Annotated in this window: 53 protein-coding genes and 1 tRNA gene (2 of these 54 running past the window's edge); 25 read left to right on the top strand and 29 right to left on the bottom strand. The window is 49.1% G+C overall.

Features of this window, described 5'->3' with window-relative positions; genetic code table 11:
• Together FJ146_03765 and FJ146_03760 are read right to left on the bottom strand one after the other, a co-directional pair.
• Positions 1–208: the start of a hypothetical protein gene (locus FJ146_03765; GenBank protein ID MBM4251064.1), read on the bottom strand. The gene continues 425 nt to the left of window position 1, outside the view; 208 of the gene's 633 nt are visible here — the first part of the coding sequence; it begins with the start codon at positions 206–208; the stop codon falls past the left edge of the window.
• Between the two features lie 102 nt (positions 209–310).
• Positions 311–398: transfer RNA gene (locus FJ146_03760), tRNA-Ser, on the bottom strand.
• Positions 399–462: 64 nt separating this feature from the next.
• Between FJ146_03760 and FJ146_03755 the strand changes: the two genes are divergently transcribed.
• A complete protein-coding gene (locus FJ146_03755; protein MBM4251063.1) occupies positions 463–1,482 on the top strand; it encodes a CapA family protein in 1,020 nt (339 codons plus the stop codon).
• 1 nt (position 1,483) lies between these two features.
• Here FJ146_03755 and htpX read toward each other — a convergent pair whose 3' ends face one another.
• From htpX to FJ146_03735, 4 genes are all read right to left on the bottom strand, one after another.
• Complete coding sequence (gene htpX, locus FJ146_03750) at positions 1,484–2,392, bottom strand: protease HtpX (protein ID MBM4251062.1); 909 nt, start codon at positions 2,390–2,392, stop codon at positions 1,484–1,486.
• 7 nt (positions 2,393–2,399) lie between these two features.
• Positions 2,400–2,996, bottom strand: a complete 597-nt coding sequence (locus tag FJ146_03745) for a hypothetical protein (protein ID MBM4251061.1) — start codon at positions 2,994–2,996, stop codon at positions 2,400–2,402.
• A 71-nt stretch (positions 2,997–3,067) separates the two neighbouring features.
• A complete protein-coding gene (locus FJ146_03740; protein MBM4251060.1) occupies positions 3,068–4,060 on the bottom strand; it encodes a malate dehydrogenase in 993 nt (330 codons plus the stop codon).
• A gap of 70 nt (positions 4,061–4,130) precedes the next feature.
• Positions 4,131–4,892 (bottom strand): hypothetical protein, encoded by a 762-nt coding sequence (locus tag FJ146_03735; protein MBM4251059.1) that lies wholly within the window; start codon positions 4,890–4,892, stop codon positions 4,131–4,133.
• A gap of 434 nt (positions 4,893–5,326) precedes the next feature.
• Between FJ146_03735 and FJ146_03730 the strand changes: the two genes are divergently transcribed.
• The 3 genes from FJ146_03730 to FJ146_03720 all read left to right on the top strand — a co-directional run bounded on the left by FJ146_03730 (position 5,327) and on the right by FJ146_03720 (position 9,355).
• Positions 5,327–6,334 carry a hypothetical protein gene (locus tag FJ146_03730; GenBank protein MBM4251058.1) on the top strand — a complete coding sequence of 336 codons (1,008 nt, stop codon included), beginning with the start codon at positions 5,327–5,329 and terminating at the stop codon, positions 6,332–6,334.
• 206 nt (positions 6,335–6,540) lie between these two features.
• Entirely contained in the window at positions 6,541–6,894 is a 354-nt protein-coding gene (locus tag FJ146_03725; protein MBM4251057.1) for a hypothetical protein, read from the top strand.
• A gap of 142 nt (positions 6,895–7,036) precedes the next feature.
• Positions 7,037–9,355: a hypothetical protein gene (locus tag FJ146_03720; protein ID MBM4251056.1), complete on the top strand. Its 2,319-nt coding sequence runs from the start codon at positions 7,037–7,039 to the stop codon at positions 9,353–9,355.
• A 6-nt stretch (positions 9,356–9,361) separates the two neighbouring features.
• Here the strand turns inward: FJ146_03720 and FJ146_03715 are convergent, their stop codons facing one another.
• From FJ146_03715 to FJ146_03705, 3 genes are read right to left on the bottom strand one after another with little or no spacing between them, the layout of a single operon-like run.
• Positions 9,362–10,468 (bottom strand): glycosyltransferase, encoded by a 1,107-nt coding sequence (locus tag FJ146_03715; protein ID MBM4251055.1) that lies wholly within the window; start codon positions 10,466–10,468, stop codon positions 9,362–9,364.
• A complete protein-coding gene (locus tag FJ146_03710; GenBank protein MBM4251054.1) occupies positions 10,465–11,241 on the bottom strand; it encodes a glycosyltransferase family 2 protein in 777 nt (258 codons plus the stop codon). Before FJ146_03710 ends, FJ146_03715 begins: the two co-directional genes overlap by 4 nt.
• A gap of 9 nt (positions 11,242–11,250) precedes the next feature.
• Entirely contained in the window at positions 11,251–11,604 is a 354-nt protein-coding gene (locus FJ146_03705; GenBank protein MBM4251053.1) for a hypothetical protein, read from the bottom strand.
• A 299-nt stretch (positions 11,605–11,903) separates the two neighbouring features.
• Here FJ146_03705 and gcvT point away from each other — a divergent pair, with 299 nt between their 5' ends.
• From gcvT to gcvP, 3 genes are all read left to right on the top strand, one after another.
• The gene (gcvT, locus tag FJ146_03700; GenBank protein ID MBM4251052.1) at positions 11,904–13,031 is read left to right on the top strand and encodes a glycine cleavage system aminomethyltransferase GcvT; all 1,128 of its coding nucleotides are present in this window, start codon (positions 11,904–11,906) and stop codon (positions 13,029–13,031) included.
• 64 nt (positions 13,032–13,095) lie between these two features.
• Positions 13,096–13,485: a glycine cleavage system protein GcvH gene (gcvH, locus tag FJ146_03695; GenBank protein MBM4251051.1), complete on the top strand. Its 390-nt coding sequence runs from the start codon at positions 13,096–13,098 to the stop codon at positions 13,483–13,485.
• A 40-nt stretch (positions 13,486–13,525) separates the two neighbouring features.
• Complete coding sequence (gene gcvP / locus FJ146_03690; GenBank protein MBM4251050.1) at positions 13,526–16,423, top strand: aminomethyl-transferring glycine dehydrogenase; 2,898 nt, start codon at positions 13,526–13,528, stop codon at positions 16,421–16,423.
• Here gcvP and rapZ read toward each other — a convergent pair.
• The 7 genes from rapZ to FJ146_03655 form a co-directional block, all read right to left on the bottom strand.
• Positions 16,395–17,270 (bottom strand): RNase adapter RapZ, encoded by an 876-nt coding sequence (gene rapZ / locus FJ146_03685; protein MBM4251049.1) that lies wholly within the window; start codon positions 17,268–17,270, stop codon positions 16,395–16,397. The two genes, gcvP and rapZ, sit on opposite strands and share 29 nt — an antisense overlap.
• 14 nt (positions 17,271–17,284) lie before the next feature.
• Positions 17,285–18,757: an RNA polymerase factor sigma-54 gene (gene rpoN / locus FJ146_03680; GenBank protein ID MBM4251048.1), complete on the bottom strand. Its 1,473-nt coding sequence runs from the start codon at positions 18,755–18,757 to the stop codon at positions 17,285–17,287.
• 144 nt (positions 18,758–18,901) lie between these two features.
• On the bottom strand, positions 18,902–19,624 hold the full coding sequence (gene lptB / locus FJ146_03675; protein ID MBM4251047.1) for an LPS export ABC transporter ATP-binding protein: 723 nt from the start codon (positions 19,622–19,624) through the stop codon (positions 18,902–18,904).
• Positions 19,625–19,650: 26 nt separating this feature from the next.
• Positions 19,651–20,442: a hypothetical protein gene (locus FJ146_03670; GenBank protein MBM4251046.1), complete on the bottom strand. Its 792-nt coding sequence runs from the start codon at positions 20,440–20,442 to the stop codon at positions 19,651–19,653.
• Complete coding sequence (locus FJ146_03665) at positions 20,411–21,013, bottom strand: hypothetical protein (GenBank protein MBM4251045.1); 603 nt, start codon at positions 21,011–21,013, stop codon at positions 20,411–20,413. The genes FJ146_03670 and FJ146_03665 overlap by 32 nt, the downstream gene beginning before the upstream one ends.
• A gap of 81 nt (positions 21,014–21,094) precedes the next feature.
• Complete coding sequence (locus FJ146_03660) at positions 21,095–22,084, bottom strand: KpsF/GutQ family sugar-phosphate isomerase (GenBank protein ID MBM4251044.1); 990 nt, start codon at positions 22,082–22,084, stop codon at positions 21,095–21,097.
• A complete protein-coding gene (locus FJ146_03655) occupies positions 22,081–23,703 on the bottom strand; it encodes a CTP synthase (protein MBM4251043.1) in 1,623 nt (540 codons plus the stop codon). Before FJ146_03655 ends, FJ146_03660 begins: the two co-directional genes overlap by 4 nt.
• A 317-nt stretch (positions 23,704–24,020) precedes the next feature.
• Between FJ146_03655 and FJ146_03650 the strand changes: the two genes are divergently transcribed.
• Positions 24,021–25,076, top strand: coding sequence for a hypothetical protein (locus tag FJ146_03650; GenBank protein ID MBM4251042.1), 1,056 nt, complete (start codon positions 24,021–24,023; stop codon positions 25,074–25,076).
• The gene (locus FJ146_03645) at positions 25,073–26,206 is read left to right on the top strand and encodes a hypothetical protein (protein ID MBM4251041.1); all 1,134 of its coding nucleotides are present in this window, start codon (positions 25,073–25,075) and stop codon (positions 26,204–26,206) included. The genes FJ146_03650 and FJ146_03645 overlap by 4 nt, the downstream gene beginning before the upstream one ends.
• Before the next feature lie 577 nt (positions 26,207–26,783).
• Here FJ146_03645 and FJ146_03640 read toward each other — a convergent pair.
• From FJ146_03640 to dnaA, 9 genes are all read right to left on the bottom strand, one after another.
• Positions 26,784–27,920: an FAD-binding oxidoreductase gene (locus tag FJ146_03640; GenBank protein MBM4251040.1), complete on the bottom strand. Its 1,137-nt coding sequence runs from the start codon at positions 27,918–27,920 to the stop codon at positions 26,784–26,786.
• A 40-nt stretch (positions 27,921–27,960) separates the two neighbouring features.
• On the bottom strand, positions 27,961–29,040 hold the full coding sequence (locus FJ146_03635) for a serine hydrolase (GenBank protein MBM4251039.1): 1,080 nt from the start codon (positions 29,038–29,040) through the stop codon (positions 27,961–27,963).
• Complete coding sequence (gene gatB, locus FJ146_03630; GenBank protein ID MBM4251038.1) at positions 29,018–30,457, bottom strand: Asp-tRNA(Asn)/Glu-tRNA(Gln) amidotransferase subunit GatB; 1,440 nt, start codon at positions 30,455–30,457, stop codon at positions 29,018–29,020. Before gatB ends, FJ146_03635 begins: the two co-directional genes overlap by 23 nt.
• 10 nt (positions 30,458–30,467) lie before the next feature.
• The gene (gene gatA, locus FJ146_03625; protein ID MBM4251037.1) at positions 30,468–31,901 is read right to left on the bottom strand and encodes an Asp-tRNA(Asn)/Glu-tRNA(Gln) amidotransferase subunit GatA; all 1,434 of its coding nucleotides are present in this window, start codon (positions 31,899–31,901) and stop codon (positions 30,468–30,470) included.
• A 68-nt stretch (positions 31,902–31,969) separates the two neighbouring features.
• Positions 31,970–32,284 carry an aspartyl/glutamyl-tRNA amidotransferase subunit C gene (locus FJ146_03620; GenBank protein ID MBM4251036.1) on the bottom strand — a complete coding sequence of 105 codons (315 nt, stop codon included), beginning with the start codon at positions 32,282–32,284 and terminating at the stop codon, positions 31,970–31,972.
• A gap of 1 nt (position 32,285) precedes the next feature.
• A complete protein-coding gene (gyrA, locus tag FJ146_03615) occupies positions 32,286–34,805 on the bottom strand; it encodes a DNA topoisomerase (ATP-hydrolyzing) subunit A (protein MBM4251035.1) in 2,520 nt (839 codons plus the stop codon).
• Between the two features lie 10 nt (positions 34,806–34,815).
• Positions 34,816–37,344: a DNA topoisomerase (ATP-hydrolyzing) subunit B gene (gene gyrB / locus FJ146_03610; protein ID MBM4251034.1), complete on the bottom strand. Its 2,529-nt coding sequence runs from the start codon at positions 37,342–37,344 to the stop codon at positions 34,816–34,818.
• 19 nt (positions 37,345–37,363) lie between these two features.
• Positions 37,364–38,491, bottom strand: a complete 1,128-nt coding sequence (dnaN, locus tag FJ146_03605) for a DNA polymerase III subunit beta (GenBank protein ID MBM4251033.1) — start codon at positions 38,489–38,491, stop codon at positions 37,364–37,366.
• 301 nt (positions 38,492–38,792) lie between these two features.
• Positions 38,793–40,304: a chromosomal replication initiator protein DnaA gene (gene dnaA, locus FJ146_03600; protein ID MBM4251032.1), complete on the bottom strand. Its 1,512-nt coding sequence runs from the start codon at positions 40,302–40,304 to the stop codon at positions 38,793–38,795.
• Positions 40,305–40,498: 194 nt separating this feature from the next.
• Here dnaA and FJ146_03595 point away from each other — a divergent pair, with 194 nt between their 5' ends.
• The 16 genes from FJ146_03595 (at position 40,499) to FJ146_03520 (ending at position 53,314) form a co-directional block, all read left to right on the top strand.
• Positions 40,499–40,774 (top strand): hypothetical protein, encoded by a 276-nt coding sequence (locus FJ146_03595; protein MBM4251031.1) that lies wholly within the window; start codon positions 40,499–40,501, stop codon positions 40,772–40,774.
• A gap of 31 nt (positions 40,775–40,805) precedes the next feature.
• Positions 40,806–41,168: a hypothetical protein gene (locus tag FJ146_03590; GenBank protein MBM4251030.1), complete on the top strand. Its 363-nt coding sequence runs from the start codon at positions 40,806–40,808 to the stop codon at positions 41,166–41,168.
• 151 nt (positions 41,169–41,319) lie between these two features.
• Complete coding sequence (atpB, locus tag FJ146_03585; GenBank protein ID MBM4251029.1) at positions 41,320–42,099, top strand: F0F1 ATP synthase subunit A; 780 nt, start codon at positions 41,320–41,322, stop codon at positions 42,097–42,099.
• Positions 42,100–42,152: 53 nt separating this feature from the next.
• Complete coding sequence (locus FJ146_03580) at positions 42,153–42,470, top strand: ATP synthase F0 subunit C (GenBank protein MBM4251028.1); 318 nt, start codon at positions 42,153–42,155, stop codon at positions 42,468–42,470.
• Positions 42,471–42,877: 407 nt separating this feature from the next.
• A complete protein-coding gene (locus tag FJ146_03575) occupies positions 42,878–43,159 on the top strand; it encodes a hypothetical protein (protein MBM4251027.1) in 282 nt (93 codons plus the stop codon).
• A 382-nt stretch (positions 43,160–43,541) separates the two neighbouring features.
• Entirely contained in the window at positions 43,542–44,375 is an 834-nt protein-coding gene (locus FJ146_03570; GenBank protein MBM4251026.1) for a chromosome partitioning protein ParA, read from the top strand.
• Positions 44,376–44,385: 10 nt separating this feature from the next.
• A complete protein-coding gene (locus FJ146_03565; protein MBM4251025.1) occupies positions 44,386–45,330 on the top strand; it encodes a ParB/RepB/Spo0J family partition protein in 945 nt (314 codons plus the stop codon).
• 134 nt (positions 45,331–45,464) lie between these two features.
• Entirely contained in the window at positions 45,465–45,896 is a 432-nt protein-coding gene (locus FJ146_03560; protein MBM4251024.1) for a hypothetical protein, read from the top strand.
• A 29-nt stretch (positions 45,897–45,925) separates the two neighbouring features.
• Positions 45,926–46,429 (top strand): hypothetical protein, encoded by a 504-nt coding sequence (locus FJ146_03555; protein ID MBM4251023.1) that lies wholly within the window; start codon positions 45,926–45,928, stop codon positions 46,427–46,429.
• Positions 46,430–46,436: 7 nt separating this feature from the next.
• On the top strand, positions 46,437–46,982 hold the full coding sequence (gene atpH, locus FJ146_03550) for an ATP synthase F1 subunit delta (protein ID MBM4251022.1): 546 nt from the start codon (positions 46,437–46,439) through the stop codon (positions 46,980–46,982).
• Between the two features lie 12 nt (positions 46,983–46,994).
• Complete coding sequence (locus FJ146_03545; protein ID MBM4251021.1) at positions 46,995–48,506, top strand: F0F1 ATP synthase subunit alpha; 1,512 nt, start codon at positions 46,995–46,997, stop codon at positions 48,504–48,506.
• Positions 48,506–49,375 carry an ATP synthase F1 subunit gamma gene (gene atpG / locus FJ146_03540; GenBank protein ID MBM4251020.1) on the top strand — a complete coding sequence of 290 codons (870 nt, stop codon included), beginning with the start codon at positions 48,506–48,508 and terminating at the stop codon, positions 49,373–49,375. Before FJ146_03545 ends, atpG begins: the two co-directional genes overlap by 1 nt.
• Positions 49,376–49,397: 22 nt before the next feature.
• Positions 49,398–50,810, top strand: coding sequence for a F0F1 ATP synthase subunit beta (atpD, locus tag FJ146_03535; GenBank protein MBM4251019.1), 1,413 nt, complete (start codon positions 49,398–49,400; stop codon positions 50,808–50,810).
• An 18-nt stretch (positions 50,811–50,828) separates the two neighbouring features.
• Entirely contained in the window at positions 50,829–51,236 is a 408-nt protein-coding gene (atpC, locus tag FJ146_03530) for an ATP synthase F1 subunit epsilon (GenBank protein ID MBM4251018.1), read from the top strand.
• Complete coding sequence (locus tag FJ146_03525; protein ID MBM4251017.1) at positions 51,233–52,348, top strand: glycosyltransferase family 4 protein; 1,116 nt, start codon at positions 51,233–51,235, stop codon at positions 52,346–52,348. Before atpC ends, FJ146_03525 begins: the two co-directional genes overlap by 4 nt.
• Before the next feature lie 33 nt (positions 52,349–52,381).
• Positions 52,382–53,314, top strand: coding sequence for an NAD-dependent epimerase/dehydratase family protein (locus FJ146_03520; GenBank protein ID MBM4251016.1), 933 nt, complete (start codon positions 52,382–52,384; stop codon positions 53,312–53,314).
• An 82-nt stretch (positions 53,315–53,396) separates the two neighbouring features.
• On the opposite strand, the gene ftsZ is transcribed toward FJ146_03520, so the two are convergent.
• The 4 genes from ftsZ to murC form a co-directional block, all read right to left on the bottom strand.
• Positions 53,397–55,211: a cell division protein FtsZ gene (gene ftsZ / locus FJ146_03515; GenBank protein MBM4251015.1), complete on the bottom strand. Its 1,815-nt coding sequence runs from the start codon at positions 55,209–55,211 to the stop codon at positions 53,397–53,399.
• A gap of 161 nt (positions 55,212–55,372) precedes the next feature.
• The gene (ftsA, locus tag FJ146_03510) at positions 55,373–56,617 is read right to left on the bottom strand and encodes a cell division protein FtsA (protein MBM4251014.1); all 1,245 of its coding nucleotides are present in this window, start codon (positions 56,615–56,617) and stop codon (positions 55,373–55,375) included.
• Positions 56,618–56,667: 50 nt separating this feature from the next.
• The gene (locus FJ146_03505) at positions 56,668–57,549 is read right to left on the bottom strand and encodes a hypothetical protein (GenBank protein MBM4251013.1); all 882 of its coding nucleotides are present in this window, start codon (positions 57,547–57,549) and stop codon (positions 56,668–56,670) included.
• A protein-coding gene (murC, locus tag FJ146_03500) for a UDP-N-acetylmuramate--L-alanine ligase (GenBank protein MBM4251012.1) crosses the window boundary here: on the bottom strand, positions 57,546–57,671 show its final stretch. 1,248 nt of this gene lie beyond the right edge of the window; the window shows 126 of its 1,374 coding nt (coding positions 1,249–1,374); the start codon falls outside the window, past its right edge; its stop codon occupies positions 57,546–57,548. The genes FJ146_03505 and murC overlap by 4 nt, the downstream gene beginning before the upstream one ends.

Here is a 57,671-nt window from a genome sequence, read left to right as displayed (position 1 = left end):
ATAATTGGTAACCTAAGCTGAGGTTTGACCCCGAATATAGCTCCACGCCGATGTGGTATTTGGTGGACTGACGCGCTTCTGCCGACTCATCAGTTTCTGGCTCTTCACTCATGAGGAAGGGCAAATCAAAGTCGGCCTCTTGGGCTCGAGCTGCCGAAGACAGCATCATTACGACAAGCACCAGATATAGCTGCAGTCGATGGAGCATGACACCCGTCCGAGCAAAAGTTCCTAAGCCAACGCGCTAATGGGTTCCCGCTGTGCTGCAACAGCTTTTTTGCGCTATTATAGCGAAGATGTCGGGAAGTTTTGGCGGAGAGAGAGGGATTCGAACCCCCGGTAGGTTGCCCTACAACGGTTTTCAAGACCGCCGCCTTAAGCCACTCGGCCATCTCTCCAATTATTGCTAAGGGTCATACTATAAACTATCGATTCAGCCACTTCCAACGAATTTGCGCACGAATGTCATACTTCGTCTGTGCGTCACTGGTCGTATCGCAGATGGTGTGCGCTAGCAGCCTTCAAGCTGAAACCGCTGATCTCCAGTTCTTCGGCGATGTGCTTATCACTAATAAGTCGCTTTACCAAACAGATTCGAAGTACGCCGTCCCGAAGGTTTTTGGTGATAGTTTGCCGCTTCTCAACACTGCGAAGCACAATATTGTAAATCTCGAGGGAGTCATTGCTGGACAACTTCCGCGAACCACGTGGAAGCAGTACTTTCTGCGTATGCCCCCTCAATCAGCAAGATTACTGCGATCGGCAGGAATAGACATCGTAACCCTAGCCAACAATCACAGCATGGACTTTGGGTTTCCCGGTCTACTCAGTACCATGATGGCCCTAGCCAGGGCTGATATCCGCTCCACTGGAGCCGGGATGGATATAACGACGGCGAGTAGGCCAGTCATCATTGATCTTGAGGGCCGTTCCGTGTGCCTACTTGCATTTTCAAAAACTCTGCCGGAGACATTCTGGGCCACGAAAAGTCAGGCGGGGACCGCTTTTGCTAGTGAAACACTTACTGTGAAAAGGGTCAAAGATTGTAGCGATCTGGGCCTGTTTACCGTGGTCTCAATCCATTGGGGACAGGAGGGGCAAAAACATGCTGCCAGCTATCAGCGAGAGCTGGCTCAATCCGTGATAGATGCCGGTGCCGATCTCGTCATTGGTCACCACCCTCATGTCGTGCAGGACATTGAAACCTACAAAGGAAAACCTATTTTTTACTCTTTGGGTAATTTTGCATTTGGTACCGAGCCGATCTCCGGTGGGCAGGAGGGACTCGCTGTACGGGTGACATTCGCAAAATCGGCCGAAGAGGGCCCTAGAATCGAAGCCGTACCTCTTGCTGTGAGTAACCAAGTCGTTCGCTTTGTACCGCGCCCGATAGAACAACCAAACCAGCCCGCACTAGGCACCTCAATGCCCAGCGAAGATCAATGTCAATGGCACCAGGATCGCTGGATCTGTAGATTCTAAACTAAGTCTGCCCCGTCCATTGCTTGAGCCTTTCGATCCTTACCTCAAGCGGTGGATGAGTCATCAGTAGGCCGACTATGCCTTTCGGGGCTCCAGCAATCTTCAAGCTCTGAAACGCCGGCTGGGCCGGATCGACCATTTCGACCGTTCTTTGTAGAGCCTGCAGGGCGCCAATCATCTTGTCGCGGCCAGCAAGTCCAGCACCACCTTGATCGGCCCGGAACTCGCGGTACCGCGAAAAAGCGCATACAACGATGGATCCGAGCAGTCCAAACAAGATATCGAACAGAAAAACCAACATCTGCTGCACCATGTAAGACGGTCGACGGTCGTCGTCCTCACTGCGCATGAGATTCGAGACCGCAAACGCGGCGATGCGAGCAAAAAACATGACAAAGGCGTTAACAACACCCTGAATTAAGGTCATCGTCACCATGTCGCCGTTGGCGACATGGCTAATCTCATGACCTAGCACGCCCTCTAGTTGTCGCCTATCCATCCGGTTTAAAAGCCCCGTAGACACCGCAACGAGGGCATTGCCAAGACTAGGGCCGGTGGCAAAAGCATTGACCTCCGGGCTCTCGTAGACGCCCACCTCTGGCATCACAGGTAAATGAGCGCCGGCTGCTAGATGATGCACCAGCGCCACCAACTCACGACCATGCGGATCCGTGGTATTGGGGTCAATGATGGATACACCCATAGACCATTTAGCCATAGTCTTCGACAGGAGGAGGGATATGAAAGATCCTCCCATGCCCCATACCGCACAAAATCCCATGAGGGACTGATAATCGATGCCGTAGGCCGTCAGATAGGGCCTGATCCCCAAGACCGAAATCACTATTGAGATGGTGGTCATCACCAGAAAGTTGGTCAGAACGAAAAGGAATACTCTTTTAATCACGATGGCGCCCCTATCTTGCCTGCTGAAGCCTCGGAGCAGGCTGTCCCAACACAATTGCCATATTTTTTACGATGCGGCCAATCTCATCTGCAGGATCACCAGCAGGTAGCCAGGTAACACTAGCTCCGCTCACCGGCACGGCACCACCTGGTAATTGCTCAACGCTGTTGTGGATCGTCATGTCGGTGATTCCAGGCCCACCTCTGGCCAGACGTAGCGAGATCTTGTTTCGGTACACAATCCCGTTTAGGAAATAACTGTCCCATTCAGTGGCAAAAATGCCCTGGTTTTTGTCAGCTATAAGTGGGCTATAGTTGCGCATGAGGACAGACAGCACCGCCTCCCAAACTTCTCTTTCCGCCAGGTGAAGCCTGAAAGTATCTTTATCTACAACGTAGATTGTGGTGGCGGCATCTTGAGTTGCGTGAGAGTCCTGAGTACGCTCAGCTGCTCCCGAAACCACCGGAGTTGGCTCGGAAACCACTGGAGGAACTGGTGGCGCCAGTCTCTGATCGTGCTGTTGCCGGTACTTCTGTAAGTGCAGCGGCACACAGCCAGATATAACCAAATAGATGACGCCAATTGTTCTTAGTTTTTTGTAAAGCATAAGGCAATTATAGGTGGCGGGTTAAAATGTGGTCAACCGCCAGCTATAATGCCTCGCAACTTATACGCCTATCACTTGGTGAGCATAGCCTTGACGACTTCACGCTCTTCCGTCAGCTCTTTAGTGGTAAGAGCTATCTTTTTACGTATGAAATCGGTTAGGTGAACGCCTTTGACGACCTCATACCCCTTGCCGTCGCCAAGCGACCGAACTGGGAAAGAGAAAATTAAACCAGGCGGCACATCGTAAGGATTGCCGTCACTGGTTACCGCCATTGAGAACCAGTGATCCGCTGGTGTTTTTTTCAAGAGATTTTTGATTTGGTCGATGCAGGCACCAGCGGCCGATGCTGCCGACGACTTACCACGTGCCTCGATTATCGCCGCACCGCGCTTTTGTACCGTGGTGAAGAACTCACCCTCAAGCCATGCGCGCTCTTTAATAACGTCGGTTACTTTACGCTTTCCGATCAGCGCGTTCTCAAAGTCTGGCACCATCGTGGAGCTGTGGTTACCCCAAATGGCCAGATTGCCTACCTCACGAACATCAACTCCGGCCTTTTTGGCTAACTGAAACTTGGCACGATTCTCATCCAACATAGTCATCGCGGTGAATCTGTTTGCCGGGATATCTTTGGCATTATGCTGGGCGATAAGCGCGTTAGTATTGCAAGGGTTTCCCACGACAATGATGTTAACGTTGCTGGCTGCGCGTTGAAGGGCCTTGCCTTGACCTACAAAGATGTGACCATTGTCGCGGATCAGGTCGTTGCGCTCCATACCCGGACCGCGTGGTTTCGATCCAACGAGCAGAGCCCAGTTAACGCCATCGAACCCCTTTTCTGGAGTATCGCAGATGTTAACTTTCTTCAGCGTCTTAAATGCACAATCTTCGAGTTCCATAGCCGTGCCTTCGGCTGCTTTGATAGCGGCGGGCAGCTCGACCAAGTTGAGCTCTACTGGAGTGTCTTCACCAAAAACTTCGCCCGAAGCCAGTCTAAAGAGCAGGCTGTAGCCTATCTGTCCCGCTGCTCCGGTAACGGCAATGCGAACTGGATCTTTCATCTGTATCTCCTCCTTATTCGGGTAACTCGTCGTGGTAGTGGAATCTACCACGTTGACCTAGCAACTATCGTCATTCTACCGGCCCGGCTTCAGTATGGGACGTCACCAAAACTAAATGTCTTTTTGTAACATCAGATTGTTCTTGATTAATGCTCCAAAAATCCTCGTTCGGCCTATAATCATTAACCTGCGACCAATGCACAGGCTGTCCCTCAATCATGAAGTGCAATACTTTGACCTTACGCGTCGAGGTAAGCTCATCACGACATACCTTGCAACCGTGAACTTGTCGTAACTGCCCGTCTAGGCGGACTCTCACTTCAGTTTGTTTATCAGCAATCACCGGGCGTGAGCAGAAATAGCAACCTTTAACCACAGACGTGAGTGGGCCATCAGCTTGCACCTGCAATATGCCCAAATCTGGGAGTTCACCACCAATCATCTGCCGCACGACAAGCTCAAGGCGGCCGACTCGTTCCCTCAAATCGCGAATGAGAAACAGCACAGAATCGAGGGCGCTGGGCGAGGTGCCAAAGGGCTCCAGCTTGCGCGTGGCGATTAGAACTGTTTCGCAGAGAGCAAGGGTCGCCTCGTAATAGTCAAACAGTTTTATCCACGAGGGATAACGGGTTCCTAGCCGCACCTGAAGTGTTTGCAGCGAGTTGCCGATATCCGTGACGCCCTTGGTAACCGTTTCCAGCTGCGTCACCACCTGCAGGAACCGCTTACGGTACGCCTGTGCCCCCGAAACCTGTCTTTGCCGCTGCCAAGTATAAAGCAGGTAGCCCAAACCGATCACTACCGCAGCCGTGATAAAAGGCAACCAGTTCATACAGTTAACTCCTAAATACTACCAATCCCCTGCGCGTGGCGAGCCGGATCATAACAGACCGGTCGCACCCAAGTCGATGCAACGCTCTCAAGCCCTCGGCAATAATTGCCGATCCCTGGTGCGGAGGGCTGAAGGTATGGGTATGAGCTTTACCTCGCGCCGTGTTGAGTTTGCAAAAATAACACACAGGTACCTTGATTATATCAATCTTTACAGGAACTTAAATAACGGTTCCCTAGAAGGGGTCACACCTTTTCACGAGTTCTATTGGCACATGACCTACTACAGTCGTTACGCCGGTGGAAAACGCCCGAATCAGGGGGGCTAGCTCCGTGAAAATTTCAGGAAACTCGCTAGCTTGACGCAGCGATTTACGTTTACTATAAGCCAGTAGTAACGACGAATTGCTGATGCTGCTCTGGAGCCTTTCCCAGGTGATAAAGAAGAGCGGAACCAAATCGAGCACCATCCAGGTCAAGCAGACCGAGGATGGTTTGCACCTGGCCGACTCCATTTTATGGTTCGATGCCCAGGCTAATGGGGAATTATCATTCATCTCCACCCCTGACCTCGAAAGTAATCCCAAGGTCCCGCAAGTCATCGCCACTGCCGAAACGGTAAGAATACTTGAAGCGTTTCGACGAAAGCCGAATGCCTTGGTCTGCCAGTACAACCGTCCGTTTTCGATCGGACGTCTGCGCATGGAGCTTCTGCCCTCTGGTTGTGTCCTAGGTGGAGCGTCTCTTTATGTTGAGGTCGATGGCGGTCGCCTACTTTATGCGCCGAATCTGCAACCCCAGCGCGTCCCTACTGTGAGGCAGATGCAGCTCAAAAAGGCGCACACTCTGGTTCTCGCGCCGACTCAGGCAGATCCAAATCTAGCCTTACCAAATCGCAAACGCGAGAAAGACAGACTACTTGAAACCGTACAAAGTATGGTGAAACATGGTGTTTATCCAATTATTCTCTGTGACCCTGTTGGCACCGCACAGGAAATAACCAAACTACTCACCGACCACGAGATCCCGGTTGCGGTGCATGACGTTATTGCGAAGATAAACAAGGTTTACGAAGACTCCGGATCCAAGATTGGTCCCTACACCAGATTCACCCGTAAATACGCTAAACAAAAAGTCACACTCATTCCCATCCGAGGTCACATCGGCAACAGCCGTGTAAGCAACCTACCCGAAGCCCCAATCCTAGGCGTACAAGGGGTACTCGACGAGACTATTTCGTTGGGGTCTAGCCGCCAAGTCGCTGAACGATTTGTTCTCGGCACATCTTTCGACGGGCCAGAAATGCGCGACATCATTACTGCCGTAGGCCCCAAAGAAGTCTACGTCATGGGGCAATTTGCTAAGCGTTATGCAGCGGAGCTCGCCAACATCGGGGTCACCGTCAAACCTCTTTTCGTCAACGACCAACCGACGCTGTTTTAAAACCTAGACAACTGATCACTATCTGGTCGCTCGTTCCAGGAATCACCACCAGGGACGGCACGAAAATCTCATTATTTCAGACGCTTAACATTAGAAAGCCCGATGGCTCATTAGTTGCACATGGTGGCATCAACGCGGTTATTACCGCCAACCTTCTTTCTACCCATTCCTGCTGCCCCCATCCCATTCCCCCGGAGTTCCTGCTGATGCGCCCCTCGTCCCCGCTGCTCGAAAACCTCATCCAACAAAATTATTCTGGAGTTGAGCTACCACCACTTTGGCAAGTCATTTACCAAGAAGCGATGCGTGGCCATCACTTGCTCTTCCAAAGATCAGACGTAGAGCTCTTCGAGTCGCTAAAATCAACTTATGAGTTAACAGAACTCGCAAGCCTCTCTCACATAGAAGAAAACGTGATGGAGATCCTTTGCTGCCATGATCTCGATTCCATGGTGCGTGTTATTGACGCTATGCCCATAGGTCAAAGACATCTTTTATTTGTTTTATACCAAAGAGCTCTCAAACTATGGCGGAGCTACAGTAAAGAACACATGAACTAAGTGTGCTAGCAAGCTAGTTGCTCCCAGTTAGAGGATTTGTGCAATTTCTGCCCAGCTTAGGTATAATTAGCTTATCCCCAGGCCTCTCACAGATATTCCACTCATCCTCTACATCGTTAAGTCCCCGAAGGGAGCAAACTCCATGTCCAAGGCGTCGTCTGGCGAGCACTCTGGTATTTTTACGCCTGCGATAAACAAACTCGCCCGCATTTTTTTTCCTGAACATCGATTTCAGCGTGAACTGCTTCTAGTCATTGTTCTTGGTAGCAGTGCCTATTACTTAACAGCCTTGTTTAGTTTTGCGCCGATGGATCCCTCCTGGTTCACGGTTGTAGTGCCAGAAACGAGCCCAAATAACCTAGCTGGAACTTTTGGGGCGAATTTAGCAGCCCTGGCCTTCTATGGCCTCGGAGCGGCCTCGTGGCTGATGGCCGTCCCTTTTGTCACTAGCGCTATTCTCATTGCTAGGGGCAAATCTAGCGCCTTAGCATATTCAAGAGTCTTAGGCTGGACCCTTGCAGTAATAGGAATATGTAGCACGCTATCACTCAGGCTTCCGGTCTACAGATGGCACGGTTTCGCCTTACCCGGTGGTGGCGTCATCGGTGCCAGTATTTCTTACTATTTAATCAAATGGATGGGACGCGTTGGTGGTTGGATCACCATGACAACAATAACTGCAGCAAGCGCTTTAATGCTGGGTCGACGTGCTATCTTTGGACCATTAGGAAAGACACTCAGTGCATCATGGGCCAATTGGAGGACCGCAAAATCTCCAACATTAAAGGTAGTTAATACCACTAGCGAGAGAGATACGGTTGCAGTGGATCCACCGCACGTCACGGACACGGTTAAACTGTTCGACTGGCCACAACAAAGTGCCCCGATGAACTCCACCGACCAAGGAGACATAGCAAGTAAGTTTGCCGACTTCGGATCAAACACCTTTGCTCGTCCCCATCCAGATGTCCAGGCGAGCTCGAATTATGTACGCCCACCACTCTCTGTTTTTCAAAGATCTGAAGCCACTTCCACAAGTTCAATTCAAGTCAACGACCTTGAAACAACAGCGGCATTGCTGGTTAAGACTTTTGAAGACTTTGGAGTCCAGGGGCAAATCGTCGGTTATCAACCGGGTCCAGTTGTAACTGTTTTTGAATTCCAACCAGATGCCGGTGTTAAACAGGCTAAGGTTGTAAGCCTGATTGACGACCTAGCCCTAGCACTTAAAGTTGATTCAATCTTTATTCATCCCGTGCGCGGCAAAAGCGCACTTGGCGTTCAAGTACCAAACAGCAAACGTGAGTCTGTTTACCTCGGGGATGTACTAGCCAACAGCGCCTTTACCGATAGCCTCTCTCCACTCACATTTGGCATGGGGAAATCGATAAACGGCCAGCCAATGTGCGCTGATCTTAGCACTATGCCTCACTTGCTTATGGCCGGAGCGACTGGTTCCGGTAAATCGGTAGGCATCAATGCGATGCTGTGCAGTATCATCATGAAAGCCTCCCCTGAGGATGTACGGATGATTCTTGTTGACCCTAAGATGCTTGAGCTCTCGATTTACGAGGGTATTCCGCATTTGCTCATGCCGGTCATCACTGAGCCGACTAAGGCCTCCCTAGCACTTAAGTGGGCCGCTGCCGAAATGGAGCGGCGCTATAAAATCATGCAACAGGCATCTGTACGCAACATAGCTGGATTCAACGAACTCTGGGCGAAGGCTACTGATGATAAGCGCGCTGAACTTAAACATGCAACGGGCGAGGAAAACCTAGAAAAACTACCCTTTATTTTGCTCGTCATCGACGAACTAGCAGATCTCATGATGACGGCTCCCAAGGATGTCGAATCGTCAATCCAGCGTCTCGCCCAAAAGGCGAGAGCCAGCGGCATTCACATGGTCCTTGCCACGCAGCGCCCCTCGGTCGACATCATTACTGGTGTTATCAAAGCCAACTTACCGTGCAGGATCGCCTTCCAAGTTGTCAGCAAACACGATAGTCGCACCATACTTGATTTAATTGGGGCAGAAAAACTTCTCGGCAAAGGTGACATGCTCCTTCAGCGACCCGGCGTCGGTCGACTTGAAAGGCTGCAAGGAGCGCTCATTACCGATGAAGAAGTATTGAATTTAGTAGCAGCCGTCAAGGCCACCTCTCCCGTTCACTATGACGACTCAATTATTGCATGGATCGATGACGAATACGCACGTCAACAGGATCAAGATAGCGGATCCGTTGATATGGACGCCCAGGGAGAGGATCCTAAATGGGAAGAAGCGGTGGCCATAGCCAGGAACCAGGGGACAATCAGTGCCTCGTTTTTGCAAAGACAACTCAAAATTGGCTATAACCGTGCAGCACGCATCGTCGAACACATGGAGCTGCGTGGGCTAGTCGATAAGGCTGATGGTGCGAAACCACGTCGTTGGCTCGGCAGCAGCCACGCACTATAGTGTGGGTTATATAAAGTCTGAGCCAAAGTGAGTCTTGAAAACCTGATCAAGTCTTGTTGCCATGGCCTCTAAAGAAAAGCGCTCTTTTGCTGCAGCTGCTCTAGCGGCTTTCCGCTGATGTGTCTCGTTAGCGCTGCGCAACGTCCAATTTATAAAGTGATCTAAATCTGCTTTTGGGTCTTCACCATCAAAAGTGAACCCTGCATCTTCAAAAAGAACTTCGGGAAGTGAACCTGCGCCAGATACGGCCACTGGAGTGCCACACAATAAAAACTCTTGGGCCACACGGCAGATAATTTCGGAACCTAAACTTGGTACCACCCCCAGAGCTGACGACGCCAAAAGACTTGCCACGTCGTTAATTCGTGAGGACGAAATGACCACATCGGTACCGACGGTAAGGCCGGCTTGACGCGTCTCCTGCTCCAGCTCACTCACGGTCACGTTGGCTGGCTCCCCCACAATATGCAGTGCCGGTCTATTTGGTTTTTGGCCCCATAAAGCCAAAATATGCGCCATCCTTTGAATCATGGTTGCATGACCCTTGACCGGATCAAAACGACCGAAAACTAAAATCCTGGGGCGCTCAGCCTTTGAGACGGGGGAACCTAGCGATTGATAAAATCTAGTAGTATCACACCCCAAAGTCACGACTTCGACCGGGGTTTTCACTCCCAATGCTGAAAGCTCAAAGGCAAGTCTCTGACTTGGTGCGAGCACCAGATCCAAATGATCAAGACTCGTCCGCTGACGCCACCTGTAAGTATGTGAGGATGACCTTACAGCTTCGCCACGAAACCGAATAATTTTCGTTGGAGCTAGGCGTGCAATAATTGCCGCTAGTACAGTTTCCGGTCCGCCGTAGGTAAAGATGGCCGCTGGTTTAATGCGCCGCGCAGCTGCAATTAGCGTGGGCAGACTCCTAATATCGAAGCGTGGCAAGCTTGTTGTTGGCATGAGAGCCTCGGTCCGTGCAGCGGCTGGTGATCCTATCCGCGCAAAGAACTGAACCTCGGCACCCAGTTGCATAGTCGCCCTGGCACAACTGATTGCATATTCCGTGATGGCGCTATTCCATCGATTCGACAAGAAATGCCAAAAAAGTCTCTTCACGGCGAGCTCTTACGAATTAGCAGCTCTCTCAGTTTGGCATACTTGATGTAGGTATACATGCTACTGACTAGGGCGTAGGTATACCCCGGGTAGCCGTCTAAGAAACCGAGCCTCAAAATGTAACGGTAAAAAAACTCCGTCCATGGACGCAGCCAATGCTTAAGGCCCAAAGGCATAGTGTGCCCAAGTGCATAATGATTCTCCGCAACACGGCTAGTGTAGCGATTGAAGCGATTGAAATAATCAGTTAAGTCGCTGTAACTATAATGAAGAAGGTCGCCCGCTAATGCGTCGACAGTGCCGTGAATTTCAAGCCGCTCGTGAATCGCTGATACAAACTGTCCCGTGCCGCGCCTTATGAGGCGGATAGGGTGATCTACAGCCTTTCCAAAACGAAGGTGCCTACCTTGAAAAACCAGTCTCCGCGTAAGGCGAAAAGCAGCCGCCTTATTGTTGGCGTTAGTGACTTCTGCGAGAGCCAATCGTAGCTCTGGCGTCAGTACCTCGTCTGCGTCCAGAGAGAGTACCCAGGGACGCGTTGCCAGGGCCATAGCGGCGTTCTTCTGGCGTGCAAAATCATCAAAATCCCTGGTCTCTACCCGAGCACCGTGCTCTCTAGCTATTGAGACCGTGCGATCGGTGCTTGAGGAGTCTAGGACTACGATTTCGCATTCTCGGGGGAGACTGCGAAGACAATAAGCCAACCGCGCCTCTTCATTCAGGGTGATCAGTACGACTGAAAGTTGGGGCGCAGCTGGCTTCGTTTCACTCATCTAAATCTTTTAATGGCGGGAGAACGAGGCCGCCCATTGCATGTTACTGTCGCGATTTTCTAGGTCGATAATGACTGGATAGCCCTTACGGATAGTCTTGAATGCATTGGTGATTGCAACCTGCGCGTAGTAACCGCGCCTTTTCGTAATTCTACCGTAAGCTATGACCCTAGCCTTCTCGTCCATGACTTTTACTCGGTCGCCGATGATGCCCTCCTCCACTTTAACGACGCAAATACCACCACTTACCGAGCAGTTATAGACACTAGCGGCTTGCGCTGGCGATGCCAACACAAAATAACTCAGGGCAACAAATGCAGATAGGGCGACAAACAGATGATGAGGGGATGATTTCCGGAACATGGCCAACAACCTTTCAGCAGCAGAAATAACAGCAGCAACAGAGAGAAAATTCACCGATAGGAAGCGGCACAACGCCGCGTCGGTAGGTTTAAAGCAAATTCTGTTCCGTTAATGGTCATAAGTTTTTCAGGAACTTAACTGTACCTGTGCCGTAGACAAGTCAGGGGAGGCGTCTAAACTTTTGACGGTCGCCAGCTGCGTGGACTGAACAGGATTAACGCCGGAAAAAATTGGCGGTTATTCATGGCATCGTCTATAGGTAGGGATACTAACTATCACGTCTGGTTGGGAGAATAACCTTGGCCTCTGCAAACGACGCCCTGACAACGCCTCTTGTATCCGTGCACAAATCGCTGAAAGCCAAAATGGTGCCCTTTGGGGGCTGGCTCATGCCGGTCAGCTACACAAGCGTGCTCCAGGAGCATAAAGCGGTGCGTGAGACTTGCGGCATTTTCGACGTAAGTCATATGGGCGAAGTGATCGTGACCGGCGTCCGTGCTGGAGCCTTCCTTCAGTATCTGACTATCAATGATATCAGTAAGTTAGATGATGGTTCTGGGCAATACAGCGCGATGCTCCATGAGCACGGCGGGATGATTGACGACCTCATCATCTATAGATTGAAGTCTGATAAGTACCTCCTTTGTGTCAACGCCAGCAATACAGCTAAAGACTTTGCCTGGATTGAGAAGCAAGCTGCGAAATTTGGTGGCGTTCAGGTAGCCAACGAGTCCGATCAATGGAGCCAGCTCGCCGTCCAGGGCCCCAACAGTGCTGCGGCTGTCGAAGCCCTCATCGGCGCCGCTGAACTTGCGCAGTTCCGCAGTCTCCAATACATGGACATTATGAGCATAAAACTCTTCGGCATGGTGGCCTTGGTGGCTAGAACCGGCTACACCGGTGAGCATGGCTACGAAATTTACTTACCCAACGACTTGGCCGAAAAGACTTGGACTGCACTCATGGAAACGCAGCCGCGCAGTGGTATTCAGCCCATTGGCCTCGGAGCCCGCAACACCTTGCGCCTGGAGGCATGCTACCTGCTATACGGTAACGATATGAATGATGATGTCTCTCCGCTTGAAGCTGGGATCGCCTGGGCCACCAGGCTCACCAAGGGCGATTTCATCGGCCGCAGTGCTCTGGTCGCTCAAAAAGAGGCGGGGCCTAAGCGGTCGCAGTTCGCATTTGTCATGAGTGACGAGGGTATACCCCGTTCAGGCATGGAGATTTACCGGAATGACGAGAAAATCGGGGTGGTGACTAGCGGATCAGTTCTTCCAACCATCGGTGGTGCCGGTGGCATGGCCCTGATTACTCGGGGTAAAGCATCGTTAAATGACGAGGTCCATGTGGACATTCGTGGCAAAAGAAAACTTGCACGCTTTGTCCAAAAACCTCTATATAAGGCAAAGGTTAAGGGATAATTGCGGTCTTTTCGGCCTATTCTAAAAAGTCCCATGTTCAATCACTTGGCGCTCGGAGCTCGCTATGGAATTTCCTGTTGGTTTGAAATACACCAAAGACCATGAATGGATCGAGCTAAGCTCGAGTGTTGCTAAGGTCGGTGTGACGGCTTACGCAATCGATCAATTAGGCGACATCGTGCATGTCGATTTACCAAAGGTAGGCGATACCTTTGAAGCTGGTGCGGCTTTTGGCACCATCGAATCCACCAAGACAGTTTCAGACCTCTACATGCCCGTCGCAGGTAAAGTTATTGAAATCAATAAGGCTGCTACTGAAAATCCTGAATCCCTGCAGTCAGATCCCTATAAAAATGGCTGGCTAGTAAAACTCGAGGTCAAAGGCACGCCCAGTGCAGACTCGTTGCTAGATGCAGCGGCATACGAAGCCTTTGTCGCAGACGGTTCGCACTGAGAATCTAATCAAGACACTCTTGCCGCCGATAGGAGCGTAAATGTCCAGTCTCAAGGATGCCGTGGTAAACCATGAGTCATTTACCAAAAGGCACATAGGCCCAAGTTCGTCCGAAGTCAAAGCGATGCTCACGGAGCTAGGGTACGCTACCTTGGATGAGTTGACCAATGCCGCAGTACCTGCCGGTATTCGCGTGCAGAAGCCGCTGACATTGAGCGCTCCTCTGACAGAGACCAAAGCTTTGGCCAAGTTAAGGGGCATGGCTTCTAAGAATAGGATATTTAAATCCTATTTGGGCACGGGCTACTACAATTGCATCACACCATCTGTGATCCAGCGCAATATTTTAGAGAACCCAGGTTGGTACACTCAGTACACTCCATATCAGGCAGAGATCTCCCAAGGGCGGCTCGAGGCCCTACTAAACTATCAGACTGTAATTGCCGATTTGACGGGATTACCGATTGCTAATGCCTCGTTGCTAGACGAGTCCACGGCCGCCGCAGAGGCCATGAGCGTGGCATTTGCCTCTCGTCAATCTGAGAGCTCCCGCGTTTTCTTCGTCTCTCAGGACGCTCACCCTCAGACTCTTGCCGTAGTGCGCACTCGTGCTGAACCTCTCGGAATCGAAGTCGTCGTCGGCGATCATCACAAGTTAAACTTTGCTGAAGCCCCATTTGGGGTCCTACTTCAATACCCGACAACTTATGGCGAAATCGATGACCCTTCTGCGTTTATAAAGGCCGCTCACGAGGCCGGGGTCATGGTAATCATGGCGACCGATCTTCTGGCCTTAACGCTACTAAAAAGCCCGGGTGAGTTGGGTGCAGACATCGCCATCGGCAATGCTCAACGCTTTGGCGTTCCGCTGGGGTTTGGCGGGCCGCATGCTGCTTTTTTTGCCACACGCGATGAACATAAACGGAAAATCCCAGGTCGTTTAATTGGCGTGTCCAAGGATGCCGAGGGTAAACCAGCTCTGCGCATGGCCTTGCAAACTCGTGAGCAACATATCAGACGGGATAAAGCGACGAGCAACATTTGCACAGCCCAAGTTCTCTTGGCTATCATGTCCAGTATGTACGCTGTTTATCACGGCCCTGAAGGCTTAAAGGCGATCGCCAGCCGCGTTCACGGCTTGACCGGCCTCTTGGCACAAGGCCTTAAGAAGCTCGGTTACTGTATCGGTAACAAAAACTTTTTCGATACGTTGAGCATCGCGGTACCCCTAAGCTCCGACGCGAAAAAAGTGCTGGTCGCAGCCGAAGCAAGGTCGATCAATCTACGCTACATAGACGTCCACACGGTTGCTTTGTCACTCGACGAAACGGTCACGATTTCCGACGTTGACGAGCTGCTACAGGTTTTTGCATCTGCAGTGGGATCCGATGCCAAGGTCTCGGTCGCGTCGCTTAGTGACAATCTCGACTGGGGATTTGACAGCAAACTAAGTCGTACTAGTCCCTTTTTGACTCATCCTGTCTTCAGCAGCCATCACTCCGAAACTCAACTCCTACGCTACATCCGTCAGCTCGAGTCGCGTGACTTATCCCTAACGCGCAGCATGATTCCGCTGGGCTCCTGCACAATGAAACTCAATGCCACCAGCGAGCTAATGCCCGTCACTTGGCCAGATTTCAACTCTCTGCATCCGTTTGCTCCACAAAATCAGACATTAGGGTATCAAGAGTTATTTGCAGAGCTAGAGTGCGCTCTGCGTGAATGTACCGGCTTTGACGGGGTCTCTTTGCAACCTAACTCGGGGGCGCAAGGAGAATTTGCTGGTCTGTTGGTAATCCGCCAATACCACCTGAGTAACGGACAACATAATCGTAATATTTGTCTTATTCCCAAGTCAGCTCACGGGACTAACCCAGCCAGTGCCGTGATGGCTGGCATGAAAGTCGTCGTCGTCGAGTGCGACGCAAATGGCAATATTGACGAGGTAGATCTCAATGCAAAAGTAGAGCAGCACTCGAGCAATCTAGCGGCGCTCATGGTCACCTATCCGTCAACTCACGGGGTATTTGAAGAAAGTATCACTAGAATCTGCCAGCTGATTCATAAACACGGTGGCCAAGTCTATATGGACGGCGCCAACTTTAACGCTCAGTTGGGTCTTTGCAAACCCGGAGAATTTGGTCCGGACGTATGCCATCTGAATCTTCACAAGACCTTCTGTATACCTCACGGTGGTGGGGGCCCGGGCATGGGTCCAATTGCAGTGAAAGGTCATCTTGCGCCATTTCTACCTGGTCACCCCTTAGCTCCGTGTGGTGGTGATAAAGCCTCTGGACCAATATCGGCGGCTCCTTGGGGAAGCGCCAGCATCTTACCTATTTCCATGATGTATATCTGGATGATGGGAGCTCGAGGGTTGACGGAGGCGACGCAAGTGGCAATCCTCAACGCCAATTACATTGCCAAAAAACTTCAGAGAGATTTCCCTGTGCTGTATCGCGGCGCCAGCGGCCTAGTCGCACATGAATGCATCATTGACCTGAGGCCGCTCAAGGCCAAGGTGGGCATTGAGGTGGAGGACGTTGCCAAAAGGCTGATGGACTATGGATTCCACGCCCCGACCGTTTCATTCCCGGTCGCCGGAACCCTGATGATCGAGCCTACCGAGAGTGAAGACAAGGCTGAAATCGATCGGTTTTGTGACGCTATGCATGCGATTCGCCTCGAAATTCAAGCTATCGAGGACGGGCAGTGGCCACGGGATAACAACCCGCTTAAACACGCGCCGCACACGGCAGCTTGCGTCATGGCGGAAAGCTGGAGCAGACCGTACAGCCGCCAACAAGCGGCTTACCCCGCCAAATGGGTGGGTGCAAATAAGTTCTGGCCATTTGTTGCCAGAATTGATTCTGCCTATGGTGATCGCAATCTCGTCTGTACTTGCGATCCTATCGATCAATATCGCGATGAAGGATAGTCATAACTACATCCTCATGCCCGGCAGCTAAAAATCGAGCGCCGATGGTTTCGGCAAAGCACACACTGCGATGCCGGCCACCGGTGCAGCCAACTCCTAGCCGCAGATAGTGCTTGCCCTCTTTGTGGTAAAGCGGCAGCAAAAATGTCATCAGCTCCTCAATTTTTGACAGCATGACCTGCGCCTCGGGCTGCTTAAGTATGTAGCTGGATACTGCGGTATCAAGACCTGACTTCGTTTTGAGTTCAGGGACAAAATAGGGATTATCGAGAAATCGTAGGTCAAACATCATATCGACGGGCTGTAGCTGGCCGTATTTAAAACCAAAGCTGGTGATAGTTACGTTAAGCTGTCGCGGCGGTAAATCCATGCTTAGTCGCGATTCGACAGCTCTGACTAGCTGTTGAGGATTCCAGGTGGACGTATCGAAAACAACGTCTGCACACTCCTCGACAAAACCCAGTATTTCACGCTCGCGCTCAATTGCCTCGGTGAGGGTCTCGCCATTGCGCAGTAGTGGGTGACGACGCCTAGTCGCTCCAAAGCGAGTAACTAAAACGGGAGAGTCGGCTGTTAAGAATATCGTCTGCACACGAACCCGCTGGGCCAGGGTTCTCTGAATTTCGGGGAATTTACCGGAAAAACTTCGATCTCTCACGTCCATACATAAGGCGAGACCATGCTCAGCGCTAATACGCCCGGACTGCATCAAGTCAATCGTCGGCTCGATAAGCTCGATGGGCAAGTTATCGATGCAATACATCCCGGCATCTGCCAGGGCTTTGAGTGCAGTTGAATTGCCCGCCCCAGATAATCCGGTGACTATAACCACTGCTCCAGCTGACATCCGAGTAACCTTCGCTAAAAATACTTCTTGCGTTTGCTTGATGGCAGAATTTGAAGCTGCTCACGATACTTTGCCACTGTGCGGCGCGCCAACTGGATTCCTCGCTCTTCTAGTATCTCAACAATCCGTTGATCCGAGAGCGGCTTCCTTGCATCTTCGACTTTCACAAGGTCAGAGATCATTCTCTTTACCGACTCACTTGCCATATCTTGCCCATCCGCACGCGACACCGAGCTGTTGAAGAAGTACTTGAGCTCAAAAACGCCGCGTGGGGTGTGTACATATTTGTTGTTTGTCACACGACTAATGGTCGATTCGTGCATGCTGATGTCTTCAGCCACGTCCTTTAAAATCATTGGCTTGAGATACTCTACGCCGCTTTCAAAAAAATCTAGCTGACGCTTAACGATGCTCTCGGTGACGCGAAAGATCGTCCGCTGACGTTGGCGGATCGATTTGATGAGCCATTCAGCGGCCTTCATTTTTTCGGCTACGTAGTTTTTATCATCACCCTTGGATTTCTTATCGCTCATCATCGTCGAGTAAAAATCACTCACCCGAAGTTTCGGTAATCCGTCTTCATTTAGATTAACAACCCATTCGTTACCTAGCTTAAAGACATAGACATCGGGAGTTATGTACTGTGCCTCGTTAGCTCCAAACTGACGGCCTGGCACTGGTTCTAGGTCAGCGATGATGTGAACATTATCGAGCACTTCTTCGAGGCTTATCTGCATGGCTTTGGCAATCGCCGTAAAGTTGCGATTTTCGAGCTCCCGCAGATGATTCTCAACGATAGCCTCTACAACACCGTTTTTGAGATGACTATTCCGTAACTGCAGATGCAAACATTCCTTGAGGTCCCTGGCACCAACACCGTTAGGATCAAGACGCTGAATCGTATCGAGTATTCCCTCCACTTGCTCAAGGTCCAGAGACTCCGCCTCTGCCAGCTCTTCAAGGGCAATCGTTAGGTAACCCCGATCGTCAATGTTTCCAATCAGGAAGGAGGCAATTTTTAGCTCCTGATCGTCAAAATCTAACTCACCTATTTGGGCCAACAAATACTCTTGCAAAGTCCCAACTTTGCTTATGATATTTTCGTAATTTGGGAGTTCCTCATCGGCCATTTTCTTAGCCGCTGTAGCCGATGCAGGCGCTTGCTCCTGGTACCTATTTAAGGCATCCCAGTCCAGTTCACTGCTGTCGTTATCGTTACCGGTTGAATCAACGAGACTCCCTGCCTGCTGTATCGACTCCGAAATTACCTGCTCCTCGGTGCGCTCTCGCTCTCGCTCGACTTGAGCCGCTTCCTCTGGGCTTTCGGTTACGTCCTCTTCCAAACACGGATTTTCGGCCACCTGAGTTGCGACGAACTGCTCAAGCTCTTGCCGTGAAAGCTGCAGCAGTTTTATGGCCTGCTGTAGCTGAGGCGTCATGAGTAATTGCTGGGTTAACTTGAGACTCTGTTTAAGTTCAAAAGCCATGTTGTTCCTGGCCTAAAGTTTGCAGGCATCGTTGGCGGTCATACATATATCATAAAGTCTGACCGGGTCCGCATGCAAAAAAAATTCCAATTTTGCGCTGTTCACAAAAAAAGAGGGAAATATCGTACATTTCAGCAGAAACTATTAAAATTTGAAGTGCTCGCCAAGGTAGGTTTCTCGCACAATCGGATTTTCGGCCACCTCATTTGGTAAACCATGGGCGATGATTTGCCCACCTGACAGGATATAGGCACGATCGCAACTACCCAGTGTTTCTCGCACATTGTGGTCAGTAATGAGAACTCCTAAACCTTCATCTTTTAACTTACCAATAATCCCTTGAATCTCTTGTACCGTGACGGGATCAATTCCGGCGAATGGTTCATCAAGTAGTAGAAATTTCGGTTTGATAATGAGAGCACGAGCAATTTCCACCCGTCGTCGCTCCCCACCAGACAAGGCTGCGCCCATGGACTTTGCTATATGGCGAATCTGAAATTTTCCTAGCAATTCGTCGAGTAGCTCAGCGTGATCTGAACGCGGTATCTTACAAACCTCCATGACGGCTCGAAGATTGTTCTCTACCGTCATTTTGCGAAAAATAGACATATTCTGCGGTAGGTAGCTTATGCCTTTGCGTGCTCTGATGTGCATCGGCAAGTGTGTAATCTCCTCGTCACCCATGTAAACATTGCCTGCCGATGGATAAAGGAGACCGACAACCATGTAGAAGCTGGTAGTTTTACCCGCACCATTCGGTCCTAAAAGACCGACTACTTCGCCCTGTTTCACGCTAAATGAAACCGATTTCACGACTTTGCGCTGCTTGAATGAGCGCTCTAAATGTTCTGCTCTCAGTTGAGTCAAAGTTGAATCGACCGTTTCACCAGGAATCACTTGCGTTTCTCCGTACCTTTTGTCGTAACTGGAGGGTTTTTAGATGTTTCAGTTCCACGGCTATCCGTCTGGACCTCCCCGGCAACTCTATCGGCTCTTACCCAGCCGGTATTCATTTCATACGTAATCTTTTTGCTTCGGATCACCGAATCTTCTCCTCGCCAAAGCTTGGCGTTTCCGTCCATGACTACCGTGCGCTCGCTATTCAAAAATACGGCTCGATCACCTAATGCTCGAAATTTTTCGCCACTATTTTGATCCACACCATTGATACGAACGTGGCCTTGAGCCACTACTCTCGTTACCTCATGTGACGCTTCATCAAAAAAAACCTGGGCGTAATCACTCTCAAGTTTAAGGTCTTCTTGTGTCACCAAAACATCCTGAGATAGCTCGACCATTCCTTTCTCTCTAAGTCCCTTGAGACCCATGCTCTCAAAGTGTACTGGTGATTTTGCGGCGCCAGCACGTCGCTTTGTACTTACCGATCGCCCGCCGGATTTTGGAGGAATAACCGTCGTTGTAGACGATGATTTTTGTTCTTTAGCATGCGGTAGTGGAGACTTGATCTGACTTGCCTGATTTGATGCGCCTTGAGTCGCTCTTCCCTTGAGTTCCTCCCCCGGCGAGGGCTCGACACCTTCAGGGTTCAAACCCCGTTTATCCGTGGAATTGGCAGGCAACTCTTCATCTACGATGTCAGCTCGACCTGTTGCGAACCAGCATTGTAGAGCGAAAACTAAGCTCAACGCGGCTTTAATTGATGGCTTGATGATAAGCGACCTCACCTTTGACCTTCCCTGGCATGGAGAGTATTTGCGACACCAATTGGTAGACAAAGCCAGATTCACCGATAAAAGTCCGTCCTGGTCCCTCGACTCTCACGGGTCGAGATGAGCGCACTGATTTGTCACGGCCGATAAATTCAGCATAATCGGTAATAATTTGATGTTCTTGGAGCATGACCTCCACGAACCCACTCAACTCAGCCCTCTCTAGCTCATTCGCCTGGCTAGGATCCAACATCTTGGTCAAACTGCTAGGCTTGAAATAAGCCGTGGCTGACTCGGCGCGAATTTCCTCGATATCATCCTTACTTTTGATCCGACGGCCGTTCACCTCGCCCTCAAGAACTACAACGTTGGGCTCAAAGAACTCACCTAGGTGGGCTGTTATTTTGGCTTTCAGCTGATCACCGTCGTAGCGATAGGCAATAAACTCCTCTAGTACGACGCGTGGTTCCTTAGACGAAACTCGGTTTATCCTCTCCTTGATCGAGCTTGTTTCACGAGTCATAAAGACGTAAATAGCGAACGCGAAACTCAGCAAGAATCCTAGGATGACGAGCTTCTTTCCCACAAAAGTCCTCGGGTAAGCAAAACCTGAGTCGATTGACCAGCAAAACCTGGGACTATCCTATCTCAATAGCTTACTGGATCGTCACAGTATTTTCGCGGCCAAAAGATCTTGGAGCCGTACCAACCCGGATAAACGTCCGGGTTGGTCTTCGCTTAATACAAAAAGACGACTGATACTGTACTGATTCATCATAGCTACAGCATCTATTGCTAGTGACTTATCCCCGATTGTCTTTGGCTTTGGAGACATAAGTTGTCCCGCATTACACAGCAATGCCGAAGCATCGAGTCTCAGTAAGGCTCGCCTTAAATCGCCATCTGAGATCGCTCCGATCAGGTAATCTTGATCATCAACTACAGCTACGATACCCACGTTGTCCTGGGTCACACATTCGAGGACACGATGAAAATCGGCATGGATACCCACTTTAGGCAGTGATGCGCCAGAAAACATATGATCACGAACCAACGAGAGACGCCTACCTAGACTGCCACCGGGATGTAGGCTGGCAAAATCCTGAGGGGTAAATCCGCGAGCGCGCATCAATGCCACCGCCAATGCATCTCCAAGCGCCATGGCAACAGTAGAGGAACTAGTAGGAGCAAGATTCAGCGGGTCGGCCTCTTTAACAACAGATGCATCGAGAAGATGGTGGGCTAAGGTGCCAAGACTGGAATCCCCGCGGCCGGTAAGCGCAATAATAGGTACTCCCACGCGCCGCGCAAAACGAGCCACCTCAAGCACTTCATGAGTTTCGCCTCCGTAGGCAATAGCGATAAGGCAATCGCCGGACTGTATCGCACCAAAATCCCCATGAAGTGCCTCTGAAGGGTGCAGGAACATGGACGAAGTGCCCGTCGAGGATAACGTAGCAGCTACCTTACGACCCACATGACCTGATTTTCCAAGACCAGTGACGATGACCTTACCCTTACTTGCGAGTATTGTACTGACTGCACCACTAAAGCTACTTCCAATACGTTTTGAAGCAAGCTCTAGGGCAGACGCTTCGGCCACAAGGACCTGCTTACCCCAAAGTTCACATTCCGCTTCGTGATCGTTCAACATCATACCTGCTGCTTCTGCTTATGAGTTAAGGCCGCCCTTACCAACTCGCGGAATAAAGGGTGGGGACTCATGGGCTTACTTTTAAGCTCAGGATGGAATTGACACGACACAAACCAGGGGTGATCTGTTAGCTCCATTACCTCGACCAGACTACCATCTGGCGATAGTCCGCTAAAGACCATGCCCTGAGCCTCGAACACCTCGCGGTAATGATTGTTGAACTCAAAGCGATGACGGTGTCTTTCACTAACTACTTCAACATTGTAGGATTGTCGTACTTTTGAGCCAGATTTTAGCACACAAGGATAACCCCCAAGTCTCATGGTCCCGCCCTTGGCAGTGACAGACTTTTGGTCCTCCATGATGTGAATTATCAAATCTTGCGCCTTAGGCTCAAACTCTTGGCTATTAGCACTAAGTAGTCCAAGTTTATTGCGCGCAAATTCTATGGCAGCAAGTTGCATCCCCAAACAAATGCCTAGGAATGGTTTTTTGCTTCTGCGTAAGTAATGAATGGCCGTCATCTTGCCCTCAACACCACGCTCGCCAAAACCACCCGGTACAATAACGCCATCGCAGCTATCAAGAAGGTCGGCCACGTTACTTTCATGCACCTCGGCAGCGTCGAATAGGGAAATTTCCACTTTAGCGTGGTTGTAAATTCCAGCGTGAGTTAGAGATTCCGTAATGGATTTGTAGGAGTCCCAAACATTTACGTATTTTCCGACGATACCAATTTTTACGTTGTGCCGAGGATGATCTAAGGTGTCAACAATTCTGTGCCAATGAGACAGATTTGGGGCACCAGTCCAGATGTTCAGAAGGTCTACGACGACTTGATCAAACCCCTGATCATGCAGAACTACGGGCAACTTATAGATGCTATCCAAGTCTTGGGCTTCGAAGACGCAATCCGGTTTTACATTGCAGAAAAGTGCGATCTTTTTCTTAAGTTCTTTGGAAATCGCTTGGTCGGACCGGCAAATTAATAGGTTTGGTTGTATACCAATCTGTCTTAGCTCTTTGACCGAATGCTGGGTCGGCTTAGTTTTAAGTTCCCTGGCCGCTTTAATGTAAGGCACCAAGGTTAGGTGGATATAAAGGACATTCTCGTCACCAAGATCGTAGCGTATCTGACGAATCGCCTCGAGAAAGGGTAGTCCCTCAATATCCCCAACAGTTCCACCAATTTCAACTATAGCGATGTCGGCATCGGCAGCCACTCTATAGATATTTTCTTTAATCTGATCCGTGATGTGAGGAATGACCTGGACTGTGCCCCCCAGATAATCTCCGCGCCGCTCCTTATTCAAAACGGCATCGTAGACTTGGCCAGCAGAGAAACTATTCTGTCGGTTTAAGGTGGCAGAGGTGAATCTTTCGTAATGCCCGATGTCGAGATCAGTCTCTGCACCGTCCTCAGTCACGAAGACCTCACCATGTTGGGAGGGATTCATCGTCCCTGGGTCTACGTTGATGTAGGGATCTGCCTTCATCAGCGTCACCTTCAACCCACGTGTTTCCAGGAGAGCCCCACAGCTTGCCGCCACAATACCCTTGCCTAGGGATGACACGACCCCACCGGTGACAAAAATAAACTTCGTGCGATTTCGGCTTTTCATCGAGGCCTCAAGGATACTTGTTTTCTTCAGGATATCAGGAAGTTGTGAGCACTCATTAGCTATGTCTGGACGGAACTTGATCCTAGTGTTGGGTCGGTGATTGGTCAAGGCCGAATATATCTATGATTCTATTAGTCTGGTAAAATTAGGGCATCCCTTAATCTTCTAGGACAGGCATGGGCAATAGCGCGCCAAGGCAACTTCATGGGCTATCTGCTTTGTTAGCAATTGGTAGCTTGTTGTTTTTTTCTACTTCATGCAGCTGGATGACGACCAGGGTCAGGGATAACCGGTCAGCGACTCAGCCAAGTCTGGTTGTGAGTAACAGCGTATTTTTAGATCGAACCGGAAACGGTGATACCGCCAAAATACAGTTCAAAACCTCTGCCGATGCACTGTGTAAACTTGCCATCTACGCCCAAGATCCCAGTCGTACCCCAACCGAGTCCGCCCCGACCATGATTCGGTGCTCCAGTCCTAACGAGCCGCGGCAGGCGTTTGTCGAAAGCATATCAGGACTACGTCAGGACACACTTTATTATGTCAATATATTTAGTTGGTTGCCATCTCAGAAAGAGGGTGGCGCTACGGTCCTACGTGTGCGCGAGACGGCTGATGTACCCAGTATGGTGGTTGGGGATCCCAACGGCTCCATGAAAAGCCTTATGATCGCGCGTCTAGATGTCCCTTTGAAGGCAGCCGAGATCTTTCGTCACCAGCCAACAGAAGCCTTCGTTGCCTCCACGGTTAAAACTCAAATCATGCAACCCATGGGCTGTCATCAAGGCTTACCTCAGCTGCAAAACAACTTTCGCCACCCCGATCCAAATGTAGCGATTCAAAATTTGGTGACCCGAGATTTTGCAGCGGCAAACGCTAAGTCTCATCTCGAATACGGCAATCGTCTTCAACTCAGCTATGGGTCCGTCAACGTGGGAATGAATCGATGGACTCTGCTTTTTCAAAATGGTGGAACGGACGTCGAGGTCCCCGTTCAGCCAATAAATCAGCTGTTATCTGTCGAGGTAGAATCGAAATCAATCATCAGCCTAGAAAATCCATCTTTATTGACACCAGTAGAAGTGCTGGCCATCGATTCCTCAAAGCCCCTAAAATTTTCTTGGACTGTAGGCAACACACTTCTAGACCCCTCCTATTTCATCGTTCAGATCGGCAATCTTAATAATTCCGGGTCTCTCTACTGTGTGTTTAATGCCAATACTGGAACCGCGATGATCGAACCAGAAATGCTACAAAAACTCGAAGATGGGTCCTTAGATTTACAAGCTAAGCTGATCACTAACCAATTAAAAGTTAAAGAGGGTTGGTTGATCACAATCACGGATTGGCGCATGGGACGTTTGACAAAATGAAGAGAATCATCCTTAATTTTTCATTACTCGCATTTCTTTTAGTGACTGTATTTATTCAGAGCGCTAGAGCGGCAACTATAAATGCCGTAAGTGCATCGAAAAGCATGATCTCCTTAACAGTCAGTCCTGACGAGAGCTTTAATGCAAAGGACCGAATCTGTGTATTGAGCCCTAAAAAGAAAAAATTGGCGTGCGGCGTCGTAGTGAAAGTCAAGGGCGGTACTAAAATCATCGTTAAGGTTACGAACAAAAATGAGCTCGCTAAGCTTAAAAAAGGTTCCAAAGCTAACTTAGAGCTTATGACCGGCAAAGATGCAGGAGGAGGGGAATCAGAGTCGTCTAGTCCCGATACTTCTAGCGGCAAAAAGGCTCCATTTCGGGTCGCTGTAGGTTGGGCTTCTGCAATCATGCTACCTGCTAGTTACAATCAGCTGTCGTACTTGCCTCCTGAGGGCGAGACCCCAACAACAATCTGGAAATCTGAGTCCGTCTTGTCTAGTGGAATATTGCCACCATCTTACATTGGTTTTGCCGGCGAAATCGGTATCCCGATCGGCACAAAAGCACTATCAATCGGCGGAAAATTCCAGGTTTTTCAATCGACAATCTTCTCCTCGAACTACGAAGTAGAACTAACCGATCCCTATGTCTCAACCCAAACATCTGGCAGTGCATTTGGGGCATGGGCAGACTTCACCTTTCTGAGAAAAAACGTCTCCCAGAAACTTGCATTCAATGCCTACAGTGGACTCGGGTTTGATTTGTATTCCGTGTCTGTTAAATCAAAAAAACTAACTGACACTGCGCCAAGCCAACAGCTCGCTGAGTTGAGTCTTGCTGACGCGACCATCGAGGGTACACCAATCATAACGGGATCGGGAAAACTTGGTTTGATTTCTCTCAGAGCGGGAGCGCGCGTAGATTTTCAAATTGTAAAACACGTCGGTCTTTCTCTTGGATCTACAGCGATCATTCCTCTAGTTGCGCCAATGAATTCGGTTTCCGTCGAAGTTGTGGATGGCGAAGATAGAGGTATTGCCGACCCTCAGGCAGACTTCCAACAAGGCCTCGGACTCACTAAAAAGTCCTTCGCTCTGGATATTTTGATCGGGGCGTTCGCGAGTTTCTAGGAGATGCGGATCCTCTTATCGCTCCCCATGATAAGCTCTCCACGGCCTTAGTGGTCGTGACGCTAGGTTTAACTGTGGCGACGAGCGACGAGCATATGATATGCCGCTCGACTCGCTTGTCCGATTGCTAAAAACATAGCCTATACCTCCCAGCGTCCTATCGGCACAGAGGGCGTAAGCTAGGGAATGAGCAGATCTAGGTAAGGATTTGGCTAGCTGTAGTCAGCCCCGGATCCCCGATCAAAAAAAGGGGCGGCAAAAAATGCCGGGATCAGTACAAATTTTATCCATTTCCGATTAAAATTTCGGATAAGCGCCCATATTTGCGATAAGTCCAAACGTTGATCACCGAGGAGACATCAGCTTTATTGCCCTATTCAAAGGCGTCAACGCTCCAGCGAAATCAGAGGACTATTCGCACTCAACCAAACTTATGGCCGTGATTGTGACAACTACTCTTTGAGAAAATGACAAGGTACTCATCGGCGAACCTATGTACCACCCAGTCCAACGCAAGCGCAAAAAAAAGCCTCTTGAACAAAGTTTGCACAAAAAAGCGTAGTAAGGTCGTCGCAAGCTAGTCAAAATTAACACGCAAAGCTGACATAGGCTGTGGAAAACCTGTTGATACGGATGTGGAAAAATCCATCAAGCTGGCTAAATTATTGGCAAATAAGTGGGCGAGCTGCAATCCGTTCTTATAAAAACCTAGTGCCACCCAAAGGCGTCGCGGCATAGGGGCTGGAAATTCAACGGAACCAATACCGGGTGTTCTTGACTTAAAACGGCCGCGAATACCCCAAACACTGCCCATTACCGAGGGCGTGATCAAATTCTGAACCTCTTGGCGCAAGATCTCTATGGACTGCTCATTCGATGCACAAAAAGACAAAGCAGATTGAGACCTAGAGCTGGATCCATAAAGGAAACGGGTACCATCGATAACGAGATTAATTTTACCAAGCTTCAATGTCATAAAATCGTCTACTTCGAGCGATCCAGTCAGAGTTTCCCCCTCGACAAGGTCTTGGCGCATCCCCTGAAAGCCAGAGCGTTCCAGGATTTCATTAGCAAAAACCCCCGTAGCAAGGACAGCTTCCTCCGATTGGATTCTTTGACCATTAAATAGGCAAATTAGCAGACCATTATCGATTGCCGGTACGACGGAATGAACTAAACCCTCAAGAAAATTGACGCCACTGAGGCGCAAATAACTCTCAAGAGCATCGAGTGTGTCAGAGGGATCAAACCAAAGGTCCTGATAATAGTGAAACGCTCCGATTGCCTGACTATTTAGTTTTGATTGGTGGGGAAAAAGTTGCTTTAAGGCTTGGCCATCAACCACTGCAACATTTTTGCAGCCTGTGAATTGCCTGTGGAAAACTCGCTCTCTTACCTGGCGGTAAGAGCTCACACTTGGAAAAGGCTCAAATGCACCGCCAAAATTTCTAGATATTCGATGGTTAGAGATGCGCTCTAAGCGCTCCAACCAAGGCTTCAACCCTTGATGACCTGATATTTTCAAACCGAAGAAGGGGTTCTGGGCAACCACATTGCCTTTGAGCGTTGAGGTACCAACTGCAGCGCGACTCGCCGCGCCCAGTACTATCTGCGGACCTATAACAGTTACCTGCCATCCGCGCTCCAGTAAGGCCTGAGCCACTGTCAGCCCTATAATGCCCCTGCCTATCACACTGACTTGACGCTTGCTCATACTGCGTAGACCAATTAGCCCGATCTTTCAGGGCTCTAAATCAAATGGCAGCGAGCTCTGCAAATATTTCCTGCCGCATAGAGGCAATTCCAGGGTTTTGACGCCCGCTCCTGACACGATTGGTCAGCAACATGACATATTCGCGCGTCTCGGGCCACAACCAAAAGGCTACACCGGTGAACCCCATGTGCCCAATTGCAGCACCATTGCCGAAGGGTAGGGAGGTTGGGTCCGCTCCCTGTCTCCACCCTAGCAGACTAGCATTTGGAGGATTTTTAATGGGCAATTCTCGACGTCGTGAGTTTTCTTCCAAGATCTGTTGACCTATTGGGCTTGCGAATAGCTTGTGCAAGTAGAAAACCAAGTCCCTACCGCTCCCAAACAACCCGGCATGCCCTGCTATGCCGCCAAGTGCGGCACAATTCTCGTCGTGAACTTGCCCTACCAGATCAATATCCCTCAGCTTACACCATGAAGTCGGTACGGCCCTGTGACGTTCAGAATTAGCGACACCAAACCTCAATTCGGGATCAGGATCACTGGAACACTTCGAAGCGAATTGGCCGAAAATAGAGGAAAGATCTTGAGCTCTCAGCACCTCCAGAATATATCCCAGCAGTATAAATCCAACGTCGCTATATACATCCACACCGCTGGCCACCTTCGCTGTTACCGCTCGATTTAGACCGTCTACCATCAACTGACGACGATTGAAATCATCCCTCAAAGCAGAGGGACTATCGATGCCAAGATGGCAAATCCAAAAATTGCGCCAAGCTGGCAAGCCTGATCTGTGCGCTAGTAATTCGTCTATTCTAATATCAAGTATGCGTGGATTGAGTTTATGCTCATACCCCCGCATCCATTCCTCGATGCTCGCACTAAGTGGCAATGCAAGATCGTTCGCTGCCTGGAAAACCAAAGGTGTTGTAACTAAAGCTTTAGTCAGACTAGCAAGGTCGAAAATCGACCGTTGCTCGGGTAAATGCTCGTATTCAAAACAAGGCGTAACGGTGTCAAGTGACCCTCGAGCACAGTATCCATGCGTAAAGAGTCCTCGCTTGAGGTAGTCGGCGAAAATAACAGCGATTCTGGATTTAGTTGTGCTCACGACGCTGATCCAGTTTTTTCAAGAGAATTGAGTTAACCAACCCGGGATTCATCTTGCCCTTGCTTGCCCTCATAATCTGGCCAACAAAGAATCCTAATACCTTATCTTTACCGGAAAGATACTGCGTCACTTGCTCAGGATTTTCCTCAATAACTTGATCCACGATCTTTGCTATAGCTCCCTCGTCACTAACCTGAACTAAACCTAATTTATCCACTATTAGTGCCGGATTTTCTCCACTTTTGACCATTTCTTCGAAAACGACTTTGGCTATTTTACTTGATACGGTGCCGATACCAATTAACTTAAGGAGACCGGCTAGCGACTCGTAAGGAATGACTGGGTTACTCATGTTCCAGTTTTGTTCACTTGCCAAAGGAATGACTTCACCTATGACCCAATTAGCCACAATTTTGCTAGAAACCGAGTTCTCACAAGCAAGCACTACTTGCTCAAAGTAATGGGCAACAACTTTATCTTGGGTCAACAGGTGAGCATCATGGTCAGGAAGCGTATATTGCTCCGCAATTCGCGATGCCATGGCCAAAGGTAATTCCGGCAATGCGGCCGTAATAGTTTTAATTCGCTCTTTCGAAATCCGTAGGAATGGGAGGTCAGGATCGGGAAAATACCGGTAATCATGACTTTCCTCTTTACTGCGCATTGGTATAGTGCGTCCCAATTCTGCGTCAAAAAGCAAAGTCTGCTGAATTACTGGCATTCCGTTGATGATCAACTCTCGTTGACGTTCAATTTCAAAATTTATCGCACGCTCTACATACCTAAACGAGTTTAGGTTCTTAATCTCGCACCGCGTGCCAAGCACTGAACTACCAACAGGCTTCAGCGACACGTTAGCATCGCAGCGAAAAGAGCCTTCTTCTAAGTTACCGTCACTTATCCCTAGATGACGTACTAGAGACCTGAGGCTTCTTAGGTAGGCTGCAGCTTCGGCAGCAGACCTTATCGTTGGCTTGCTTACGATTTCAACGAGAGGCATACCCGCTCTGTTATAGTCAATGTGACTGCTATCGCGAGCGTGAACATTCTTCCCGGCATCTTCTTCAATATGAATTCTGATTAGCTCGACCCTGGTCTCCTTATCAACCTGGACTACACCGCCCTCACAATATGGCTGCTCAAACTGAGTAATCTGATAACCCTTAGGCAAATCTGGATAGAAATATTGCTTGCGAGCAAAGGTACTCTGCTCATTGATACGACCACCAACGGCAATAGCTAATTTTATGGCGTAATGAACGGCAGTCTTATTGAGTACCGGTAGCGTCCCTGGCATTCCCAAACAGACTTCGCATACTTGATGGTTGGCATCCGCTCCGAAAACGGTGGAACATGCACAGAATAGTTTGGAATTAGTGGCTAATTGACAATGTACTTCAAGACCGATAATGGGCTCAAATTGCACTTATCATACCTCACAATGACGGCTGCCGTTGAAGGTGTAAACCTACACTACGTTCGTAGGCCCTAGCAGTGGTCAGTAAATTTTTTTCGGACAGAGGTCGTCCAATGATCTGCATTCCTATAGGGAGATTACTTTTATCCCAACCGCAAGGAACCGATAGTGCTGGTAAGCCTGCTAGATTTACTCCTAAAGTACAAATATCACCCAAGTACATGGTTAAAGGATCATTTATCTTTTCACCAAGCCTAAAAGCCGTGGTAGGCGCAACTGGTGACAGCAGAAAATCTGCTTCCTCGAGCGCTTTATTAAACTCGTGCGCAATTAACCTACGAGCCTGAGTGGCTTTTCCATAGTAGGCATCATAATATCCCGAGGATAGTGCAAATGTACCAAGCATGATTCGCTGTTTGACCTCACGACCGAAGCCCTCTTGGCGCGATTTTTTGTATAAATCTTTTAGGCTCGTGACTGGCTCCTGAGTCCTATGCCCATAACGAATCCCGTCGTAGCGCGCCAAATTTGCAGATGCCTCGGCAGTCGCAATTAAATAATATGAAGACACGCTATACTTTAACGAAGGGATCGAAACTTCACGTATTTCGGCCCCTAGCTTGCGCAGTGCATCGGCGGCTTCCTGGATTGCCGCATTTATTGACGTATCTAGACCTGTTGCAAAAAGCTCTTTAATCAACCCGATTTTTGTACCGTTGAGGTTTGGTTCGTAGCGAATAAGTTCTTCACAAACATTTGTTGAATCTAAGACACGACTAGTGCTGTCTCGTGGATCGTGGCCACTGATGACATCGTGGACTAACGCAAGATCGCAAATATCGCGCGCAAAAGGTCCGATTTGATCTAGTGACGAAGCATAGGAGACGAGCCCGAACCTGCTGACGGTCCCGTAAGTTGGTTTTAGTCCGTAGATCCCGCAAAAGGCTGCTGGTTGTCTGATCGAACCACCGGTATCTGAACCTAATGCCACAGGAGCTAGGTCCGCTGCTACGGCGGCTGCCGAGCCACCAGAAGAACCTCCCGGGACACGAGTTAAGTCCCAGGGATTTAGAGTGGGACCAAAACTTGAGTTTTCGCTGGAACTACCCATAGCGAACTCATCTAGATTGGTTTTTCCAAAGATAATTGCACCGGCATGACGCAGCCTCGCTACTACGTGAGCATCAAACGGTGGACGAAAATTTTCCAGCATCTTTGATGCACAGGTCGTAGGCATATCACGAGTACAGATATTGTCTTTAACAAGGATCGGGACACCAGCCATAGGCAGGTGCTCGCGGGCTAATAATCGCTTTTCAAGTTCTCTCGTTTGAATCTCGACGGATTTCACTTGATGATAGGTATGAGAATTGATTCGGTCGGCGATTTGCTTGGTCCGATTCAAGTAGAAAGCGACAACTTCACTCACCGCGAGGTCACCCGACCTCACCATGCTGCTAATTTTTAGGGCAGACGCCTGGTATGGCTGGAGGGGTGAATTCTGAGTCAAACTGTCGCTCCCTAGTCAATCACTCTGGGCACTGAAAAAGCAGTGCCTTCGGTCTTTGTAGCATTTCCCAATGCTAGCTCTGGCGGGAGAGATGCTAAGCATTGGTCCTCGCGCTCGAGTTCTTGGCTTTCAAAGGCAAACCTCTCAGTTTGATCTGCAGTCTTTTGCTCGGCTTTAAGGTCACGAAGATCAACGGCATACCTTAGTATGCGCGTTAGTTGAGTCTGAAAGCCTATAAGCTCCGCTGCAGAAAGTTGGAGATTTGCAAGATCTGCAACTTTTGCAACCGTACTTTCATCGACACTAAAATCTGTGGTCTCAGCCAAACTAGACCTCTTCTCCCTCTAGTTTTTGCACTTTGCAAAGGCTGATTACTTTTTCCCCAGATTCAACCGACATAAGCCTTACGCCCTGAGTGACGCGACCAATCACTCCCACTTCATTGACGTTGAATCTAGTGATTTTTCCTGACGAAGTCATGACCATCAAATCATCATTTTCGTCTACTTGCAGGATACCCACCACCAGTCCGTTTCTCTCCGTAACTTTGATGGTAAAAATACCTTTGCCACCGCGAGACTGCACTCTGTACTCCTCAAGAGGAGTCCTTTTCCCGTAACCTCCCTCACAAACAGAGAGAATCGTGAAGTTCCCGCGGATGATTTCCATGCCAATTACGCGATCCGGCTCATTTGGAAGCCCGCCAATACCCATATCTTCTGGAGTTCCTAGGCTATCTACCCCAGGCTCGGAACTGTCGCTCCCTTCTCCGAACCTTATGCCGACGACGCCTCTTGATGCCCGACCAGTTGGGCGAATTTCTTCCTCATTGAAGCGAATGGCCTTACCCCAACGAGTAGCAATTAATATCTCGTTGTTTCCATCAGTGATTGCACAACTCACCAAGGAATCGCCGTCGTCTAGCTTGAGGCCTATGATTCCTGATGACCTAACATTAGAGTAGGCCATCAAGTCTGTTTTCTTCACAAAGCCATGAGCGGTCACAGATACAATGAAGTGACCTTCTTTAAACTCTTTTAGTGGCAACACGGAAACAATCTTTTCGCCCTCTGTCAGTTTACAGAGGCTAGCGAAGTGCTTACCGCGGGACCTTAATGGTAACTCTGGCAGCTGATAAACCTTGAGCTCGAACACACGCCCTATATTTGAGAAACACAGTAAAGTTTGATGATTGCTCGTCATGAAGACACTACTGACCACGTCTTCTTCACGAGTCAACATTCCCGCTTTACCCTTACCCCCGCGACGCTGTGCCCTGATATCCTCAAGTGGAGTCCGCTTCACATAGCCTGTGTGAGACACCGTTACAGCTACTTCTTCGTCGGCGACAAGGCTTTCCATCGTAAATTCATCGGCGGCGGATGCAATAATTTCAGTACGCCTCTGATCGCCGTGATTTTCACGTAGAAACTTCAGTTCCTCGCGGATCAAACTCGTTACGCGCTCGGGTTTTTCCAAAATATCCTTAAGATCCGCAATAAGCTCCATGACTTCTTTGTACTCTGCAACGATCTTGTCGCGCTCCAGTCCGGTCAGGCGAGCAAGTCTCATTTCGAGAATCGCTTTAGTCTGAATCTCCGTGAGACCAAACTTGGTCGTCAGCTCTCCCGCCGCAATCGCGGGATCACGCGATTTACGAATGATTGCCACAACCTCGTCAATATTTTCGACGGCGATTTTCAAACCTGCGAGTATATGGCCACGTTCTTCTGCTTTTCTTAGTTCATATGCAGTACGACGTAGTACTACTTCGCGGCGATGTTGGTAGAACACTTCAAGAAGTTGCTTAAGGTTGAGTACCCGTGGCGCGCCATTAACGAGGGCTACCACGTTGACCCCAAACGAACTCTGCATCGGAGTTAATTTATAAAGATTATTAAGGATAATGTCCGCATTTTCACCTTTCTTAAGGTCTATGACAACGCGAATGCCGTCCTTATTAGATTCGTCTCGGATGTCGGATATGCCTTCAATTTTCTTGGCGTGGACTAGTTCAGCTATCTTCTCGATGAGACGCGACTTATTGACCTGGTAGGGTATCTCTGAGATGACAATGCGCTCACGACCTGATTTACCAGAGTCTTCGACTATGGCTCTAGCGCGCATGATGACCGATCCATGACCCGTCAGATACGCCTGTTTAATCCCGGTAATTCCGTAGATCAGTCCCGCTGTGGGGAAATCCGGACCCTTAACGTAGTCCATCAACCTATCGATGGAAATCTTGGGGTCTTCAATGAGCGCCTCGAGAGCCTGGACCACCTCTAGCGTATTGTGAGGTGGAATATTGGTGGCCATACCAACCGCAATACCGCTAGCTCCGTTTATAAGAAGCTGAGGTAACCGCGACGGCATAACCACTGGCTCAAATTCTTTTCCGTCGTAGTTTGGTACAAAATTGACAGTTTCCTTATCGATGTCGGCAATCAATAAGTCAGCAATCTTCTCCAACCTGGCTTCGGTGTAACGCATCGCGGCGGCGCTATCGCCGTCTATTGAGCCAAAGTTACCCTGACCATCGATCAGAGGATATCTAAGACTGAAATCCTGCGCCAGTCGCACTAAGGCCTCGTAAACCGAGGAATCGCCATGGGGATGGAAGCGGCCGAGTACGTCACCGACAATCCGAGCTGATTTTAGATAGGGGCGATTATGGAAGTTACGAAGCTGATACATGGCATAAAGAATACGCCTTTGCACCGGCTTTAGACCGTCTCTGGCATCTGGCAGCGCCCGAGACACAATGACGCTCATCGAATAATCAAGAAACGCAGACCGCATTTCTTCTTCGATTTTTATCGGGACTATGTGTTTAATTTGTTCCATGCTAGTTCCCTCAGACGTCCAAGTTACGGACGTTCAGCGCATTTTTCTGGATAAAATCACGACGTGGTTCGACATCATCGCCCATTAGGGTAGAGAAGATGTGATCAGCTTCCATCGCGTCATCGACTTCAACATTCAACAAGGTTCGCTTCGTTGGATCCATTGTGGTTTCCTCCAACTGCTCCGCATTCATCTCGCCAAGGCCTTTGTATCGCTGGATATAAGCGCCTTTTCTTCCCTCTTGCTCGATGAAAACTTTCAAATCGTAAAGATTGGCTAGGGTGCCTACGTCAGCATCAGCTGCGACTATGAGATCCTTAGCGTCTTCATTATCGCCGGTGTTATCAACTTCCACCGGTTCTTTACCGGTTGCCTTAGCCTTCTTCAGCCGGCTGAATGTGAAAGGAGCGACTGCTACCTCCTGCATTTGTTTACTTATGCGACGGAGTTCTACGATTTCACCCGACCCAAATAAACCAGAGTCGATGATAGATGTCTGGGGTAAATCACGGATGCGAGTCTCTAAGACAATTTGATAACGACTGTGTTCAGCATCAAATGTCACGCGATCGGTAACAAAAAGTCTTTGACCAGAAAGTTTCGAGCCCAAATTTGATTTAATACGTTCAACTAGAACCTTTGCGGCCCCTTCATCAGCCAACGCTTGGGGGCCGATATCCTCGTGTTCAATAAAAAACTGAATTAATTCGCGTGGTTTTCGTCGGCTACTTAAATCCATCAGTTCGTTATAACGAGACAGCTTGGCGATCAGACTTGAAATCACACCACGATCGATATCTTTACCGTTAGCATCTTTCAGGTGCAGGTTGGTCATACCAGCATCAATCAAAAACGAAAGTAATGCCGCGTCATCCTTCAGATAACGCTCAATTTTACCTTTACGGTATTTGTACAGGGGCGGTTGGGCAATATAGAGGTACCCACGTTCTATAATCTCTGGCATTTGACGAAAGAAAAACGTCAGCAATAAAGTTCTGATGTGAGCACCGTCAACGTCGGCATCGGTCATCAAAATGATCTTATGATACCTAAGTTTTGTGATGTCAAAATTGTCTTTACCAATACCGGTCCCAAGTGCCTGAATGAGTAGCTTGATCTCTTGCGAAGAAAGCATTTTGTCATAACGAGCTTTCTCAACGTTTAAAATCTTACCTCTTAAAGGCAGTACTGCTTGCGTCCGCTTATCGCGCCCCTGCTTTGCAGAGCCACCGGCTGAATCACCCTCAACCAAGAAGAGTTCGCACTGCTGCGGGTCTTTCTCTTGGCAGTCAGCCATTTTTCCTGGCAGCCCGGCAAAGTCCAGTGCCCCTTTGCGTTGCGTCAATTCACGCGCTTTTTTGGCGGCTAAGCGTGCCCTTGCAGCATCGATGATCTTATTTATAACGCGGCGAACAACCTCTGGATTCTGCTCAAAATAGGCTGTCAGTTTCTCGCCGATGATAGTTTCTACCCAACCTTTGACCTCTGTGTTACCCAGCTTATTTTTGGTTTGACCCTGGAATTCAGGATTTTTGACTTTAACAGCTATGACACCAGTTAGACCCTCCCTGATGTCATCACCCGTGATTCCTTCTTTGAAGGTCTTTAGCATCCCAGTTGATTCGGCAAACTGGTTAACAACTCTGGTCAGAGCTGAACGAAGACCGGTGACATGGGTGCCACCCTCGTTAGTATGAATATTGTTAACGTAAGAATAGAAACTCTCCGAGTACGCGTCGGTCCACTGCAGTGAGCACTCCATCGCAGCTTCAATTTTGCCACCATCAGTGCTTAGTTGAGTGCCTATAATGTATACAGGTTGAGAGTGTAGGGGAGTTCTGCCTTTCGCGAGGTATTCGACGAAAGACAAAAGTCCACCCTCATAATAAAACTCGGCTTCCTGATCAGATGTCTCGTCTTTGAGTGTGATTTTGACGCCTTTGTTTAAAAAGGCCAACTCGCGCAACCTTTTCGTCAGGACTTCGAAACTAAATTTAGTCTCGGGAAATATTTGAGCATCAGGTTTAAAGAAAGTTTGCGTACCACGACTGTCTGTGGCTCCAATCATTTTCACATCGTCATCTGGCTTGCCGCGCTTATACGACTGCATGTAAACCTTGCCGTCCTTGCGCACCTCAACTTTGCACCACTCCGAAAGGGCGTTGACGACTGAAGCACCCACCCCGTGAAGACCACCAGAAAAGGCAAATGCTTTATCATCAAATTTGCCGCCAGCATGAAGCACCGTCATGATGACTTCTAACGCAGATTTGCCACCCTTGTGCTGGTCGACTGGTATACCACGCCCGTTGTCTTTTACACTGCAACTACCATCAATATGAAGTAACACATTGATTTCATTACAATGACCACCCATAGCTTCGTCAATAGAGTTGTCTACTATTTCGTAAACCAAGTGGTGAAGGCCGTCCAGAGACGTAGAGCCAATGTACATGCCTGGTCTTTTACGTACCGCCTCTAAACCCTCAAGCACCTGGATGTTATCGGCAGAATATTCATTCTTCGGCTTATCGGTCATGCTCGCCGCCTTCCTAGACTCAGTCGTTCTGTTTGATCGGCACTAGTACATGCTTGGACCGGCATTCCGCCGGCTCATTTTTTGGCACAATAACTATAGGGTCCTCGTTACTTTCTTCGTTGAAATGGAGGGCCAATTCCTTGCTCTCAGTTGTGGAAAAGATATCCGTTAAGAACTTACCATTGACCGCAATATCAAATTGAGGCCCATGGTAATCCACAAGCGGCACAGTCTCACGACCCTCTGAGCTCCCCATAGTCTTGGAATTGAGGGTAAGGGATGAGTCCGAAAAGCTCAACTGCAAAGCGCGACTTTTATCCGCAGCCAGCAAAACGCGCTTGGTCACATTTTGAAAATGACTTCGCGAAACTACAACTCCCGACAATTTCCTTTGAGGCAGGACTCCCATGTAGTTTGGATAGCGAACGGCAGACAATCTTACAAAGATCTTGTAGCCGGGAACTTCGGCAACCATGGTATTTCCATCCTGAGTAATGGATAACTTAATATGGCTGAAACCCTCCCCACACATCCGATGCAGCTCAGTCATAGTGCGCTTGGATAAGCACACTCCGTTGTCAAGAAAACCTTTGGGGAGTTCTGTTGCGACCTCACAGTAAGACAGACGAAACCCGTCCGTCCCAACTAGGCGGCAGGCATTTTCAGAGGGTTTATGTAAAAACCCGACGGTTCCATAATTGCGCGGTGACTCAGGGACAATACAAAATTGGACCTGATCGATCATGTAGGCCACTTTGGCGGCAGGCAAGTCCGCACTACTATGACACTCAATCACTGGCGGATCAAACCATACAGCTTCATCTAGTAAGGGCAGCTTCATGGTGAATTCTCCAGCATTCCCCGCTGTGATTACCAAGTAAGATGCTTCTCTCTCCAGCTTAACTAGCCCTTCAGGTAGTTCTTTGACAACATCCGAAAATAAGCGAGCTGGGACGAAACATACTCCCCCTTCGGCAAATTCGCAGGCCAGTGAACTGTAGACTGAGAGCACCCTATCCGTGGCTGCAACATGTAACACATTGTCGACGGCATTGAGCCCAATTTGACTCAGACTGCGCTCGGCAATAGCGCCTTGCATCCGATTGGTGGCAGTGCTCAAGAGATGTTTTGGTAGTTGGATTCTCATGGCTCTTTGGAAGCTCCCAAGCTTAGTGGCACTGTTATCTTAAAGAAGTCTATTTTTATCTATATAGCAGTCGTAGTAGTCAGTCTCAGCTATTGTGGATAAAGATATAACCTCATGAAAGCATTTAGGAAAAATAGAAAAAAGCATGTATATGAACAGTGGATAACTTGGTGGATAACTTGAGTACCAAATTGGGGATAATTCTACGTACCTCTTCTATCCACTTTTTACCCACAGGCAATCCATGCATATTCTCAACCTGTTTTGAACAAGTTATTCACAGGATCAAGTGCTCTACGATTTACTGCAGCTGCTCTAAATGCCGTTCGAGAGCGTCAATGTGAGCTTTCAGATCAAGATCTCTGTCCAATGACTCTTCGATCTTTTTGACATTGTGCATGACCGTTGTGTGATCCTTGCCACCAAACTTTTCACCTATATCCGGATAAGAAGCATTGGTCAGCTTGCGTGATAGATACATCGCGATCTGTCTCGGCATAGCGATAGCCCGTTGGCGTCTCTTCGATTTCAAATCTGCCACTTTCATTTGAAAATGCTCGGCAACAGCTTTTTGCACCGTATCGATAGACATTCTTTTAGGGGCTTCACCAAGTACGTCCTTGAATGTCCTAGCGGCTAGATCAAGAGTGATTTCTTCGCCCTGGAGTTTGCCGTAAGCATTGATGCGATGCAGGGCACCCTCTAGTTCGCGTACATTACGCTTGGCATGCTTAGCGATGTACTCGGCCACTTCCGGCCTTAATCTGATACCTAGCTTTTCGGCCTTGCTGTACAGAATGGCGATCCGATGTTCGATACTAGGGGCTTGAATGTCAGCGATGAGGCCCCATTGAAAACGGTTCCGGAGCCTATCTTCGATATCGGGGATATCTTTTGGGAACATGTCAGACGTGATGACAATCTGTTTTTTCGCACCGTAGAGGGTGTTAAATGTGTGAAAGAACTCCTCTTGGGTAGCTTTTTTCCCGGAAATAAATTGGATATCGTCAACCAGAAGTACGTCACAATCTCGGTATTTTTTACGGAAGTCCCACATTTTATTGAAGCGCAAGCAGTAGATTAACTCGTTCATGAAACGCTCGCTGGAAATGTAAGTCACCACAGCGTTTGGCGTATGTCTCAGAACAAGATTGCCCACGGCGTGCAGTAAGTGAGTTTTACCAAGACCTACGCCCCCGTAAATAAACAGTGGGTTGTAAGCCTTTCCAGGATTTTCAGCAGCACTGAGACAAGTCGCCACGGCAAATTGGTTAGAGTCACCCTTGATGAACGATTCGAATGTATAATTAGGGTTAAGATGCCCTTCTGGAGATAGGGACCGGGAAAAAGCCTGACTTCCCTCACCGACAGCCTCTAAACCATCTAGAGAACTCTCGTCAGGTCCAAAGTCTCCGCCAGCTGGTCCCGAGTTGTTCGTGACTCCGTAGTGTGAACCCTCAATAGCCTCACTTCCGGAACCGCTTTTTATCCCGCCTTCCACTTCGATATGGAGGCGAATATGTTCTAGTCCCAGGCTTTCTTTGCATCGCTCTATAAGGTACAAACACTCGTTGCGGAAACCCTGGTAGAACACCAGGTTTGGTAATGTGAGTACGACATCGCCCGCAGCATTTGAAGACCCCTTGATGGGCTTCACCCAGCTAATGTAGGCATCTTCGTCTAAAGTCATGCGCAGCTTACGCTGAATGGCCTGCCAAGGGTCTTCAGCCCACCCACCTTGCAGGTCAGTTGCACCAGACAGCGATAAACCCTCTTCAGCGGGAAACAGAGTTTGCATTCCTGACTTATCCATACAATCGTGACTTCAGCTCAGAGGGTCAATGTTTCAGCGCTTTTTTTCGGAGTAAAGCAGCACCGGAAGCTACCATAGGCATCAACACGGGAGCAAGTCTTTTGTATACAAAATTACCTAAAGATTCCAGTATCTTAAAGCGTTGCTGATAAGAGTTACCCACAGCCTGGAATTGAATTTGTCGGAGGTCAAGTTTGGCTAATTTAGGAAAAGCTTTCACGTATTTGATAGCCGCTCAAGTACAAGCAGTAACTTTCGTACTAATGGCCTATTGGGTTGGTGATTGGCTGAACAAGAACCATCCAGCCGCATTTAACTGGTACATTGTGACATTTGTGGTCGGAGTTTTAGGTATTGCGCAGACCTTCTATGTGGTGATACGCGCCGCAATGTCTCAAGGACAAGATGGAGTTGAATCAACAAAAGATGGCCCCGACAAGACGTCCCGCAAAGACAGACCGGTTGAATGAGCGGCTGACTAAAACGCATCGAGGAGGTGTGTTGCTAATAGTCGCGTTTGTCGTAGTGGCAGTAATGCTGTCCGAAGTTCGTCTGCAGGCTGTCCTAGCTGGTGCAGTCACTTTTGCGCTGAACGCATATGCCATTTCTTACATGGCTAAGCGGTTGTTGCGAAGCAGCCAATTCGATCCGCTTGATGGCAACTCAACTCGCAACACTGGCTTTCTGATTCTTGCTCTTTTGGTAAAAATTTTTGGCCTCGGTGCGTGCAGCTACCTCAGTCTCATCGTAGTTCAATTAAGCCCATTTTATTTTGTCGGAGGAGCTGTTTCTGTATTGGTCGCTTTCTCGTTGTGGCGGCTCTTTAATTACCGTAACCCTCGCGTGAAGAATGCTATTCCATAAATTTGTAGAGTGGCAAGTTGGCATCACGGATGCAGGTCGCTTCACTTTTTGCTATCAAAGACGAGTGATCTAGGTTAGTAGAACTCTCCGTTTGGCAAGTTGACAAGTCGTCTCAGTTCCACGTACGGAGCTCAAAGCTGAATTGAAGCATATGAAAAAAAACCTTCTGATCTCATTGGGATCCTTGTTTGGTAGCAGCGTGGCCTTTGCCTCTGAGGGTGGTGGCGGGGTTGCCCACTTTATCAATTACTACAGTATCCTTCTTCACAGATTGCACATCGACCATGCATGGGAGCCAACCGTCGGCGGACTTCTGTGTTTGTTGGCCATAATCGTGGCCGGGATTTACTACCGCCGGTCTGTGAGTAGGGACGGGGCTAACGTTGTCCCAAGTGGAAAGTTTTCTCTCAGGCATCTTATTGAGGAGATGCTCGAGTTTGTCGTGGGCATTGCTAAGGATAACACTCACGAACGCTACCTTAGTTTCTTCCCCTTTCTGGCGGCAGTGTTTGTTTATATCGTGGTGTGCAATTTGTCTGGCCTGATTCCTGGCTTTCCTCCGCCCACAGAAACCATGGATAACAACGTTGCTGTCGGTATCTGTGTGTTTGTCGTGTATAACCTGGCAGGAATTAAGGAGCACGGTGGGGCCTACGTTAAGCATTTTTTAGGACCGGTGGCATTTATCGCTCCTCTCTTCTTTTGTATCGAACTAGTGAGTCACTTTTCGCGTCCGTTGTCGCTGGGGCTTAGGCTTACTGGCAACATTTACGGAGATCACACGTTGCTAGGCGTATTTACTAGCCTTAGCTACTTAGTATTTCCGGCATTATTAATGTTTTTTGGTTTGTTGGTAGCGGTTGTACAGAGTGTTGTATTCACTTTATTATCTGGTATTTATATTTCAATGGCGATTTCACACGACCATTGATTCTTATAAAATTGTGCGTAGTAGTGGCACTTTTGATAGTGGGGTAAGGGTTCATGAAAGGTTTCTTCGGTAAAGTTGCAATGGCATTTGGTGGTTTATTTCTAAGCTCGCTAGCATTCGCTCAAGAGGCGGCTGCTGCTGCGCATGCTGGTAACAGCTGGGTTCCGATCGGCGCTGGTTTGACTATGGGTCTGGCAGCTTTCGGGGCTGCGTCAGCTCAAGGTCGCACTGCAACGGCAGCTTTGGAGGGTATCGCTCGCAATCCTAATGCTAAGGATGCACTGTTTCAGCCGTTCATCCTCGGCTTGGTGTTTATGGAGTTCCAGGCATTGCTTGGCTTCGTAATCGCGATTATCTGGACGTTCAAGTGATCTAAGCGGGTTCTTTGGGACCTGAAAATAGCAGCGGCGACAGGGTAGATCCTGTTGCCGCTTTTTTTTTATCTATTGAAATACTTCAGTGATTTCCCAGCCGACTAACTCCCAAAAATCATTGCATTAAGCGATCAATGTTTCACGTGAAACATTCTCTTTTTTCCTCTTTTTCGATGAAGTCAGTTCGATTGATTTGTCGCTACAGCAATAGTCAATTCTGACCAACCGTCACCTCTGAGTATTTCGAGTTTTCTTCACCAAAGTATCGCAAGTCGTGAATCACCAGACTCATGAGCGCTAGCGGCCCCATGTTGGTGCGTCCAGTGAAATTGGCCTATGTTTCACGTGAAACATTGGGGTTACGCATTTTATGTTTGCAATGCTGGTAAGAAGGAAAGTGGTTTTTGCAGGAAAAAAGTGGTTTTTGCAGGAAAAAAGTGGTTTTTGCAGGAAAAAAGTGGTTTTTGCAGGAAAAAAGTGGTTTTTGCAGGAAAAAAGTGGTTTTTGCTGGAAAAAAGTGGTTTTTGCTGGAAAAAAGTGGTTTTTGCTGGAAAAAAGTGGTTTTTGCAGGAAAAAAGTGGTTTTTGCAGGAAAAAAGTGGTTTTTGCAGGAAAAAAGTGGTTTTTGCAGGAAAAAAGTGGTTTTCGGTTCCCTCAGTTTACGGATTTAACGAATGTTCCACGTGAAACAATCAAAATCTAGCCTGTAAAATACAATAATATCAGCATGTTAGGTCTATTGAGGCCGAGAATCACTGTTCTTCGAGCACATTTTTTACTGATTCCGTGCTGAGCGCGAATTGTGGTGACGAGTAATGAGGGTTTGTAAGGCCTGGTCTTAAAAAACTCCCCTTAAACCGGCTGGTGGAACCTCTCCCGAAAAAATAATGTTCCACGTGAAACATTCTGCCTGGCCGGGCCAAATTTAGCTGAATGGATCAATGTTCCACGTGAAACATTTACTCGTTACGCCGCTTGAAAGGTCGTAAAGCCCTTCTCAAATTAATAGGTCGTTGTTATAGTCACCGCCTGTTTTCTCCAATCCGAGTTTGATACTGGAGTAATACGCATGGCGCGTGTAATCGCCGTTTCCAATCAAAAGGGAGGCGTGGGTAAGACCACCACCGCAATTAATATTGCGGCATGCCTCGCAGCGGCCGAAAAAAAGGTTCTGGTCATCGACCTGGATCCCCAGGCCAATGCTGGAAGTGGTTTAGGAATCTATAAAGGGGACTTTGACGTTAGCATGTACAACGTCTTGGTCGATGAAGTACCCATAACGAGTGCGATATTACACACCGAGTTGAAATGCCTAGATATTGCTCCCTCATTGCCCGACTTAGTTGGGGCTGAAGTAGAGCTTGTATCGGCCATTGGTAGAGAGGTTAGATTGAAGGAGGCCTTGGCCCCCATTCAGCGTCTGTATGACTTTATCGTCATAGACTGCCCTCCCGCCCTTGGGATCCTAACGGTGAATGCCCTAACTGCAGCTGATGCCGTACTCATTCCCCTCCAATGTGAATACTACGCAATGGAAGGCCTATCCCAATTAGTAAAAACTGTATCTCTGATAAAGAAGCGTCTAAATCCAGCTCTAGAGCGGGAGGGTATATTGCTTACGATGTACGATCGCCGCAATAATCTCTCGCACCAGGTTGAGCAGGATATTCGGGCACACTTTGGCCATGAGGTGTTCCCAGTTGTGATCCCAAGGAACGTCAAGTTGTCGGAGGCGCCTTCCCATGGTAAGCCCGTCATCCTTTATGACATTAATAGCACCGGTGCTGTTGCATACATGGAAGTTGCCCGAATATTAATTCGTCGACATCAGTCACCTTCGTCAAGCCGCGGGAAAGCTGAGAAATCGACTATGACTAAGCAGAAAATGACTGATCATAGCTGAGGTATAGACAATGACTACTCGTGAAAAGGCGCCCTCCACAAGGCGTGGGGCTCTTGGCAAAGGTATTTCTTCGCTTCTAGGTGATTTGTCCGACGACCACTCAGAAGAAGCAAATGTTGGAACAAAGATTTCCGACGAGAAACTTAAGCGGAAGCTGGATGCGGAGGTAGTGCGCCTTAATGTCGAGGAGATCGATCCGAACCCTCAGCAACCTCGTAAACTTTTCGATGACAGAGCTCTGAAGGAACTGTCAGATAGTCTAAAGATTGATGGAGTACTGCAGCCAATCGTTGTTACTCAAGCACCTCAAGCTGGCCGTTATTATGTAGTGGCTGGCGAGAGGCGCCTTCGGGCCTCGAAACTTGCGGGACTTACTACGATACCAGCCATCGTTCGTGAGGGCGCAAACACAGATTTGCTTCGTCTTGCTTTGATCGAGAATATTCAAAGAGCCGATCTGAACATACTTGAAGAAGCTGAAGCGTACTCGGCCCTTATTAAGGATTACGGACTAACCCAGGAACAGTGCGCTGACCGTGTGGGTAAAGAGCGGTCCACAGTGACAAACGCCCTGCGGTTGCTAACGCTGCCCCGAGAGATTCAGGAGGATATCGTCAGTACGCGTCTCTCGATGGGGCACGGCCGCGCAATACTGAGCCTTGACGACAAAAAAACTATGCTAAGATGCCGAGACATCGTAGTCAAAAAGTCTCTAAGCGTACGTCAAACAGAACAACTTTGCAAGTCCATAAAATCACCCGTAAAGACTTCAGATCAAAAATCCGCGGCTATTAAGGACGAAGCCGACCTTCAGTACATCACTGAAAGCCTACGTAACTATCTCCATACGAAAATAAGAGTAGCCGGTAGTACTAGCCGAGGAAAAATCGAAATTTCCTATTTCTCAGCCGCGGAATTGGAGCGTCTCTTAAAGCTGATGGGACATAGGTTTTGAAAAATCCAGAGCGCTATTCGACTAAAATGCCGTCGGTATTGTAAATCACCTTGTTCCTTTAGCTAAAGTGCGCTATTCACAGGCGCCCAAGCTGTTTGCTGTTCTCCAAGTACGCATCGCGCACAGGTGATTCTATGGCTACGCTCAATCTTATTCCTAATCCCTCAGTTTTAGGCGCTCAAATTGGCATTTTTCTCGTCAATTATGTTGCGGTAAAAAAACTTTTTGTTGAACCATACCTGGCGGTCAGGGCTCGACGCGCTGCCCTGACCATAGGTAGTCAGGATGAGGCCCAGCGGGCGCTCGCGCAATCCGACAAAATCACCAAAGCCATAGAAGAGAAGTTTCTAGTTTGTGCCGCGGAGGCTAAGTCCGTTCGGGAGTCATTGAGAGAGAGAGCGCAAACAGAGCGGGATCGTCTCCTCGCTGCCGCTGAAACAGCAGCTAAGGCGGAGATTGCCAGCGTAGAGAATAAAATCCGCGAGGAACTTGCCGCGGAGCGGGCGCGTATACCTGAAGTTATGAAGTCCTTGTCTGAACAACTTTATCACCTAGCCCTAAACTGAGTGGCCGCGTTAACGGAGGTTTGAAAAATATGGAAGAACACGTTGACGTCCTGATGGGTATCATCCTTCCCTACGCCAATTTCGCCATTTTTCTCGGCTTAGCGATCTTCTTTTTTCGCAAACCAGCGAAAGCCGCTGCTAAGAAACGCCGTGACCAGTTCGAAAAACTTATGGCCGAAGCTGCGGCAGCGCGTGACGAAGCAGTGGCTAGATTAAACGAACTTAAGCAACGGGAAGCGTCAATCGAGGCGGAACTCGAAGCAATTAAAAAGGCATCGTTGTCGAGTGCGGAACAGGAAGCCGCGAAAATTCTTGATGACGCAGAAAAGTTGGCAAAACATCTCCGCACCGAGGCAAGTCGCATCGCTGCAGCAGAGGTTGCCAAAGCAAGAGCCGAACTACGTCGGGAAATCGTCGAAACGGCTGCGGACAGTGTCCGCGACAAACTGAAACGCGATCTTTCGACGGAAGCGCAAGTCAAGATTGTCAGCAAGAAGATCGACGAACTCAAGCACGTTAGTGCCCAAGGCTGAGGACGAGATGGGACGAATCGCTAAACGATATGCCAAGGCTCTACTAAAATTAACGGGTGGAGATCTTCAACAGGCAAAAAAATACCGCGACAGCCTTTTGGAGTTAAAAGCGTTATTCAGCCTTGACGAGGCTGCCCGGGTACTCAACAGCCCCGCGATGCCAGATGACCTAAAAAAGAGCCTTCTGTCATACGGGTTAAAAGCTGCTGACGCAGCTTCTGCGGTAAACAACCTGGTCGATGCGGTTGTCGATTGCGGTAGGGTTAGTTTGCTTCCGCAGATTGCTGGTGCTTTTGCACAATACATTGATGAAGCAGAAGGTCTAGTACAAGCTGATGTGACGTCGGCAGTTGAATTGTCAAGTGAAGCCCAACAACAAATAGCCAAAGCCGTTGGTCAGCTACTCAACAAGAAGGCCGAAGTCACGCATCACGTCGATCGTGATCTTTTAGGTGGTTTTGTTGTGAAAGTGGGTGACTACAAGGTTGACCTAAGTTTGAAGAACAAACTCGAAGGTTTAGCCAAAACAGCAGTACAAGATACTTTTCGTTAAGGGAAGGCCGTCATGAGCACAGAAAAGATCCGCGTAGAAGAAGTTAGCCGTATTATTAGCGAACGTATTAAGAATTACGGACAGGCAGTAGAGCTGCAAGAAACCGGAACAGTACTTACTGTTGGTGACGGCATCGCTCGTGTCTACGGGTTGGACGGCGCGATGGCCGGTGAACTTGTACAGTTTGAGAACGGGACGCGCGGAGTTGTTCTCAACCTGGAGGAGGACAACGTCGGTATCGCGATCTTCGGCGATGTGAAGGGTATTTCTGAAGGCGAGACCGTCAAGCGGTTGAAGGAAATTAACTCCGTACCAGTGGGTGAAGCGCTACTGGGTAGGGTCGTTAACGCACTTGGCGAGCCCATTGACGGACAGGGGCCCGTGAAATCCACGGAGCATGGCGTTGTTGAGGTGAAAGCTCCCGGTATCATTGACCGCAAATCTGTCGATGAGCCACTGCAAACGGGGATCAAGGCTATTGACGCTATGACTCCGATTGGAAGAGGGCAGCGTGAGTTAATTATTGGGGATCGTCAAACCGGAAAGACAACGATTTGTGTCGACACGATCATAAACCAAAAAGGTAAGGACGTAGTCTGTATTTACGTCGCTATTGGGCAAAAGGCGTCAACCGTCGCGCAGGTGGTAGAGAAGCTTAAGCGTTTCGGCGCCATGGAATATACCATTGTAGTTGCAGCAACCGCACTTGACCCGGCTCCAATGCAGTTTATTGCACCGTATTCCGGTTGCCGTATGGCGGAGTTCTTCCTTAACAAGGGAAAACATGCCGTAATCTTCTATGACGACTTATCTAAGCAGGCTGCTGCGTACCGTGAATTGTCGCTCTTACTGCGCCGTCCCCCAGGTCGCGAAGCTTATCCGGGCGACGTGTTTTACCTGCATAGTCGCTTGCTCGAGCGCGCCTGCAAGTTGAACGATAAATTAGGTGGTGGCTCAATCACGGCATTTCCCGTGGTGGAAACTCAAGCCGGCGATATTTCAGCTTATATTCCTACAAACGTGATCTCCATCACCGATGGGCAAATCTTTCTCGAAAGTGACCTTTTCTTCTCAGGTATCCGCCCTGCAATCAACGCCGGCCTTTCCGTGTCACGGGTAGGCGGTGCGGCACAGGTTCCAGCCATGAAAAAGGTTGCGGGCTCGTTACGATTAGAATTAGCCCAATTCCGTGAACTTGCAGCGTTCTCACAATTTGGATCAGATCTTGATCAAGCCACCCAAAGGACTCTGCGCCGCGGCGAGCGTTTGGTAGAAATTCTGAAACAAAATCAGTATGCGCCGATGCATGTAGGCCTCCAGATCGCATCTATATTTGCCGTTACCAAGGGATATCTCGATAAGCGCGAGGTTTCACAGGTGGGTGAATGGGAGAAAGGGCTTCACGAGCACCTGAAAGCTAGCTATCCCCAAGTTGTCGATAAGTTGGAGAAGCGCAGCAAGCTAGAAGAAGTGCAGGGCGAGCTAGTTAAGGCGATTGAAGAATTTGACAAGGGATTCAAATAATGCCGAGTTTAAAGGACATTCGTCGCCGTATTGGTAGCGTTAAAAATACGCAAAAAATAACTAGGGCGATGAAGCTAGTAGCAGCTGCAAAATTTGCCAGGGCCAATGCTGCTGTGGTTTCCGCACGGCCCTATGGAACAGCTTTTCAAGCCATGGTACATAGGCTGGTCGCTACCGCCGGGGAGAGCTTCAGTTCTCCATTTTTAGTAGAACGCACGGAAGAGAAGTCGCTTTTAGTGCTGCTTTCTACTGATCGTGGTTTTTGCGGCAGTCTAAATTCGAACTTGTTTAAGCAAGCTGTATCTTTCATTAGTGCTAAGCGACGCGAGGGTGTTCACGTCGAATTGATGGCATGGGGTCGCAGGGCGCGGCAGTTTGCGACGAAGATAGGGGTAGAGGTCCATAATCCAAGAGAAAAAGTCCTGGACAAACCTGACTACCTGTTAGCTAAAGAGTTAGCCGAAGAAGTAGTCGCAAAGTTTGGCGAGGGTGGCTTTGATAGGATCTACTTAGGTTTTGTTGAGTTTCGCTCTGCGATGTCTCAGCAAGCTAAAGTTGTCCAAGCTCTACCAGTTGCTAACTTAACTAAGGTAGAGGGCGCTGAAGAGTTGGCGCCAGACATCATCGTCGAGCCGTCGGTTCATCACGTGCTGGAAGAGGTTCTTAAACGGGAAGTCGCAGGATTCATCTTCAGAGCCATGCTCGAGGGCGCTGCCTCCGAGCACGGTGCACGAATGACCGCGATGGACTCGGCGACCAATAACGCCAATGAAGTACTGCGCCGGATGAAGATTCAATACAACCGTGCGCGGCAAGCTGCGATTACTAAGGAACTTATCGAAATCACCAGCGGCGCCCAGGCCCTGTGAGTGAAGGAGCGAAGAGGAAGGTATGCATACATCTACGGTCGTTGGCAAAATTGTACAGGTGACGGGTCCAGTAGTAGACGTTGAGTTTCCGGAAGGTCACTTGCCGGCAATCTATAACGCACTCAAGGCAACGAACCCATCTTTGGGTGAAGGCTTCGGAAATCTCGTATTAGAGGTTGCTCAGCATCTCGGGCAAAACGTCGTGCGTACAATTTCGATGGATAGCACGGACGGACTAAGCCGCGGCAGTTCGGTGCAGGATACAGGTGATCAAATCACCGTACCGGTCGGTCGCGAGGTACTAGGGCGGATTTTGAACGTAACTGGCGATCCTGTAGACGAAGCTGGGCCAGTCAAATCGAAAAAGCGTTATCCCATTCATCGCAGTGCTCCAGTATTCGAAAACCTTAAAACTGAGCCTGAGATTCTCGAGACTGGTATCAAGGTTATTGACCTTATGGCCCCTTATTTGAAGGGTGGCAAAATTGGTCTTTTTGGTGGTGCAGGCGTAGGTAAAACAGTTTGTATCATGGAGCTGATTAACAACATTGCAACCCAGCATGGTGGTTTTTCGGTTTTTGGTGGAGTAGGGGAACGCACGCGGGAAGGTAATGACCTTTACCACGAGATGAAGGAATCAGGCGTTATCAATAAAACCGCACTTGTGTACGGACAGATGAACGAACCGCCAGGAGCTCGCGCCCGGGTGGCATTGTCAGCGCTGTCCGTAGCGGAATACTTCCGCGATGAGGAAAACCAAGATGTATTGCTCTTCATTGACAATATCTTCCGGTTTACACAGGCTGGTTCGGAGGTTTCGGCTCTTTTGGGACGTATCCCATCAGCCGTAGGGTATCAACCGACTCTGGCCAGTGAGATGGGTGAGTTACAAGAGCGGATCACAACGACCAAAAATGGATCGATTACGTCCGTTCAGGCTATTTACGTGCCTGCCGACGACTACACTGACCCCGCTCCCGCGACGACTTTTGCGCACTTGGATGCGTCTACGGTTCTGGAACGGAAGATTTCCGAACTTGGCATCTATCCCGCTGTCGACCCTCTTGCCAGCTCCTCTAGAGCGTTGGATCCACAGATCGTCGGAGCTGAGCACTACAAGGTGGCTCGCGATGTACAAAAGGTCCTTCAGCGCTACAAGGATTTACAAGATATTATCGCTATCCTCGGGATGGACGAACTGTCAGACGAAGACAAATTGATCGTGGCTCGCGCACGCAAACTTGAGCGCTTCTTCAGCCAACCATTCTTTGTTGCAGAGCAATTTACCGGAATGAAGGGTAAATATGTTAAGCGTGAGGATACGGTACGCAGCTTCAAGGAAATTGTTGAGGGCAAGCACGATAATTTGCCAGAGCAAGCCTTCCTGTACGTTGGTACCATTGAAGAGGCGGTAGAGAAGTCTAAGACCCTTTGATTTGAGAGGGCTCGGCCGATGGGCGAGTTACACGTAAGCATTCTTACCCCTGCAAAGGTGGTTGGTCGGTTTAAGGCTGGACAAGTACAGGTACCAAGTTCAGATGGGTACCTGGGGATATTGCCCGGTCACGCTGAATTAGTGTCTCAGCTCGGGGTAGGTGAGTTAGTAGTGAGCACTGGCCGAGGCGAGGAAAGTTTCTTTGTGTCTGGCGGCTTTATAGATGTCGGTGGGGGTGACCAAGTTACATTGCTGGTTGATGTAGCTGAGCGTCCAACTGACATCGACACCGATAGGGCGAAAGAAGCCAAGCGGCGCGCGTTAAGTAGGTTGGACGAGAAGCTCGGGGTGGACGTAATGCGTGCGCAGGCTGCATTACTTCGTGCTGAGCAGCGGCTGGCAGTGGCCGTGCGGCGTGGCAAGTGAATTTGAATTTCGGCCTGTATTGGGACGCCTATGGCTTAGACGCTCCCAATTCAGGCATTTTCGTTCATGCACATAGTATTGCTAAAGAGCTGGACTCTTTGGGGTACGCTCCTAGACTAGTCGGTCTAAAATCGGCTTTGTGTTCCTTTCCCAGATTGCAAGGGCTGCACCCTTTAGCTCACCCCTTAACCAAATGGTGGACAAGAAATAAGTTTCTATGGCCTGAGTCAGTCGCGCGCCGTATCGAGAGTGATTCGGCCGGAAGTTATGCCAATGTTGTTTTACACGGATTAAGTAATTTTAATATTCCCATAAGACCTAGGAATGGCTGGCGGCTGGTGCTAACCGTTCACGATCTGATACCGATAATTGCCCCGCACGATGTGTCTACCTCGCTCAACCTACAAATGAAGTTTTTGTTACCGAGGGCTATGAGGGCGGCAGACTGCATAGTCTGTGTGTCCCGTTGGACAAAAGAGACGATAATTGATTTCATGCCGACTCTCGAGTCTAAGCTGGTTGTAATTCCTAATGGAGTGGCGTCTTTTTCACCTTCCGTAAAAACTCATTCCGAGAGTGGAAATAGGATTCGACTTCTTTTCGTCAGTAGATTTGAACGCTACAAGTGCCATGAAACTTTAGTAACATTACTCAAAAGCTCGAATCTCGCATTAGAGCTGGATGTTATCACAGACCTAAAGGGTCAGCGTTTCTGGCAAAGCCGTGCGATAGATATGATTCAAAATGGTAGACTTCGTGTTCATTGCGGAGTTTACGGGGATGAGCTACGGCGCTTCTACGAGAATGCGGATGTATATGTTAGCCCATCTAGGCTTGAGGGTTACTGTTTACCAGCTATCGAGGCACTCAGTGCAGCTACGCCCGTCGTATATGTTGGTGGTAGCGGTATAGACGAGGTGGCAGGCTCAAGTGTGAGTTATAGGGTGCAGAATCCGCTTAAAATCGCGGATTGGGAAGACGCCATTTGTCTTGCAAAAAGCGATTCTGAGAGATCCGATTACTCAATTAGAGTTAATGAATATCTCAAAACCTTGCCGTCCTGGAAAGATGCAGCAGTTGAGCTTTTGACGCTGTATAATAAACTGGTTTAATCAGCCCATTTATGACGAGCAGGGAGCTCTACCGTGGAACAAGCCGCGATCATGGTAACGGGTGGTTCGGGTTTTATAGGCTCACATTTAGTACGCAAACTTACCGAGCAACATCGGACAGTAGTTGCTGTTTACCGTCGAAAACTACCTGAGTCACTAGATCGCGTGTATCCCGTTTGTACCGATTTGAGCTCACCAGAGTTGATGGCGGCTCCATTAAGAGGGGTCGGTACGGTCGTACACTTAGCCTGGGAGGGTGGCTTTGCTAGTTCTGTTCCACCGGGTACAGATTGGCGTCATCTCGAAAAGCCAGAAGACAGTGTCAATTTAAAGATGCTCGGAAATCTGGTCAAAGCGATGGAGCGAGCCGGTACACAGCGCATAGTGTTACTTAGTGCCATTGGCGCTAAGTCACATGCAACAAGCCCATTTTTGTCTGAGAAATATGCGGCAGAGTCTCTAGTGATTAACAGTAGGATCAAGGAAAGAATTATCATTAGAACGGCTATTGCCTGGGGAGGACAACAGTCTAATGACCGGTTTTTACGGTCACTCTTACGTGTTATGCGTTATCCAATTTATCCCGTTCCGCAGCGGCGTGGTAACTTGGCACCAATTTACGTCCAGGATCTTGCTACGATCTTGGCTTCCTGCTGCAAAATCAAGCTGAGTGAGCCTGTAGCTGTTATGGAAGTTCACGGTAAAGAGAGTTACCAAATTCATGAAATATTCCGGATAGTGGCAGAAAAATTAGCGAAGGGGGCTAGAATACCTTTGGGGGGAGTTTTGGGCCAAACCCTTCTTCCTCTCTTGGAGCGCGAACGCCGCACCAATAGTGATACGCCAAAGATTCAGCAGGTGCTCGGCATTGGTGGGTTTGTCGATTCAAGTCTGGCGGTAGCAAACCCGCTGACTTCGGTGATACCTCGTGATCTAGCGACATTTAGGGACAATTTGCTGAAGTAGTCGGAGACAGCAGTTTTAGGCTTAGTGGCCCTGCCTGTTCCCGCCCTCAATTTTGGAGAGGGGAACAGGCAAATTAAAATGATTAGTCTAGCGGCAGATCTCGCATGCCTTGGCGCAGGAAGGCTGGAACCTCTAAGTTATCCTGGTCTCCGAGCTGTTGCGGTGAGCGAACACGTTCAGCGAGTGCTAAAGCCTCGTCGATTTTTCTATCTATCTCTGCTACGGCCTCCATCTGCTCTGGTTCAAGAGCCAACTCTTCAGAACGCATACCACCTGAACGTAGATCTAGCTGCTGAGCTGCATCAGCTAAGGCTTCAAGTCCGTGCTCAAATATACCGGCCGAGAATTCTGGATCCTGAAGAGTGTCGAGAGACGGTACCTCAAGAGCCTCAACCGAGGGCTCCATATAGGTCGGTGCCAGATCTGCAGAGGAAGAGTCGAGATGGGAGTCTGCAAGGATAGGTTCCGCAATAGGCTCAATTTCATTCGTAGGGGTTTTAAGGTGCTCATCCTCTCCCGGTAACAATGCCATAATATCAGCTTCCGGATTTATAAGATCTTCAGTGTCTCCGCCTGGGGACTGCTCATCAGCTAAGTCAAAAGTCCAAGCGGCAAGTTTTCGCGCCTCGTCGTTTCCGCTAAGATCAAGTGCAAGGCTGGGAATCGTAGGTTCTTGGATTAATGACTTGGGTTCCCCTTCCATGGCAAATGGTAGAAGGGAAGTATTTGCTATGAGTGATTCTTCTTTTTTAGCCTGTACTGGTACAGTTGGCGGCATCACTACGGGCGGTGGAATAACACCTTCCGCCGTCGCGAGGCTCTGATCCGTCAGTAAGGACTTGGAGTCGTAGCCGGTCGGTGTGGCCGTGACGATACGATTAGAAAAGCTAGGCTGTGGTTTAACAGAACTGGAACTGCTACCTGTTGTTTCCTCTTTATCTACCGGGAAGCCAGTAGCTATGACCGTCACTCGCATCTGGCCACCTAGACTTTCATCGATAACCGCCCCAAAAATGATGTTGGCATCTTCATGCGCTGAATTTTCAACGATGGAGCAAGCTTCGTTAACTTCCATAAGTGTGACGTCAGAACCAGCGGTTATATTAATTAAGATGCCCGTGGCTCCCTCAATATCGATATCTTCGAGTAACGGGGATGATATCGCCATACGAGCAGCTTCAGCAGCTCGTCCCTCACCCGTAGCGGCACCAATACCCATTAATGCTTGGCCCATACAGGACATTACTGTTTTAACGTCAGCAAAATCGACATTGACGCGTCCAGGAATGTTGATGATGTCGCTTATACCGCGAACGGCATTAACCAGCACCTCGTCCGCCATTTTGAAGGCGTCAATCATACTTAGCGATGGAGAGGCCACTTGGAGTAGTCGTTGGTTAGGAATTGTGATGAGGGTGTCGACACACTCCCTAAGCCTGGCTATGCCGAGATCGGCATGTTTGCGTCGACGTTTGCCCTCAAATGTAAAAGGTTTAGTAACAACGGCCACAGTCAACGCGCCAAGTTCTCGCGCGATCTGAGCAACCACTGCTGCACCACCAGTACCAGTCCCACCACCCATTCCTGCGGTGATAAATACCATGTCGGCACCAGCTAAGGCCTGTTGAATTTCGTAGCGATCCTCTAAAGCCGCATCGCGGCCGACATCAGGATCAGCTCCAGCGCCAAGACCGCGCGTTAATTCCTTACCGACTTGAAGCTTTTGCTCTGCCAGCGAAAACCGCAAGGCCTGAACATCAGTATTTGCAGTGATAAACTCAACCCCATCTAGACTGCTCCGAATCATGGTGTTGACGGCGTTGCCACCACCACCACCGACCCCTATGACCTTGATTTTTGCCCCGGGCGGCGTGATGAAATTAGGATCGAAGCTCATAGGTACTTCTCCCTCGTAGCAATACCTGTGGTGAAGACAGGCAAACAGGTGAAATTTTTTCTGAAGGCGTAATAAGAATTATAGGAAACACCGACGAAAACTGTCAAATTTTTGACTCTTGCGTCGGCCCTAAAATTTACTTCGCGCGCCTTGCGAGATATTCAACTAAGCTCCCGCAACCAGTTAACAAATTGCCCCAAGTAGCGATTTGTCCACGTGTTCTTCTTTGTTTTTGCTAATTCCTCGACGCGACCGAGTTCCAAATTTAATAGACCTATTACGGTCGCAAATTTGGTTGGATGAATCAGTGCCGAGGAATTCACATTGCTTTCAAGACCAGCCTCTTGCCCGCCACCCAACACCGGGCGCGCTCGAGCTACAGGTATGTTGAGTTTAGAAGTGAAATACTCAGTAATACCTTTGACATCAGCCCCGCCACCTGTCAGCAAGATGCCACCACCCAGGCAACCCTTATAGGCCTGCAGTTCGCCAGCAAGGAGGGCACAAAGTTCATGAATACGGGGACCTAAAACGGGCGCGACATGCTCACCGCCAATGATTTTTCTCTCACCTTTGATATTGGTAACATCCATGGCATCACCGGGTCTTGGCCGTATGCCAAAGCGAAGCTTCACACTCTCAGCTGTTTCTGGCGGCAAGCTCAGTCCGATGGCGATATCGTTTGTCATCAATTTACCGGCTACATTGACGGTAAACGCGGCGGTAGGGCGTCCCCCTTTGAATACTATGCCGTCTGTAGTGCCCCCACCGATGTCAGCCAAAGCTACGCCGAGTTGCTTGTAGGAGTCGGGGACTGTGACGGATGCTGATGCAAAGGGTTCTGAATAAAGCCTGACCACCTGCAGTCCGCAGTCATTGCAAACGTCAACGATGTCCTTCATGTAGAATTTGTCGGCATCAATCAGGAAATACTCACCAGTCAAAGTGCGGCCGCGAAAGCCAACTGGATCATCAACCGCCTCCCGCGAGTCGAGTCGATATGCTATCGGGATTGTGTGTAATAGTTCACGACCCTCGGTAGGCGTCTCGAGCTCTGCCTTCTCCATAAGTGAGCGAACGTCATTGACCGTTACCACCTCTCCATCAAGTGGTTTGCTGACTGTCACAATACGACTACCCAAATGACTACCAGCAACGCCAACTACAACTTTGGTTATATCCGTATCGAAATGTCCCTCGCCAAGCTCTAGCAACTGCTTAAGTGCCGCTTTAGCTTGCTCGACGTTGGCGAGCATACCTCTTCGCATTCCTTCAGCGGGCACGCATATAGTCTCTACAGTACGGGCATTTTGACCTGGCGTTTCTCGCAACGTCGCAAGACAGAATTTGGTAGTCCCAAAATCAAGACTGAACAAACCCTTTAGATACTTGGTCTTGGGCTGCATTTTGAACCTGCTTGTCAATAGGTAGCATTGGGAAGCATGTTCTATAATCGTTACATTTTCTTCAGCTTAACGAAAGCCTTGCCTTGATAATCTAGTTCGATTCTCTGCGCCTGCTCCTGGCGGACAGCCAATTTTTCAAGAATTCCGCCCAATTTCTCGAGCTTTTCCGCAAAAGGAGCACGGCCGAGCGCCACCTCGGTACCCAGTGACGTTAGCTCAGCTACAAATCCACGAAACCGCTCAACATGAAACTTACTGATATTTATCGATTTTTTCTTTGTGTCTTGGAGAAGTGTCAGGGCTTCCTGAAGCATTACGCGAGTCTGATCGTCAACCACCAGGGTTTGACCCTCACCCATCGAGAACTGCTGTCGGTCCTCAAACAGTCCGGTTAATACTGGACCCGGACAGGCTTCGCCATGGTTGGTGTCGAGATGACCATATATGTCTCCTAACGTAGAGACGAACCTAATCTTATCCGCCTCGATACAAAAGACAGGATTGCGTTGAATGATGCTGACTATCACTTGAAAAGGTGAAATTTTCGTAACTCTGACGTCAGAAAATACACCAAGTTTCTGAACTGCTCGGGCTGTCTTAACTAAATCCTCGTGGGTTCCGCCGCCGAGGCTTTTGCGGGCTGTACTAATCACCAAAGCCCGAGAGGCATCAGAAATTCTCTGATCGTCACTAGATCGCACTAGTAAATCCCAATTTGTGGCAGCACCAATAGTGCTTGGGAAGTGTCCAGAAATCAGTGGTGTAAGCGTGCCCTTGGCCGCGAAATAACCTAATGATACCAGGCTTACGGCAACCCCCAGAAGAGCCAAAGTCTTCCATTTAGAGAGTGCGAGACGTCGGCGATTCTTATTTGTTTTAGGCTTTTGTTTTCTCAAAACTGAGCCCTGATTCGCCTTACGACTCTTACTCATGCCAGATTTTCCTTTAGCTTTGCGGCAACGCGCCAAACGTCACCGGCACCAATGGTAAGAACTATTGCCTTATCACTTATCTGTCTTTGAACGGTGGTCACTGCTTCATCTAAGGTGTCACA

The sequence above is a fragment of the Deltaproteobacteria bacterium genome (assembly GCA_016874735.1).
Classification (GTDB): Bacteria; Bdellovibrionota_B; Oligoflexia; order Oligoflexales; family CAIYRB01; genus CAIYRB01.
The sequence above is the reverse complement of the archived record's forward strand: the minus strand, read 5'-3'. Positions and strand labels throughout refer to the sequence as shown.

Excerpts from the sequence above, each read along its gene's own strand:
- FJ146_03755 (MBM4251063.1), top strand. The coding sequence starts at position 463 with ATGTCATACTTCGTCTGTGCGTCACTGGTCGTATCGCAGATGGTGTGC.
- FJ146_03745 (MBM4251061.1), bottom strand. The coding sequence starts at position 2,996 with ATGCTTTACAAAAAACTAAGAACAATTGGCGTCATCTATTTGGTTATA.
- FJ146_03740 (MBM4251060.1), bottom strand. The coding sequence starts at position 4,060 with ATGAAAGATCCAGTTCGCATTGCCGTTACCGGAGCAGCGGGACAGATA.
- FJ146_03735 (MBM4251059.1), bottom strand. The coding sequence starts at position 4,892 with ATGAACTGGTTGCCTTTTATCACGGCTGCGGTAGTGATCGGTTTGGGC.
- FJ146_03725 (MBM4251057.1), top strand. The coding sequence starts at position 6,541 with ATGCGCCCCTCGTCCCCGCTGCTCGAAAACCTCATCCAACAAAATTAT.
- FJ146_03720 (MBM4251056.1), top strand. The coding sequence starts at position 7,037 with ATGTCCAAGGCGTCGTCTGGCGAGCACTCTGGTATTTTTACGCCTGCG.
- FJ146_03710 (MBM4251054.1), bottom strand. The coding sequence starts at position 11,241 with ATGAGTGAAACGAAGCCAGCTGCGCCCCAACTTTCAGTCGTACTGATC.
- FJ146_03705 (MBM4251053.1), bottom strand. The coding sequence starts at position 11,604 with ATGTTCCGGAAATCATCCCCTCATCATCTGTTTGTCGCCCTATCTGCA.
- gcvH (MBM4251051.1), top strand. The coding sequence starts at position 13,096 with ATGGAATTTCCTGTTGGTTTGAAATACACCAAAGACCATGAATGGATC.
- gcvP (MBM4251050.1), top strand. The coding sequence starts at position 13,526 with ATGTCCAGTCTCAAGGATGCCGTGGTAAACCATGAGTCATTTACCAAA.
- rapZ (MBM4251049.1), bottom strand. The coding sequence starts at position 17,270 with ATGTCAGCTGGAGCAGTGGTTATAGTCACCGGATTATCTGGGGCGGGC.
- rpoN (MBM4251048.1), bottom strand. The coding sequence starts at position 18,757 with ATGGCTTTTGAACTTAAACAGAGTCTCAAGTTAACCCAGCAATTACTC.
- FJ146_03660 (MBM4251044.1), bottom strand. The coding sequence starts at position 22,084 with ATGATGTTGAACGATCACGAAGCGGAATGTGAACTTTGGGGTAAGCAG.
- FJ146_03655 (MBM4251043.1), bottom strand. The coding sequence starts at position 23,703 with ATGAAAAGCCGAAATCGCACGAAGTTTATTTTTGTCACCGGTGGGGTC.
- FJ146_03645 (MBM4251041.1), top strand. The coding sequence starts at position 25,073 with ATGAAGAGAATCATCCTTAATTTTTCATTACTCGCATTTCTTTTAGTG.
- FJ146_03640 (MBM4251040.1), bottom strand. The coding sequence starts at position 27,920 with ATGAGCAAGCGTCAAGTCAGTGTGATAGGCAGGGGCATTATAGGGCTG.
- gatA (MBM4251037.1), bottom strand. The coding sequence starts at position 31,901 with ATGGTGAGGTCGGGTGACCTCGCGGTGAGTGAAGTTGTCGCTTTCTAC.
- gyrA (MBM4251035.1), bottom strand. The coding sequence starts at position 34,805 with ATGGAACAAATTAAACACATAGTCCCGATAAAAATCGAAGAAGAAATG.
- gyrB (MBM4251034.1), bottom strand. The coding sequence starts at position 37,344 with ATGACCGATAAGCCGAAGAATGAATATTCTGCCGATAACATCCAGGTG.
- dnaN (MBM4251033.1), bottom strand. The coding sequence starts at position 38,491 with ATGAGAATCCAACTACCAAAACATCTCTTGAGCACTGCCACCAATCGG.
- dnaA (MBM4251032.1), bottom strand. The coding sequence starts at position 40,304 with ATGGATAAGTCAGGAATGCAAACTCTGTTTCCCGCTGAAGAGGGTTTA.
- atpB (MBM4251029.1), top strand. The coding sequence starts at position 41,320 with ATGAAAAAAAACCTTCTGATCTCATTGGGATCCTTGTTTGGTAGCAGC.
- FJ146_03580 (MBM4251028.1), top strand. The coding sequence starts at position 42,153 with ATGAAAGGTTTCTTCGGTAAAGTTGCAATGGCATTTGGTGGTTTATTT.
- FJ146_03570 (MBM4251026.1), top strand. The coding sequence starts at position 43,542 with ATGGCGCGTGTAATCGCCGTTTCCAATCAAAAGGGAGGCGTGGGTAAG.
- FJ146_03565 (MBM4251025.1), top strand. The coding sequence starts at position 44,386 with ATGACTACTCGTGAAAAGGCGCCCTCCACAAGGCGTGGGGCTCTTGGC.
- FJ146_03560 (MBM4251024.1), top strand. The coding sequence starts at position 45,465 with ATGGCTACGCTCAATCTTATTCCTAATCCCTCAGTTTTAGGCGCTCAA.
- FJ146_03555 (MBM4251023.1), top strand. The coding sequence starts at position 45,926 with ATGGAAGAACACGTTGACGTCCTGATGGGTATCATCCTTCCCTACGCC.
- atpH (MBM4251022.1), top strand. The coding sequence starts at position 46,437 with ATGGGACGAATCGCTAAACGATATGCCAAGGCTCTACTAAAATTAACG.
- FJ146_03545 (MBM4251021.1), top strand. The coding sequence starts at position 46,995 with ATGAGCACAGAAAAGATCCGCGTAGAAGAAGTTAGCCGTATTATTAGC.
- atpG (MBM4251020.1), top strand. The coding sequence starts at position 48,506 with ATGCCGAGTTTAAAGGACATTCGTCGCCGTATTGGTAGCGTTAAAAAT.
- atpD (MBM4251019.1), top strand. The coding sequence starts at position 49,398 with ATGCATACATCTACGGTCGTTGGCAAAATTGTACAGGTGACGGGTCCA.
- atpC (MBM4251018.1), top strand. The coding sequence starts at position 50,829 with ATGGGCGAGTTACACGTAAGCATTCTTACCCCTGCAAAGGTGGTTGGT.
- ftsZ (MBM4251015.1), bottom strand. The coding sequence starts at position 55,211 with ATGAGCTTCGATCCTAATTTCATCACGCCGCCCGGGGCAAAAATCAAG.
- ftsA (MBM4251014.1), bottom strand. The coding sequence starts at position 56,617 with ATGCAGCCCAAGACCAAGTATCTAAAGGGTTTGTTCAGTCTTGATTTT.
- FJ146_03505 (MBM4251013.1), bottom strand. The coding sequence starts at position 57,549 with ATGAGTAAGAGTCGTAAGGCGAATCAGGGCTCAGTTTTGAGAAAACAA.